The organism is Wolbachia endosymbiont of Folsomia candida (assembly GCF_001931755.2).
Classification (GTDB): Bacteria; Pseudomonadota; Alphaproteobacteria; order Rickettsiales; family Anaplasmataceae; genus Wolbachia.
Genome location: NZ_CP015510.2, coordinates 749,728 through 807,398, shown reverse-complemented (window position 1 = coordinate 807,398; position 57,671 = coordinate 749,728). Strand labels below are relative to the sequence as shown.

At 34.2% G+C, this 57,671-nt stretch carries 50 protein-coding genes and 6 pseudogenes (2 of these 56 only partly in view); 25 read left to right on the top strand and 31 right to left on the bottom strand.

Annotated elements, in window-relative coordinates:
• A protein-coding gene (locus ASM33_RS08345) for a hypothetical protein (RefSeq protein ID WP_157956369.1) crosses the window boundary here: on the bottom strand, positions 1 to 57 show its 5' portion. The gene continues 102 nt to the left of window position 1, outside the view; only the first 57 of its 159 coding nucleotides appear in the window; its start codon is at positions 55 to 57; its stop codon lies off the left edge, out of view.
• A 75-nt stretch (positions 58 to 132) separates the two neighbouring features.
• Here ASM33_RS08345 and ASM33_RS08575 point away from each other — a divergent pair.
• Positions 133 to 918: pseudogene (locus ASM33_RS08575) on the top strand (transposase); the annotation flags it as partial.
• A gap of 50 nt (positions 919 to 968) precedes the next feature.
• Here ASM33_RS08575 and ASM33_RS08940 read toward each other — a convergent pair.
• A pseudogene (locus tag ASM33_RS08940) lies at positions 969 to 1,927 on the bottom strand (IS5 family transposase).
• 83 nt (positions 1,928 to 2,010) lie between these two features.
• Between ASM33_RS08940 and ASM33_RS08935 the strand changes: the two are divergent.
• Both ASM33_RS08935 and ASM33_RS08340 read left to right on the top strand, forming a co-directional pair.
• Positions 2,011 to 2,193: pseudogene (locus tag ASM33_RS08935) on the top strand (IS5 family transposase); the annotation flags it as partial.
• A gap of 295 nt (positions 2,194 to 2,488) precedes the next feature.
• Positions 2,489 to 2,647 (top strand): hypothetical protein, encoded by a 159-nt coding sequence (locus tag ASM33_RS08340; RefSeq protein ID WP_157956368.1) that lies wholly within the window; start codon positions 2,489 to 2,491, stop codon positions 2,645 to 2,647.
• On the opposite strand, the gene ASM33_RS08335 is transcribed toward ASM33_RS08340, so the two are convergent.
• Complete coding sequence (locus ASM33_RS08335; RefSeq protein ID WP_157956367.1) at positions 2,644 to 2,817, bottom strand: hypothetical protein; 174 nt, start codon at positions 2,815 to 2,817, stop codon at positions 2,644 to 2,646. The genes ASM33_RS08340 and ASM33_RS08335 overlap by 4 nt on opposite strands.
• A 177-nt stretch (positions 2,818 to 2,994) precedes the next feature.
• Between ASM33_RS08335 and ASM33_RS03700 the strand changes: the two genes are divergently transcribed.
• Positions 2,995 to 3,507, top strand: coding sequence for a hypothetical protein (locus tag ASM33_RS03700; RefSeq protein ID WP_110410325.1), 513 nt, complete (start codon positions 2,995 to 2,997; stop codon positions 3,505 to 3,507).
• 18 nt (positions 3,508 to 3,525) lie between these two features.
• Here ASM33_RS03700 and ASM33_RS03695 read toward each other — a convergent pair whose 3' ends face one another.
• Positions 3,526 to 4,041 (bottom strand): gamma carbonic anhydrase family protein, encoded by a 516-nt coding sequence (locus tag ASM33_RS03695; RefSeq protein ID WP_110410596.1) that lies wholly within the window; start codon positions 4,039 to 4,041, stop codon positions 3,526 to 3,528.
• 61 nt (positions 4,042 to 4,102) lie between these two features.
• On the bottom strand, positions 4,103 to 5,311 hold the full coding sequence (locus ASM33_RS03690) for an ankyrin repeat domain-containing protein (protein WP_237342963.1): 1,209 nt from the start codon (positions 5,309 to 5,311) through the stop codon (positions 4,103 to 4,105).
• Between the two features lie 300 nt (positions 5,312 to 5,611).
• Between ASM33_RS03690 and ASM33_RS03685 the strand changes: the two genes are divergently transcribed.
• Positions 5,612 to 6,718, top strand: coding sequence for a D-alanyl-D-alanine carboxypeptidase family protein (locus tag ASM33_RS03685; RefSeq protein ID WP_110410326.1), 1,107 nt, complete (start codon positions 5,612 to 5,614; stop codon positions 6,716 to 6,718).
• A gap of 348 nt (positions 6,719 to 7,066) precedes the next feature.
• Here ASM33_RS03685 and ispH read toward each other — a convergent pair whose 3' ends face one another.
• Positions 7,067 to 8,002, bottom strand: coding sequence for a 4-hydroxy-3-methylbut-2-enyl diphosphate reductase (ispH, locus tag ASM33_RS03680; protein WP_110410327.1), 936 nt, complete (start codon positions 8,000 to 8,002; stop codon positions 7,067 to 7,069).
• Between the two features lie 20 nt (positions 8,003 to 8,022).
• On the opposite strand from ispH, the gene ASM33_RS03675 reads away from it, so the two are divergent.
• A complete protein-coding gene (locus ASM33_RS03675) occupies positions 8,023 to 9,705 on the top strand; it encodes a peptidoglycan D,D-transpeptidase FtsI family protein (protein WP_110410328.1) in 1,683 nt (560 codons plus the stop codon).
• Positions 9,706 to 9,713: 8 nt separating this feature from the next.
• Here the strand turns inward: ASM33_RS03675 and ASM33_RS03670 are convergent, their stop codons facing one another.
• The 7 genes and pseudogenes from ASM33_RS03670 to ASM33_RS08930 form a co-directional block, all read right to left on the bottom strand.
• A complete protein-coding gene (locus ASM33_RS03670; RefSeq protein ID WP_110410329.1) occupies positions 9,714 to 10,016 on the bottom strand; it encodes a hypothetical protein in 303 nt (100 codons plus the stop codon).
• A 121-nt stretch (positions 10,017 to 10,137) separates the two neighbouring features.
• Positions 10,138 to 10,440 (bottom strand): ETC complex I subunit, encoded by a 303-nt coding sequence (locus ASM33_RS03665; RefSeq protein WP_110410330.1) that lies wholly within the window; start codon positions 10,438 to 10,440, stop codon positions 10,138 to 10,140.
• Between the two features lie 199 nt (positions 10,441 to 10,639).
• Complete coding sequence (pnp, locus tag ASM33_RS03660; RefSeq protein WP_110410331.1) at positions 10,640 to 12,925, bottom strand: polyribonucleotide nucleotidyltransferase; 2,286 nt, start codon at positions 12,923 to 12,925, stop codon at positions 10,640 to 10,642.
• 14 nt (positions 12,926 to 12,939) lie between these two features.
• Entirely contained in the window at positions 12,940 to 13,212 is a 273-nt protein-coding gene (rpsO, locus tag ASM33_RS03655; protein WP_110410332.1) for a 30S ribosomal protein S15, read from the bottom strand.
• Positions 13,213 to 13,228: 16 nt separating this feature from the next.
• A complete protein-coding gene (gene truB / locus ASM33_RS03650) occupies positions 13,229 to 14,380 on the bottom strand; it encodes a tRNA pseudouridine(55) synthase TruB (RefSeq protein ID WP_110410597.1) in 1,152 nt (383 codons plus the stop codon).
• A 137-nt stretch (positions 14,381 to 14,517) separates the two neighbouring features.
• Positions 14,518 to 15,642, bottom strand: coding sequence for an IS4 family transposase (locus tag ASM33_RS03645; protein WP_110409390.1), 1,125 nt, complete (start codon positions 15,640 to 15,642; stop codon positions 14,518 to 14,520).
• A 198-nt stretch (positions 15,643 to 15,840) separates the two neighbouring features.
• A pseudogene (locus ASM33_RS08930) lies at positions 15,841 to 16,808 on the bottom strand (IS110 family RNA-guided transposase).
• Between the two features lie 447 nt (positions 16,809 to 17,255).
• Here ASM33_RS08930 and ASM33_RS03630 point away from each other — a divergent pair.
• Positions 17,256 to 18,272 carry a substrate-binding domain-containing protein gene (locus ASM33_RS03630; protein WP_110410334.1) on the top strand — a complete coding sequence of 339 codons (1,017 nt, stop codon included), beginning with the start codon at positions 17,256 to 17,258 and terminating at the stop codon, positions 18,270 to 18,272.
• Between the two features lie 5 nt (positions 18,273 to 18,277).
• Here the strand turns inward: ASM33_RS03630 and ASM33_RS03625 are convergent, their stop codons facing one another.
• The 3 genes from ASM33_RS03625 to ASM33_RS03615 all read right to left on the bottom strand — a co-directional run bounded on the left by ASM33_RS03625 (position 18,278) and on the right by ASM33_RS03615 (position 20,633).
• Positions 18,278 to 18,709, bottom strand: a complete 432-nt coding sequence (locus ASM33_RS03625; RefSeq protein ID WP_110410335.1) for a TrbC/VirB2 family protein — start codon at positions 18,707 to 18,709, stop codon at positions 18,278 to 18,280.
• Between the two features lie 232 nt (positions 18,710 to 18,941).
• A complete protein-coding gene (locus tag ASM33_RS03620) occupies positions 18,942 to 19,283 on the bottom strand; it encodes a TrbC/VirB2 family protein (RefSeq protein WP_110410598.1) in 342 nt (113 codons plus the stop codon).
• A 156-nt stretch (positions 19,284 to 19,439) separates the two neighbouring features.
• Positions 19,440 to 20,633: a phage portal protein gene (locus ASM33_RS03615; RefSeq protein WP_110410336.1), complete on the bottom strand. Its 1,194-nt coding sequence runs from the start codon at positions 20,631 to 20,633 to the stop codon at positions 19,440 to 19,442.
• A 507-nt stretch (positions 20,634 to 21,140) separates the two neighbouring features.
• Between ASM33_RS03615 and ASM33_RS08700 the strand changes: the two genes are divergently transcribed.
• Entirely contained in the window at positions 21,141 to 21,593 is a 453-nt protein-coding gene (locus tag ASM33_RS08700; RefSeq protein WP_237342962.1) for an SWIM zinc finger family protein, read from the top strand.
• 100 nt (positions 21,594 to 21,693) lie between these two features.
• Here the strand turns inward: ASM33_RS08700 and ASM33_RS03605 are convergent, their stop codons facing one another.
• The gene (locus ASM33_RS03605; RefSeq protein WP_110410337.1) at positions 21,694 to 23,895 is read right to left on the bottom strand and encodes a hypothetical protein; all 2,202 of its coding nucleotides are present in this window, start codon (positions 23,893 to 23,895) and stop codon (positions 21,694 to 21,696) included.
• Positions 23,892 to 24,743 carry a hypothetical protein gene (locus ASM33_RS03600; protein WP_110410338.1) on the bottom strand — a complete coding sequence of 284 codons (852 nt, stop codon included), beginning with the start codon at positions 24,741 to 24,743 and terminating at the stop codon, positions 23,892 to 23,894. The genes ASM33_RS03605 and ASM33_RS03600 overlap by 4 nt, the downstream gene beginning before the upstream one ends.
• A 199-nt stretch (positions 24,744 to 24,942) precedes the next feature.
• Here ASM33_RS03600 and ASM33_RS03595 point away from each other — a divergent pair, with 199 nt between their 5' ends.
• The 9 genes from ASM33_RS03595 to ASM33_RS03555 all read left to right on the top strand — a co-directional run bounded on the left by ASM33_RS03595 (position 24,943) and on the right by ASM33_RS03555 (position 31,184).
• Positions 24,943 to 26,394 (top strand): TrkH family potassium uptake protein, encoded by a 1,452-nt coding sequence (locus ASM33_RS03595; protein WP_110410339.1) that lies wholly within the window; start codon positions 24,943 to 24,945, stop codon positions 26,392 to 26,394.
• 95 nt (positions 26,395 to 26,489) lie between these two features.
• A complete protein-coding gene (locus tag ASM33_RS03590; RefSeq protein ID WP_110410340.1) occupies positions 26,490 to 27,014 on the top strand; it encodes a hypothetical protein in 525 nt (174 codons plus the stop codon).
• 2 nt (positions 27,015 to 27,016) lie between these two features.
• Complete coding sequence (locus ASM33_RS03585) at positions 27,017 to 27,409, top strand: hypothetical protein (RefSeq protein WP_110410341.1); 393 nt, start codon at positions 27,017 to 27,019, stop codon at positions 27,407 to 27,409.
• 157 nt (positions 27,410 to 27,566) lie between these two features.
• On the top strand, positions 27,567 to 28,007 hold the full coding sequence (locus ASM33_RS03580) for a PAS domain-containing protein (RefSeq protein ID WP_110410342.1): 441 nt from the start codon (positions 27,567 to 27,569) through the stop codon (positions 28,005 to 28,007).
• Between the two features lie 98 nt (positions 28,008 to 28,105).
• Positions 28,106 to 28,312, top strand: a complete 207-nt coding sequence (rpmI, locus tag ASM33_RS03575) for a 50S ribosomal protein L35 (protein ID WP_110410343.1) — start codon at positions 28,106 to 28,108, stop codon at positions 28,310 to 28,312.
• Between the two features lie 20 nt (positions 28,313 to 28,332).
• Complete coding sequence (rplT, locus tag ASM33_RS03570) at positions 28,333 to 28,698, top strand: 50S ribosomal protein L20 (RefSeq protein ID WP_110410344.1); 366 nt, start codon at positions 28,333 to 28,335, stop codon at positions 28,696 to 28,698.
• Between the two features lie 39 nt (positions 28,699 to 28,737).
• On the top strand, positions 28,738 to 29,646 hold the full coding sequence (gene fmt, locus ASM33_RS03565) for a methionyl-tRNA formyltransferase (RefSeq protein WP_110410345.1): 909 nt from the start codon (positions 28,738 to 28,740) through the stop codon (positions 29,644 to 29,646).
• A 126-nt stretch (positions 29,647 to 29,772) separates the two neighbouring features.
• Positions 29,773 to 30,246 (top strand): disulfide bond formation protein B, encoded by a 474-nt coding sequence (locus tag ASM33_RS03560; protein WP_110410599.1) that lies wholly within the window; start codon positions 29,773 to 29,775, stop codon positions 30,244 to 30,246.
• Positions 30,247 to 30,299: 53 nt separating this feature from the next.
• Positions 30,300 to 31,184: an aminoglycoside phosphotransferase family protein gene (locus ASM33_RS03555; RefSeq protein WP_110410346.1), complete on the top strand. Its 885-nt coding sequence runs from the start codon at positions 30,300 to 30,302 to the stop codon at positions 31,182 to 31,184.
• Between the two features lie 107 nt (positions 31,185 to 31,291).
• Here the strand turns inward: ASM33_RS03555 and holA are convergent, their stop codons facing one another.
• Together holA and ASM33_RS03545 are read right to left on the bottom strand one after the other, a co-directional pair.
• Positions 31,292 to 32,311 (bottom strand): DNA polymerase III subunit delta, encoded by a 1,020-nt coding sequence (gene holA / locus ASM33_RS03550; RefSeq protein ID WP_110410347.1) that lies wholly within the window; start codon positions 32,309 to 32,311, stop codon positions 31,292 to 31,294.
• 5 nt (positions 32,312 to 32,316) lie between these two features.
• Positions 32,317 to 32,538, bottom strand: a complete 222-nt coding sequence (locus tag ASM33_RS03545; RefSeq protein WP_110410348.1) for a hypothetical protein — start codon at positions 32,536 to 32,538, stop codon at positions 32,317 to 32,319.
• Positions 32,539 to 33,052: 514 nt separating this feature from the next.
• Between ASM33_RS03545 and ASM33_RS03535 the strand changes: the two genes are divergently transcribed.
• The 6 genes from ASM33_RS03535 (at position 33,053) to ASM33_RS03510 (ending at position 41,220) form a co-directional block, all read left to right on the top strand.
• Positions 33,053 to 34,609 carry an ankyrin repeat domain-containing protein gene (locus ASM33_RS03535; protein ID WP_110410350.1) on the top strand — a complete coding sequence of 519 codons (1,557 nt, stop codon included), beginning with the start codon at positions 33,053 to 33,055 and terminating at the stop codon, positions 34,607 to 34,609.
• Positions 34,610 to 34,767: 158 nt separating this feature from the next.
• Entirely contained in the window at positions 34,768 to 35,325 is a 558-nt protein-coding gene (locus tag ASM33_RS03530) for a prefoldin domain-containing protein (RefSeq protein ID WP_112477202.1), read from the top strand.
• A 362-nt stretch (positions 35,326 to 35,687) separates the two neighbouring features.
• On the top strand, positions 35,688 to 37,907 hold the full coding sequence (locus tag ASM33_RS03525; protein WP_110410352.1) for a hypothetical protein: 2,220 nt from the start codon (positions 35,688 to 35,690) through the stop codon (positions 37,905 to 37,907).
• 136 nt (positions 37,908 to 38,043) lie between these two features.
• Positions 38,044 to 39,273: a lipoprotein-releasing ABC transporter permease subunit gene (locus tag ASM33_RS03520; protein WP_110410353.1), complete on the top strand. Its 1,230-nt coding sequence runs from the start codon at positions 38,044 to 38,046 to the stop codon at positions 39,271 to 39,273.
• On the top strand, positions 39,266 to 40,000 hold the full coding sequence (locus ASM33_RS03515; RefSeq protein ID WP_110410354.1) for a hypothetical protein: 735 nt from the start codon (positions 39,266 to 39,268) through the stop codon (positions 39,998 to 40,000). The genes ASM33_RS03520 and ASM33_RS03515 overlap by 8 nt, the downstream gene beginning before the upstream one ends.
• Entirely contained in the window at positions 39,997 to 41,220 is a 1,224-nt protein-coding gene (locus tag ASM33_RS03510) for a heme biosynthesis protein HemY (RefSeq protein WP_110410355.1), read from the top strand. Before ASM33_RS03515 ends, ASM33_RS03510 begins: the two co-directional genes overlap by 4 nt.
• Positions 41,221 to 41,585: 365 nt before the next feature.
• Here ASM33_RS03510 and ASM33_RS03505 read toward each other — a convergent pair whose 3' ends face one another.
• The 4 genes from ASM33_RS03505 to ASM33_RS03490 all read right to left on the bottom strand — a co-directional run bounded on the left by ASM33_RS03505 (position 41,586) and on the right by ASM33_RS03490 (position 45,844).
• Positions 41,586 to 43,127, bottom strand: a complete 1,542-nt coding sequence (locus tag ASM33_RS03505) for a type II secretion system protein GspD (protein ID WP_110410356.1) — start codon at positions 43,125 to 43,127, stop codon at positions 41,586 to 41,588.
• A 69-nt stretch (positions 43,128 to 43,196) separates the two neighbouring features.
• Positions 43,197 to 45,185, bottom strand: coding sequence for an ankyrin repeat domain-containing protein (locus ASM33_RS03500; RefSeq protein WP_162297603.1), 1,989 nt, complete (start codon positions 45,183 to 45,185; stop codon positions 43,197 to 43,199).
• 135 nt (positions 45,186 to 45,320) lie between these two features.
• Entirely contained in the window at positions 45,321 to 45,569 is a 249-nt protein-coding gene (locus ASM33_RS03495) for a type II toxin-antitoxin system RelE family toxin (protein ID WP_338063662.1), read from the bottom strand.
• Between the two features lie 11 nt (positions 45,570 to 45,580).
• Positions 45,581 to 45,844 carry a hypothetical protein gene (locus ASM33_RS03490; RefSeq protein WP_110410359.1) on the bottom strand — a complete coding sequence of 88 codons (264 nt, stop codon included), beginning with the start codon at positions 45,842 to 45,844 and terminating at the stop codon, positions 45,581 to 45,583.
• Positions 45,845 to 46,336: 492 nt separating this feature from the next.
• Between ASM33_RS03490 and ASM33_RS03485 the strand changes: the two genes are divergently transcribed.
• The gene (locus tag ASM33_RS03485; RefSeq protein ID WP_218937013.1) at positions 46,337 to 46,753 is read left to right on the top strand and encodes a DUF2163 domain-containing protein; all 417 of its coding nucleotides are present in this window, start codon (positions 46,337 to 46,339) and stop codon (positions 46,751 to 46,753) included.
• Between the two features lie 374 nt (positions 46,754 to 47,127).
• Here the strand turns inward: ASM33_RS03485 and ASM33_RS03480 are convergent.
• From ASM33_RS03480 to ASM33_RS03460, 5 genes and pseudogenes are all read right to left on the bottom strand, one after another.
• Positions 47,128 to 47,301 (bottom strand): annotated as a pseudogene (locus tag ASM33_RS03480) (IS110 family transposase); the annotation flags it as partial.
• A gap of 9 nt (positions 47,302 to 47,310) precedes the next feature.
• Positions 47,311 to 49,404: a recombinase family protein gene (locus tag ASM33_RS03475; RefSeq protein WP_110409269.1), complete on the bottom strand. Its 2,094-nt coding sequence runs from the start codon at positions 49,402 to 49,404 to the stop codon at positions 47,311 to 47,313.
• Between the two features lie 161 nt (positions 49,405 to 49,565).
• Positions 49,566 to 49,898 (bottom strand): DUF5372 family protein, encoded by a 333-nt coding sequence (locus ASM33_RS03470; protein ID WP_110409270.1) that lies wholly within the window; start codon positions 49,896 to 49,898, stop codon positions 49,566 to 49,568.
• A pseudogene (locus ASM33_RS03465) lies at positions 49,883 to 50,728 on the bottom strand (IS110 family RNA-guided transposase); the annotation flags it as partial. The pseudogene ASM33_RS03465 and the gene ASM33_RS03470, both read right to left, overlap by 16 nt.
• A gap of 254 nt (positions 50,729 to 50,982) precedes the next feature.
• Positions 50,983 to 51,636, bottom strand: coding sequence for a JAB domain-containing protein (locus ASM33_RS03460; protein WP_110410360.1), 654 nt, complete (start codon positions 51,634 to 51,636; stop codon positions 50,983 to 50,985).
• A 295-nt stretch (positions 51,637 to 51,931) separates the two neighbouring features.
• Between ASM33_RS03460 and ASM33_RS03455 the strand changes: the two genes are divergently transcribed.
• Complete coding sequence (locus ASM33_RS03455; protein ID WP_237342959.1) at positions 51,932 to 52,993, top strand: hypothetical protein; 1,062 nt, start codon at positions 51,932 to 51,934, stop codon at positions 52,991 to 52,993.
• On the opposite strand, the gene ASM33_RS03450 is transcribed toward ASM33_RS03455, so the two are convergent.
• Complete coding sequence (locus tag ASM33_RS03450) at positions 52,990 to 53,337, bottom strand: helix-turn-helix domain-containing protein (RefSeq protein WP_110410362.1); 348 nt, start codon at positions 53,335 to 53,337, stop codon at positions 52,990 to 52,992. The two genes, ASM33_RS03455 and ASM33_RS03450, sit on opposite strands and share 4 nt — an antisense overlap.
• A gap of 172 nt (positions 53,338 to 53,509) precedes the next feature.
• A protein-coding gene (locus ASM33_RS03445; RefSeq protein ID WP_110410363.1) for an ankyrin repeat domain-containing protein crosses the window boundary here: on the bottom strand, positions 53,510 to 57,671 show its 3' end. The gene runs 9,347 nt beyond the window's last position; only the last 4,162 of its 13,509 coding nucleotides appear in the window; its start codon lies beyond the right edge, outside the window — the gene reads right to left on this strand; it ends in the stop codon at positions 53,510 to 53,512.

Sequence of the window (57,671 nt, the reverse complement as noted above, 5' to 3'; positions counted from 1 at the left end):
TATTAATAAAACTTTCCCTTTTTTCGTCATCCCAGTGCGTGACAGGCTTTGTTGCATAGCTAGGGAGAAAAAAGCTGGAAGTTACTGACTAAATTCATTATAAAATGGCCATTTAACCGCCAAAGGAAAAATATGCCAGTCAAAATGAAAGTCAGTAACCAAAGTGAATATAACAAATTTCTTCAAGAAAGGGGAAATATTTTTCATTACATTAACGACGCCATTGAAAATTGGCACGAAAATAGACCAAAAGTAGCAGGTGGAAACAACATTTACAGCGATAAAGTTGTGATTTTAGTTCATATAATAACTTATCTATTTAGGATTGGCCTGAGGCAAACGGTAGGATTTATAAAAGGATACCTCGAGCAAATAGGAAAAAGCCTACAAGTCATCAGCTATTCACAGGCCTCAAGAAGATTTAAAAAACTGAATATTAAGATTAATGACAACAGGATCGATAAAAATAATATGGAAAACATTGAAATTGCTATAGATAGCACTGGTATTGGCATCTATAACACTACTGCTGGCCATAACAAAAAAAATAATGAAGTGAGACAATACAGAGGGAGAGAACAAGCAAGAAAAATGCATGTAATGTTAGATATAAGCAGCAAAAAAGTTATGGATTTAAAATACACTGAACTATATTATCCTGACCACTGGGCAGCTAGTAAGCTGATGAAAAATGATTATGGTAAAATAGAAACGTTATATGCAGATGGTGCATATGACAGAGCCATGATTTATCAGCAATGTTACAAGCTTAGAATAAAAACGAAAATACCACCAAAAATTGATGCAGTAGAGCATCAGAATTTGGATTATATGGCCCAAAGAAATACTGCAGTTAGGTTAATAAGATCGTTTGATGGAGATACAATAGAGAAAATAAAGCAATGGAAAAAGGAGGTAGGATAGGCTTTGTTGCATAGCTAGTCGGTAGCAGGTAGTATATGATAAGTTCATGAGGCTACCTGAAATGTAGCCATACCTATATCGGTAAATTTATTCAGCAAATAGCACTTGAGTAGCAGTTCCTTCTCACGATTAACCTCAGATTTATTCTTAAAACTAAACCCAAATATTTGCTTTAATCGCGAAAAGAATGCTTCTATGTAGGATCTTTTTCCGTACCCTACCTCCTTTTTCCACTGCTTCATTCTCTCTATTGTATATCCATCAAACGATCTTATTAACCTAACTGCAGTATTTCTTTGGGCCATATAATCCAAATTCTGATGCTCTACTGCATTATTTTGTGGTGGTATTTTCGTTTTTATTTTAAGTTTGTAGCATTGCTGATAAATCATGGCTCTGTCATATGCACCGTCTGCATATAACGTTTCTATTTTACCATAATCATTTTTTATCAGCTTACTAGCTGCCCAGTGGTCAGGATAATATAGTTCAGTGTATTTTAAATCCATAACTTTTTTGCTGCTTATATCTAACATTACATGCATTTTTCTTGCTTGTTCTCTCCCTCTGTATTGTCTCACTTCATTATTTTTTTGTTATGGCCAGCAGTAGTGTTATAGATGCCAATACCAGTGCTATCTATAGCAATTTCAATATTTTCCATATTATTTTTATCAACCCTGTTGTCATTAATCTTAATATTCAGTTTTTTAAATCTTCTTGAGGCCTGTGAATAGCTGATGACTTGTAGGCTTTTTCCTATTTGTTCGAGGTATCCTGCTATAAATCCCACTGTTTGTCTCAAGCCAATTCTGAAAAGATAGGTTATTATGTGAACTAAAATCACAACTTTATCGCTGTAAATGTTGTTTCCACCTGCTACTTTTGGTCTACTTTCGTGCCAGTTTTCAATGGCGTCGTTGATATAATGAAAAATATTTCCCCTTTCTTGAAGAAATTTGTTATATTCACTTTGGTTACTGACTTTCATTTTGACTGGCATCTTTTTCCTTTGTCGGTTAAATGCCTGTTTTATAATGAATTTAGTCAGTAACTTCCAGCTTTTTTCTCCATAGCTATGCAACAAAGCCGGTAGGATATGGAAAAAGATCCTACATAGAAGCATTCTTTTCGCGATTAAAGCAAATATTTGGGTTTAGTTTTAGGAATAAATCTGAGGTTAATCGTGAGAAGGAACTGCTACTCAAGTGCTATTTGCTGAATAAATTTACTGATATAGGTATGGCTAAATTTCAGGTAGCCTCATGAACTTATCATATACTACCTGATGCCAACTAGCTATGCAACAAAGCCTGCGTGACACTGGGATCTAGCAAGCGAAGGTTGCATATAATACGTTTTAGCATTGAATATACACAAATAGATTCCAGCGTCACGCGCTAGAATGACAAAGGCGTGTAGTATTTTTGAGCGATGCAACAAAGCCTGCGTGACACTGGGATCCATTCTTTAACTGGATCCTAGACCAAAGTCATAGGATGAAAAAAATTAGCACTGGAATGACATCTTATAGCTACTTGCATGACAGAAAGATGATACTCGAATGACAACATCTTTTGCCTTTGATGGCAATAACCATATCTATTTTATCTATATAAAGAATGTTGTGGAAGTAAAGAAATACAGATGGGTAGAAGGTTCTATTAACACTACAAATTGGGGGCAATCAACCGTAATAAACCTTCTACAGATAAGTTATTAGAATGTCAAATCCGGCGCTGTATACACTACACTCTCTTCTTCTAATTCTATATTACTAGCACCAATGTAATTAGCTTCTTTTGCGAATGCCATACTATTACTTGGTGTAACAGCGCAATCAGCTCTGTAATCAGTTTGTGTGGATTCTATATTCTTGATACTATCGTTCATAAGCTCCTCTTTAATTATTGAATAATGTAGTATTCAACATTCATATAGTAAAAATTTTCTTAAGTAGATCGGAAAAATTTATAAAAAAGCTATCAAAGCACGCTAATCTGAAAATTTTTCTTTATAACGCTTTATTTATTTGTGTAAAATAAGGATGTATTGTTATAGGTAATTACTATGTTTATTTTATCGCTCCTTCTATTTATTAATATCTTTTTACTTAATTACTCCAATAAATTAATGATCTGTGCTGCTTTGTTCACCGGATCTGCTTTAGTTATAAATTCAATGATTGAATTTTATGGAGAAAGAAAAGCGGTTGGCAATTTGCTGCTGTGTACATCATTGGTTTGTATATTAAAACTACAAAATTTTAATTTGATGTTACTCATTTCATATACTGGAATTTTAGCGTCCCTTCTTTTAAGTATAATTATTTTTGAAAAGGTAAAATCAAAGTCCAATTTTTATGTAGCAAATTTCATCACTTTAATTTTAGCATCAACAGTAGATAGTGCCGTTGTATGTGTTGGACTACTGCATAAGTTTTCTGCAGATAAATGTTTATCAATATATATTAGAGATTTAATCTTCAAGTTCTCTTATGCATCAATAATAAGCATCTGTTTATTTGTAGGGGTATATTTATTTTGCACTGTAAAGAAAAAATATATTAAGCTTTCTGCATAATTTGGTTTTTAGGGGGTTTTAGTAAATATATTCTTTCATTAACGCCATATAATTTTGGGCTGACTGCGTAATGTGTTTTATTTCTTCACTGGACATTTTTTTGAAGAATTTTGCAGGCCTGCCAGCCCATATCTCTCCTCTCTTTATTACTTTTCCATTTGTAACTAGTGAGCCAGCAGCTACCATAGCTTCAGGTTCCACAATTGCATGATCCATTATAGTGGAGCCCATACCAACAAATGCTTTGTCATGAATCGTGCATGCATGTAGCATACAAAAGTGCCCCACAGTTACCATGTTGCCAATAATCGTATCACCACCTGGATTTCTATCTACGTGAATCACCGTTCCATCTTGGATATTCGTTCCATCACCTATTTTTATTGATCCAACATCCCCTCTGATCACACAATTAAACCAAATGCTCGAGTCTTTTCCTATTTCAACCCTTCCTATAATACGCGAACCACTTGCAATAAAGGCACTAGCATCTATTTTTGGTTCGTGATTTTTATATTTTAAAACCTGATACATAGTATCTCTAGTCATCCTACACCCTTCGCATGCTATTCGATAAACTTGATCTACTCAGCGCTTAGGCACTGATATTAGCAGCATTACCTATGAATTGATTGCTTGTAACATCTTCGAGTGCCGTATTTGCTTTATATGAGTAATAACACCCTGTTGCAAGAAAAATAAACGCAACTGAAATAAATGAAATACATACTGCCATCTGAAGCATGCTTAAGCATGCGCCAACAGCAGATACTCCAGACAACACAAAAAAAATGGAGGCATAGTTACCTTTTCTTGTGCTCTCAGTACTTGCTTTTAAAAATTGTTTTTTCTCTCTAATCAGGTAATTAAGCCTTGTTTGTTGATTTAAAATCTCACTATTTCTTCCTTCTAAGTCTCGCTTTACTCTAGCTAGCCCCTCATTAAATGCAGCAATAACAACTGCACAACTCACAAAGCAATTATCTTCTACTAATTCTTTTTTCCTATCTAGATCTGAATTGACAATAGCATCAATTAATCGCTCTTTCATAGCTTGATCTATTATTTGCTTTAATTCTTGATTACCATGTACCTCAGGCATTGGTTTCATCTGGCTAAAATCCAACTCCTTATGCTTTAACAGTTTAATTAATATTTCCTTTTTATCTTGTGTTATTCCTTGTAAACACGATTTGATAACTAAGCTGAGTGGTGTCTCTATTTCTCCAGCTTGATTTCTGTTCCAACAGTTAGGATTAAACTCTTGATACAGCAATGTTTTTGCTTGAGTAATATTTTTGTCAGAAAGAGCCTCTAATAACTCTTTTCCTATTTGAGCTTTTCGTATTTCTGGTACCAAATGCGCAGCACGGTGTTGTTTAGCAAACACCTCAGGACTGCGATAATCTATATTAGTTAAACTAGTGTTTATATTTGGATGACTTAGCAAAAGTTGTACCACTTTCTTTTGTTGAAAGCACATTGCTAAGTGTAGTGCTGTATTACGGTTAGTGTCTTCACAAGCGTTAATCTCTATGCCATCATGCAATAAAAGTAACTTAATCATACTATGACATTCCTTTTCTCTTTGAGCACCACCAGACACATTATTAATTATAGCCATTAATGGTGTATATCCCCCACCAACTCCATTAACGTCTGCTCCTTGTTCCAATGCTTGCCTAAAATCTTCTAGGTTTTCATCATCAATTGCGCGAAATAGCTTTTCTGTTTGTTCATTAAGAGGTTGCTGGACTCTCTGATTATTTGAATTTTGTAAACGGTTATTACGATTGACAACCATACCAAATAGTCACTCAAAATCAGCTGGCAACAGCCTAGCGCGTAAAACCCTGTTCCGTTCCTCAGTAGACATTTGGTTAAAAGCGTTCTGTCCATTTACTATATGCATATTAAAGCCTCTCTATCACCTATTAATATGCTTGTATACGCATATATGACAAAAATAGCAAGAGAAAGTTTTTAAAAGCTAAAACCTTATAATATTCTAAGGAATGAATAATACTAAAAAATTAAGAACCATAATTCTATTGAAAAACTCTTATAAAACCATAATATTAACTATACATTTTAAATTATAAGTATGTTAAGCAGATTCGTAATTTTGCTATTAATTTTTGCCATCCCTTTTCATGTACACGCATACCAGTTTAGAACCAAAGCAAAACAAGCAGTGGTTTTGGATTCAGCTTCAGATTCATTTATTTTTGAGCATAATTCTGATGAAAAAATGGCTCCATCTTCAATGAGTAAACTAATGACTTTATATGTAGCTTTCGATTATATAAAAGCTGGAGTGATTGATCTGGAAGACAAATTTCAAGTAAGTAGAAAAGCATGGGAAAGAAAGGGTTCTTCTATGTTTTTAAAAGAAGGTCAATCTGTTACTGTTAGGGAGTTGCTTGAAGGGATTATCATAGTTTCAGGAAACGACGCCTGCATAACACTAGCCGAAGGTATTGCAGGATCAGAAGAGAATTTTGTAATTGAAATGAACGAAATTGCACAAAAATTAAATCTAAACAATAGCAGTTTTATCAATGCAAGCGGATGGCCAGATGAAGATCACTTTATGAGCGCAAAAGATTTAGCGATATTAGCAAAAAGAATTTTCACTGACTTTCCTGAATATTATGATCTATTTTCTGAGCAATATCTGGCATATAATGAAGTTTTACAAAAAAACAAGAATTTCCTACTTGCTCACGATATTGGAGTTGATGGCCTAAAAACCGGTTATACAAACTCTGGCGGGTTTGGAATCGTTGTGTCAGCAAAACGGAACGATAGACGGATTTTTGCTGTAGTAAATGGTTTGAATACTGAGAAAGAGCGAATAGAAGAAGCAAAAAGACTGGTGCAATATTCCTTAAATCAATTTAACACTAAGAAAATATTTGCTAAAGACAGTGTAGTTGAAGAAGTAGGTGTCTTATATGGAAAAGATAAAAAAATACCCGTAACAGTTGCAAGCGATCTTATTATAACTTATAACCGCAGTTTGCATGACAAAATTAAGGTGCGTATTGAATACGAAGACATGATATCTGCACCAATTAAAAAAGGCCAAGAAGTTGGTAAGATTTATGTGGAAGTACCAGGTGTTAAGCAACAAGCCATATCACTTTATACAATGCATGACGTACAAGAACTAAATTACGTAGAAAAATTTTTTAGGATGTTATTTTAAGTTTAATCAAGTATCCACTCTCTGTCATCCCAGTGCGTGACACACAACTGCACGAACATCCCGTAAAGCGATAGGACGGATATTAAGTATCAACCAAAAGGTGTCATCCCAGTGCTCCGACACTGGGATCCAGTAAATTTATTCATTATAGAAGAAAATCAAGATTGGAAAGATTTATATGATGAAATCATTAAGTAAGAAAGCTGGATTCCAGCGTCACGCGCTGGAATGACACCATTTTTCACACTTTTGCCTTAAAGTTGCAACGTTCGTACACTTGTGTATCGGAGCACTTGGATGACAAGAAGAGAAGGGCCACAGAGAAAAATTGCAGTAAGTATAGATAGATTATCCTTTGATCATATTGGGTATTTTAAACTGAACGTTTTCAGTAATGCCACCTGGCATAATCGAAACTTTAACGTCCACACGCGTTTTCAAATAATCTATCAGTTCATCCACTAATATATCAGGGGCAGAAGCGCCTGCAGTAATTCCTAATTTTTTCACACTTTCTAACCATCTATTATCTACACAGTTATAATTATCAATCAAATACGCTCTTTTGCCTTTGGCAATACATAGATCCAATAATCGGTTTGAATTCGAACTATTCTTACTTCCTATAATAAACACCATATCTACAATTTCTGCCAATTTTTTGACAGCATTTTGTCTATTTTGTGTTGCATAACATATATCTTTTAAATCAGGACCCGTAATGCTTGGAAATCTTAACTTTAGAGCAGCAATAATTTCACGAGTATCATCTATGCTTAACGTAGTTTGTGTAACGTAGGATAAATTGCTTGAGTCCTTAACTTGCAAATTACATACATCCTGTACAGTTTGCACTAGAGCTATATGGTTATTCACCCTTCCCCTGATTCCCTTAACTTCTGGATGATTTTCGTGCCCAATTAGGATTAGCTCTTTGCCACTTTCCTCATACCTTTGCGCCTCTTTGTGCACCTTGCTAACCAAAGGACACGTTGCATCGATAACCTGAATACCCTTTTTTTTCGCTTCATCTTCTATACTCTTGGATACTCCATGTGCGCTGAATATCAGTATTCCCCCATTATCCTTGATTTCATCAATACTATTTACAAAAACCACTCCTTGTCTCTTGAAATCCTCTACTATATACTTATTGTGAACAATTTCGTGTAGCACGTAAACCCGGCACTTGTTTTGGTATTTTTCTAAAGTAATAGCTAATATGTCTACAGCTCTTTTTACTCCAGCACAAAAGCCTCGTGGTTCGGCTAAAATAATTTCCATCTTTTTTAAATCAAATAAATATGAAAGTGTTACTTAAAAATAAGCTACGCTCATTATGCTTTATAGTACCATTGTTTGCATTTTATATAATAATTATTTTTCGTATATTCTCTTTAACATTTGATCATCCGAACGTTCCAGAGGATTTAAAACAGATTAACAAGGAATATACGCAACCCGATATTTTAGATAGAAATGGAGTGGTAATCGCAACAAATGTACCTACAACATCGCTATATATAAATCCAAACAAAATAAGGAATCCGGAAGCAATAACAAAACAATTATGTTCCGTTTTTAATGACCTTGAATATGAAAATTTATATAAACTGCTTACTTCAAAAAAAAATTTTGCTTGGATAAAACGACATTTAACTCCTAAAGAATTGCTAGTAATAAAAAACACTGGCGTGCCAGGAGTAAATTTCTACGATGATATAAAACGCATATACCCACATAGTAATTTGTTTGCACACGTGCTTGGTTACACCGATATAGATGGTCATGGCATTGCTGGAATTGAGGCATATATAAGTAAAAACACGTGGATCCCAGTGTCCTCTACTCGGATGACGGAAAAAAAAGGCACTGGAATGACACAAGACCAAACTTCTACACATTCTTCTGTAATCCGAGTAGCTGATGCTTGGATTCAGAAAAAAAATACGTGTTCACGCGCTGCTGATAGGCATACTCAGCTATCATTAGATTTACGAGTGCAAAATGTAGTACACGAGGAATTAACTAAGGCTATTAATAAATACCAAGCACTTGGTGGAGTTGGAATTGTTTTAAATGTGAAAAATAGTGAAGTAGTTTCCATGGTCAGTCTACCTGACTTTAATCCAAATCTCCAGAACAAGGCAGAAGATGCACAAAAATTCAACCGCGCCAGCCTTGGAGTGTATGAGATGGGATCGGTGCTGAAATTCTTTACAATAGCTGCAGCGCTTGATGCAAATGTTACAAAAATTAGTGATTTATATGACGTATCAAACCCGATTACTATTGGAAAATATAAGATCCATGATTTCCATAAATCCAAAATTCCAGAAATTACTGTACAAGATATATTTATCAAATCGTCCAACATTGGTGCAGCAAAAATTGCGGCTAAATTAGGTGTTGAAAAACAAGTAGAATATTTTAAAACTATGAAGCTATTTTCTCCTTTGAAAATAGAAATTCCAGAAAAATCTATGCCAATAGTACCAAGTAGATGGAGCGAAAGTACGCTAATAACAGCATCATACGGTTACGGGGTAGCAGTTACTCCTATGCATATTGCACAAACTGCAGCTGCACTGGTTAATGATGGAATATTTCACAACGCAACTTTTATATTGGATAAAAAAAGCATTGGAGAACAGATCGTCACAAGAAGAACTTCCAGAGAAATACGAAAATTGTTACGAGCAGCAGTAACAGATGGCACTGGAACAAGAGCAAACATAAAAGCATATTCAATAGGAGGAAAAACTGGATCAGCAGAAAAAGTAATAAATGGTAAATACGATAAAAATGCAAACATAGCATCGTTTATAGGAGTGTTAACTACGCTTGATCCAAGATATATAGTGCTGATTGCCATCGATGGCCCACAAGGCACAAAATTTTCTACTGGAGGAATAATTGCCGCACCTGTAGTCAAAAATATTATAAGCAGAATAGCACCAATACTAAACGTCACGCCCGAAATGTAAAATTATGACTACTTTATTGTAATTCTAAGCTTATCACTTCCAAAATCTTTATCAATATATAAAGAACCATCACGTTGCATTATGAATTCATCGCCTTTAACCTCTCTTCTTATTTTTTGTCCATTTTGATCATTAACATCAATACCAATATTGAATGTGGACATATCTAGCTCTATTTTAGCTTCTTCTCCGCCGCGTGAACGTAAATTAAATTCACCTGACATAATCTCGTTAACACTCACTTCTCCTGTGTAAACATCGCACTGATCATCCGTACAATATACACCTTCAATACATAAAATATCTAACATATAAAATTCCTCAATATTTATTATTTAAATACACTATATATATTTTTTAAATATATACAACCATAGTAGCAATAAAAATATAAAATTCAACAACTAATTGTAAAGTATACCAAAATAAACATTACTTTAGTATGAAGTTGTTTGCATAAGATTTGATGAATTTTTTAGCACATTTTGGCATTTCAACTTCATATTTAACACCACGTTTTTTTGCATAAGAGATCGCTCTTTCAAGGGAATCAAATTTTAACACAATCTGTTTTCTTGGATCTTTTGAGCCAACCCAGCCCATTAAAGAGTCAATGTAATAAGAATCAGATGATTCAATTTTCAAATTCCAGAGATTCGTATTGCCTAAACCAGACTGTGTTGCAGTTTTTGCTGGTTTATAAATCCTAAAAGCTACTTTATTATCAATGCTCATAGTTCTTAACGTCTATGCTGAATAAACTTAAACATATATCTAAATATATCGTTTTACAAGTAATTAGAAAGACTGGAGCGTATTATCTTGCTAAAATATGGCAAAAATTCTGCAGTAAAATGCTCGCCTTAAGGCGAGCACCATTAACCTAAATTCATAAATATTAGGTTCAAAAGAGGTCTAGTTTCTTTTAAAAGTCCTAATAGAAATTTGATGACGAATCATCATTGCCAAATTTTGGTCTGCTTCTATTACTAAAACCAGAACCAGAACGTGGACGGGGACGAGCAGGCCTTTTGTCATTATTTCCTCCAGGCCTCCTATTGAACGAACTATTGTTACCATTATCCCTGTCATTTGGACCATCTTTTCTTTCTTCGTTGTAGAGTTCGCCTTCAAAAAACTCTCCAGTTTCCTGATCAACTCGACGTCTTGACAATTTTGGACATCCACCTTTTTCAAAGTCAATGATTAGTGCTTTAAAAACGTCGCCTTTTTTTAGTATACTTTCTATAGATTCTATATGCTCATTAGCTATTTCACTGATATGCATTTTTCCCCTTCTTCCACTTGCAAGCTCAAGCTCTACAATAGATTTTTCTATATTTGCAACCTTAGCCTCAACTATAGAACCTTGCTCAAGTTCGGTTACTGAATCAATCATCATACTTTTTGCAATTTCAGCTTCAGTGCTACTCATAGCAAAAACAGAGACTTTACCATCATCTCCTATTTCAATTTTCGCATTACTTCTTTCGCATACACTACGTATATTTTTTCCTTTAGCACCTATAGCAGCAGAAATTTTATCTTTATCTATATAAAATGATAACATTCTTGGAGCATGTTCTTTCACGTCATCGCTGTGCTCTGAAATTACTGCATTCATTTTTGTTAAAATATGCAATCTACCAGCTTTTGCTTGTTCTAAAGACTTCTCAACAATTTCAAAGCTTATACCAGAAATTTTCATATCCATTTGCAGAGCCGTAATTCCTTCACTAGTTCCTGCAACTTTAAAATCCATATCACCAAGATAATCTTCATCACCAAGTATATCAGAAAGGACTACATATCCGTCTTTCTCTTTGATAAGACCCATAGCGATTCCAGCAACTGGAGCTTTTATCGGTACACCTGTATCCATCAACGCAAGCGATGTTGCACAAACTGTTGCCATAGAAGAAGAACCATCAGACTCAAGAATTTCAGATACTGCTCTAATTGTATAAGGAAACTCAGACTTCTCTGGCAAAACAGGATGAATTGCTTTCCAAGCAAGTTTACCATGACCAATTTCTCTTCTTCCTGGTCCTCGTGAGGCAGCAGTTTCCCCAACAGCAAATGAAGGGAAGTTATAATGCAACATGAAATGCTCGCGTCTATCTCCTTCAATATCATCGACAATTTGCTCATCTTGTGTAGTACCAAGAGCAGTCACAACTAATGCTTGAGTGTTACCACGAGTAAATAAAGCAGAACCATGAGCCTTGGATAAAACATCAACTTCAACTTCTATCTGACGTATCTCATCGTGTTTACGGCCATCTATTCTTACACCCTCTTTACTAATTCTTTGACGCACTAAAGATCTTTCGAAGTCTTTTATTGCGTGTGCAATCAGATGCTCATTCTTACCAGCTTCTTTCATAGCATTCACTATGTTATTTCTAACCGCTTCCAAAGCTTGCACTCGTTCTTGTTTTACTACGAATGAATATGCTTTTTCAAAATCTTTACCATACTTTTCAAGCTCTTTTGTCATGTCTGAATTATCAACAGGAACAAAACTCTCAGGTTTATTGCCAACTGTATCAGCAAACTCTTTTATAAGCTTAATAATAGGCTGAAGATTTTCATGACCGAATTTTATTGCGCTGAGAACATTTTCCTCAGAAAGCTCTTTTACTTCTGATTCAACCATTAAAATTGAATGCTCATCACCAGATAAAAATAAGTCTAAACTGCTTGTTTTCATCTCTTGAACAGAAGGGTTGAGTATATAGTTATTATTCTCATCAGAGCCAACCATAACTCCGGCTATAATAGACTGAAAAGGAACACCAGAAATTGCAAGAGCTGCAATAGTACCAACTAATGCAGGCACCTCTGGAGCATTTACCATATCATAAGTTAATAAGTTACACATTACACTTACTTCATCATGAAACCCTTCTGGAAATAATGGTCTTATGCTTCTATCTATTACTCTGGAAATTAAAGTTTCCCTATCAGAAGGCTTCCCTTCTCTTTTGAAAAAGCCACCAGGGATTTTACCTGTAGCATAACTTTTTGCTGCAAATTGTACATATAAAGGCAAGAAATCAACACTTTCTTCCTTCTTTTTCCTTACAACGGTTACTAAAATAGAAGTACCACCATAATTTACAACTACTGAACCGTGAGCTTGACGTGCTATTTTTCCTGTCTCTAAAGATAAGGCACGACCACCCCATTCTATAGATTTTTTTATAATTTTAAACATATTGAATTCCTCAATTATTTTCTAATGCCTAACTTCTCTATTAATTCCTGGTAGGCTTCATTACCAAATTTACGCTTTATATAATTTAAGTGTTTGCGCCTTCTACCTATCAATATAAGTAAACCGCGCTTTGAGTTGTGGTCATGCTTATGTATTTTGAAATGCTCAGTTAAATTACTAATTCTCTCAGTTAAAATTGCGCATTGTACAAAAGACGAGCCAGTATCATCTTCTTTAATTGCATATATATTTATTAAACTCTTTTTCTTTTCTGATGTTATCGACATCTAAAACCTCATAATATCAAATATTAAAAACACGAATAGGCTTCACTGAGCCATAAATAAAACTGCAGATCGCAATAGGTACATTACCCACTATCGTATAACAAATATCATAATTATTCAAATTACACAAGTTATTTAATGTAATTTCCTGACCGTCTCTTATTTTTCTTGCTTCTTCTGCAGAAATTTCAACTTTTAACATTGACTTTAAAGAAGATTCAATTGGAATAACAAAATTTTCTGCATTACTCTCTTTTACCACATCACCTTCTGTCATTCCAGTATCATTTCCTGCCATCGCAGTACCACCTAATGTCATTCCAGCGCGTGACGCTGGAATCCAGCCTGTTTTATCACAAACATTGTTTTTGACATGTGTTCCTAGGGTCTTTTTCTCATCATACGATTTGTACATATTTGTATATCTGGATCCCAGTGTCACGCACTGGGATGACAGGGAAAAAAGGGACTTGGATGACAGAGGGTTATATTGGGATGAAATCGTAGGCTGCGATGACACCATAGAATTAATAAGCTGCTCAATTGTCACCGACTCATCGTCTCTAAAATCACCTACCATAGTTCTCTTTAATTTTATAACGTGCCCAAAACAATTTAAAGCAATGCCAAGATCCCTTGCGATCGATCTAACATATACGCCACTACCACACACCATAGAAAAGTCAGCGCTATTATGCGCTGTGTCCACAGCAATCAATTCTAGCTCATGTATGTAAACTAGACGCGATTTAATATCTACTTTTTGCCCATTTCGTGAAAGCTTATATGCTCTTGCTCCATTGATTTTTACCGCTGAAAATGCCGGAGGAGTCTGCGTGATTTCACCAACAAAATTTTTTATCGCACAATTTATTTGATCATATTTAGGTTCAATAGTGCTGCTCCTCATAGCTTCACCATCCAAATCATCCGTTGTTCTTTGCTCGCCCCATTTTACTGTGAAATCGTACGCTTTTAAGTCAGAAGATAAATAAGGTATAGTTTTTGTGGCCTCACCAAGAGCAACTGGTAAAACTCCAAAAGCTAAAGGATCCAGTGTTCCTAAATGACCAGCTTTTTTAATATCAAAAATTTTTTTTATCTGATTCACAGCTTGTGCAGAACTAATACCTATTGGTTTATTGAGATTGAGCCAGCCATGTATCATATATTGATTGTATATAATTAGTGGAAATGCAGGAAGGAAAAAATCTCTGCGCGTCATCTAAGTAGCCCTCCTACCTGTCCAAGTAGCCACCCTTACCTGTCATCCCAGTGCGTGACACACAAGTGTACGAACGTTTGTTATGGAAAGTGAAAAAGGTAATAATCGTAGACTTTTTCTGGGTTTCCACCACAATATTCAATGACAGGTTTTAGGATTTCAAGCCTGAGTTCATTCATAAAAGCTCTCCTTGCAAACTTATAACTCTTGATTTCGCTGCGTTTTCTGTATTCTGTTAATAAAACCGAAGCAATAAGAATCATGTATAGTGTGACCAAAATTGTGTTTTTGCTATGTCCAAGAAAATGCTTCGTGTTGAGCTCCTGCTTGATAAATTTGAAGAAAACTTCTATTGACCAGCGCCTTTTGTAAAGAGCGCAGACTTCTTCAGCAGACATTTCATAAATATTAGTCAAAAATGTGAGAACTTCGCCATTCTGTCGATTTTGCGCTTTAATTAGCCTGATTTCAAACGACAAAAATCTTGAACCTTTTTGCCCCAGCCTGACTACTACATCTTCCATTAGCTCAAGCGTTCCAGTCTGCATGCCTGCAACTTTTCCGTGGATACGCACAATTTGATAACGAATATTATCGTTGCCACGTGTGATAAAATGTATGCCTTTATCTATAAACTCCTCGAAAGTTGCACGTTTTTGCAGTCCTCGATCAAATATGCAAATCGACTCTTGACCGTGATTTAAAATCATTTCCCGGAACGATGTGCTGTCAGAGGAGCCCTTGGCTTGAGTATACAAGTTCAGCAACTTTGCAAACCTGCCGTCAGTGGCAACGGTGCACTTTACCATATTCTTTGCACCACCACGCCATGGTATTGCAGATTGCAGTAATTTGCTCGATAACTGCAGGGTTGTGGAATCTATAATTAATAGCTTTTCTTGGTCTTTTTGGTTACAAAAACTTTGTAAAACGAACGAAAAAATTCTTTCGAAGTACTTAATTGGTATCGTTTTTAAGCGGCTTGCCACCGATGAATGGCGCGTATTCAGGCAAAACATCCGACGATAATTTTCCTCGATAGTCCGCAAGCTCAGCTCGTTTTTCTCCAATATGCTGTACAGCAGTAAATTAAATATATTTTCTCCCGTAAGTTTGCCCACTTTGTAATCAACGCCAACCGCTTTGCCTATTTCATCTAACACTGCTTTCGGCAATTTTGATATTATTTCTTTGTAATAAAACACACTTCACACCCTAATTTTTTTCCTATCTTATCGCTAAATTAGACGTTCGTACAGTTGTGTGCGTGACACTGGGATCCAGCGAACTTTGTTCGCAAATTAACCTAGCGAATAAATATCAAAATTCTCATCAAAATATAACACCATGGTGAGATTACATGCAAAAATAGATCCCAGATACTGTCTTTCATGTCAAACAAATTATCCAACTAAATTACAATTAAATGGTTGATTGTTTTTAAGAATACCAAAAAAGACATGCATTAATTTTCTCATTAACGCAAGGACTATGACTTTTGGGCATTTACCTTTACTTGCTAGACGCTGACAAAATTTTTGAAAATGATTATTATGGTTTTTGACTACTATAGCTGGCATATAAAGGGCTTTTCGGACGCGCTCAGATCCTATTTTACATATGCAACTTCTCTTACTTACAGACGATCCAGATTCATAATGTCCTGGATTTAGGCCAGCAAAAGCTGTAAATTGCTTAGCATTATCAAAATTATCAGCCGCTGGCATTTCTGCAATAACAGCAACAGCAGTAAGATGTCCTATACCTTTTATAGTCTTGAGGTTTTCTACCATATTTTTTAGATGTGGTAGTGATTTATATGCTCATTAATTTCTGTTTTGAGAACAATAATTTGCTCCTCTATTGCCAAAATTACCTTAGATATAGCTTCTTTGCAGCTGGAATGCATATTTTCATTTTCCAAGCGATTTGTCTGCTGCAACATATCATCTTTTAGCGATTGCAGGCAACGGTAAAGATCTCTTAAATGCCTCATTTCAGGTGCAATTGGTTTCCAAAGAGCAGGTTTATTCGCAATACAAAATCTAGCTATCATAGCTGCATCTGATTTATCTGTTTTATTTCTGAGCAGCTCACTTTTGCCAAAAGCCTTGATTTGAGCCGGGTTTACTATACTAACATTATGCCCTAAATCGTGCATAAAAGTAGCCAAATCTTCCCCATACCAGCTAGTTGCCTCAAGACACAGATGAATAAGATTTGCTCCATGGCCATTGCACCAAACCACAAGCTTTGCAAAGCCATCCTGATTATTTTGAAAGACTTTGTGTCGTTTTTTATTGTCCATCAGCAAACAAACATCAAATTTCTTTTTTGAAATATCCACACCCAAAATAGCATTTACTTGCATAAAATTACCTCCAAGACTATAAATAAACTGAGAGTTTAGACTAACCTTGTAATACGGGATATAATTCCAAAGATACTGTTCAGTCTTTTAACTCTATGGGAGGGGAGCAAAATCTGGAATTCGGCCTTATTGGCGTTAGTGTCAAGTCGGCTTCACCCTTCCTGCGTGGTATTTTAGCTCTAATGCCTCACATCATAAAGATACAAGTGTCACGCACTGGGATGACACTCTTAGTTGATACTTAACACAAGACCTATCGCTTTACGGGATGTTCGTACAGTTGTGGACGTGTTCGTGGTATCTCGTAGTAGATCCTGCTAACAAACAGCGGGATGATAATGTTATTAATCGATAAATCATACCTGAGTTAGCTCTATCGCAAAATTAAGGCTTTCCAGTTTAATTTTTTACTATAATAATTAGACTTATGTTCTTGAGCACAAAGTAATGTTTAGAAATTTCCTACTGATTTTGATATTCACAGTATTCATACCGCTGTCAACAGTTGAAGCAAGAAAATATATTCGAATTGTTGGATCTTCAACTGTTTTTCCTTTTATCTCATTTATAGCTGAAGAATTTAACCGCGTGTTTTCCTTTAAAACTCCAATTGTGGAATCAATCGGTAGCGGATCTGGATTCAAAATGTTCTGCTCTGGAACAGGCGAAGATACTCCAGATATAACCACTTCATCTCGCCCTATGAAAGAAGTAGAAAGAGAGTTATGTAAACGCAATAACGTAAATGACGTGATAGAGATTATTATTGGCTATGATGGAATTGTCGTTGCAAATTCAAACCAAAGTCATAGATTTGATTTCTCAAAAAAAGATATATTTGATACTTTATCTGCATACTCTCCAAATGACAAAAAATTAGTAAAAAATGACAAAAAATTTTGGTCTGATGTAAACTATACCTTACCAAAAACAGAAATTGAGATTTATGGTCCATACCAGAATACAGGTACATACGAAACTTTGATTAATTTCATTATGCTTGATCAATATTCCTGCATGAACTCAAGAGTTTTCAAAGAGAATTATGAAAATAAAGAAGAAAGAAAAAAAGCCTGCAGCAATATAAGAGATGATGGAAGATACATAGAAGTTGGGATTAACGAGAATATCATAATACAAAAACTAAAAAGCAACAGAAATGCCTTGGGAATATTTAGTTTCAGCTTTTTAATGAGAAACCAAGATAAAATACAAGGAAGCACCATTGCAGGAATTGAACCAAATTATGAAAATATATCGTCAGGGAAATACATATTAGCAAGACCCTTATACCTTTATATAAAGAAAGAGCACTTAGGCACTGTTGATGGATTAAGGGAGTTTATCAGAGAGGTCATAGACTCCATCAGCACTGAAAGTGGGTACCTATTTAGGTTAGGTCTAATCCCACTTTCAAGCGAAGACATAAAGAAAGTTTCAGCGAAAGTCCATGACATAACTTGATGGTTTTACCAAAATTTCAACCAATCAAACCATCCGTATGTATCCATAGATGAAAGTTCATCACCAAGTACCCTAGCTCCCAGAGGAACAGGAGATGGCTTATAAGTTTTACTGTAACAGCTATGTGTATCTATAGGTGCTACATACCTTACAATACAATGTGCACCAAAAAACACAGCAGTAAACATGCCAAGTGCAAAAAGTGCTGGCCACGGCATTCTGCCAAATATTGCAAGCAAGGCTGCACCGATTATTACTAACGTAATAATCGGTGCACCTATATAACGAAAGTAGTAAACGATAGAGCACATGAACCATGATGGATGGTCTGTAACTTTTGAGTTATAAAACTTGTCGCCTTTTTTGTTACTAAAATTAGCAGCATTTACATTAAATGCAAAAAATAGAAAAACAACAAATAAAAGAAATTTTTTCATCACACCTATTTCAATTTTATACCAAATTATTTCTTATTTTGATTAAATTTAAGAAAATACTAATGATTCAATAATTATACTAATTCTATTAAGATCAAAATATCTTGTTATTTATCATCGAATTATGTAACCTTTACACCTTTCAAGCGAAGAAAGTTTCAGTAAATGTTTATGGTTTAATATAATTATGGTGCTCCTTTTGGAAGCACCATTTTTCAGACTTTTAATCTTTTTAAGCACATGTCTTGGCTGTTGGATCCCATTTTTTCCCAGCCTTAGTACACGCTGATTCTGGAGTATCGCCACATGCTTCCACTCCTGTTATTGCCTTTACAATTGCAGGGGCACCAAAAAACGCAGCAGTAAACATGCCAAGTGCAAAAAGCGCAGGCCACGGCATTCTACCAAATATCGAAAGCAAAGCTGCACCAATTATCACTATTGTGATCATTGGGCCACCTAGTGTCTTGGTATAGTCTACTATATTGCATATTGTCCTTGTTGTGTCATCAGCATTTGCATCAAACGCAAAAGAGAGAATTAAAGTTACAATTAGAATGTTGAAAAATTTTATCATTACGACGCCTCCGATAATTTCTGTTTCATGTTCGATTATCTTTCACTTTAATTAAATTTAAGCAAATGCTAAAAGCATAATGATTATACTAATTTTACTAAGATATAAGCTTATTGGAATAATGTTAGTATATTTACAAACAATGTCAGATTTTTAACTCAATTTATCACCACCATGCATTGGTGGTAAGCCGAAGGCTTCTCTTTTTTCATTGAGTGTCATGAAGCTTGCGTTTTCTACGTATTTCCACAATTTTTGTCTTTTTTCCATTAGGATTTCTATCGCATCTTTGTCATACGATAAGCATAAATCGTTACCAAATTTTGGCACTAGCCAAGAATTTAAGTGGCAGACTATATTGTCCAGTGTTGGTAAAATTGTCTGTTCCCAAAGGGATAAACGAGCTTCGGCTAAATTGCTATAAGTGTTATCACCTGGTATGCCAAGTAACTGTGGCGGCACTCCAAAAGCCAGAGCAATATCACGGGCTGAACTGTGCTTGGATTCAATGAAATCCATATCTCTTGGTGATAAACTCATTTCTTTCCACTCCAACCCTCCTTCAAGTAATATCGGTCTTCCTGCATTCACTGGACCAGAGTAATGATCATTTATCTGCACTTTCAAGCGTTGGTATTGCTCTTGACTTAAATTTCCACCAGTTCCATCTTTTGCTGATTTCACCACTATTGCACCACTTGGCCTTGCTCCATTTTGTAGCATTGCCTGGTTCCAAGCACCTGCTTGATTGTGTTGGTCTATGCTATATGCAGCGGCTTCAATCGGTGATAGGCCATACCAATCATTCAATGGGTTAAAGGTTTTTAAATGCAGCACTGCTGAGCGCCCTGTTAGCTTATCAACTTTAAAATCGTAACTGTTATTGTTTACCGTATAGCGATAAATATAAGGAACATTATTTCTTCCAGGCACGATTTCAACCCTATCTGGGCGCAAAAGGTAAAGTTCCGTTGGTGGTTTTTTGTTATTTTGTGACTCAATCATAAGCATGTAAGCATTTCCACTAATTAGCCGATAAGTCACAATACCTTCTATAAACTCTGATTTGGATGTTATCGGACTCGGAGAATAGAGCAATTTTAATAATGGGTGGATTTTCAATTGTGATTTCCCCTGCTGAGTAAACTGGCAGAGAGTAAATGGCACTGAAGCTGCAGCAGTTGCAATCATATTTATCGCACGAAAAGCAATAACATTTTTGATGTAACCCTCTTCAGCAAAACTCACATAATCACGCTTACTCCAGCTTGGTTCCATCATGAGCTGCAAAGCGGAATGTTTAGTAAATACTTGAGTTTTCTTTTTTTGAAAAATGTTGAAATTCATATGTACCTCGTTGTTTGTTTAACAGTATATTTCATTGGTTAGGTTTTGGGTTTCGCAGAGGGTTTAGTGACAATTAGAACCTCTGAATGAATTGTTTCCGGTATTTTGGTTAAGTTTTTGCCGCTTGACATGAGTTTTTTTTGCAAAATTTTTGTTGGCTGAGCTACAAAAATTGCAAAAACCGTTGATTAGAAAAACATAAAGTACTTTTCAAATAACTTTGTTATTTATTGGATGTACTTATTGTTGAAATAAAATACCCAGTAGTCTATCACGTTTTTTTGATTTGCCTATTGTTTTTTTAATTCAGCAGATATTTTGTAAGATGAAATTCAAATAAATACGCTGGATACATCGCAAAATAACCACAGTTAACGATGAATTTTCAAAGAGCAAGAGCATTCTACAAAAGCACTAGGTATGAATGAATGTGACTTTGAACGTTTATGCTATATTAACAATATAATGTGTATTCTTTTTAGAAAGGCTTTAAAAAGGAGGCACAAAATGAGGTTAAATTATAAAGATATCAGAGATTTTATTAAAGAATCTTATATCACCAAAGGAAGAGGTTATTTCGATGATGGAATGGTACAAATCGTATCTGTTAATGAATCTCACGCTGAATCAAATGTGACTGGATCAAGCGTATATCAGGTCACATTGAAACACAACGGTCAATACCTTACTGGAAAATGTTCCTGCCCTGCATTAGGATATTGTGGTCCGTGTAAGCATATGGCTGCAACATGTTTTGCTTTGATTCAACTTGATAGACAGGAATATCGTTCATCTCTAGAATATGTTGATGAACAAGATCGCCTTGAAAAGTTGCTAATTAAAAAAACAAAACAAGAGCTCATTCCAATAATCGTTCGTTTTAGTGATCGTCACCCAGAGATTCTTGAAGAATTAGAGGATGAAGAATATGAGGAATATAGGCTGTGCCACTCCAAGTAAATTTTTAAGGCTATTAAGAATTGTGGTTTGAAGTGCTTGTTGCTTAAATTCATGCATCGCTTTGCAAATTTTTCAATTGGGGTGGTAAATTTCTATATCTTCATTTGTTAAGCGAAGGAAGAGCTTGTGAGAGTTGTACACTACTCATTTCTGTATCTGGTAGTTGTTGTGCATTTTGTGTTGCCATCTGTGCAAGCGAAAGTGTGTTGCAGAGTTTCATCAAGTTCTCTATTTGCTTGTCTCTTTCTTGATTCTCTTTTTTCAGATCCTGTTCTCTTTTATCTCTATCTTGATTCTCTTTTTTCAGCTCTTCTATCTCTCTATCTCTCTCCTCACTGTTTTCTCGCAGTTCTTTTTCTAATTCTTGACTTTTATCTATTAACTCACAAGCTTCTATCTCTAATTCTGCTATTTTATTTAACCTTTCATTTATTTGTGGCAAATTTTCTCTATTTATTTTTTTTATACATCTTTCGATTAACTCATCTATACTTTCCAAATCTTTTCTTTTTTCCTCGACCTTCTCATAAAAATCTTTTTCTATATTAAATTCTTTCTCTAAATGGTTTTTATATACTTCGATCACTTTCATCAGCAGTTCTTTTGCTGTTTCTTTACTTAATTTTATATCAAAAAACTCTCTTATCTCCTTCTCATTCTTTCCATAACAATAATATGTCATTAAATAATAAGAACTTTTATGCAGCTCAGTTAGTGAAAAATTATTTATTGTTTCCTCTAAAATGTTGCTGGGTAGCAGTGTTTGATAATTTTTAGATGTTCTAAATTTTCCTGTCCAGCTTGTTGCTGCATTCCACACATTTTCAAATTTTCCAGGTTCTTCTTTATCCTTTAAATAGACTTTTGTACATATAAGTAAAATATTTAAATATTCTATAACTGGTAAAACTAAATATTCATTAGCTTTTTTATAATTCTCTCTGTGCGTAACAGAGTACGGGTGCAGTTGCTTTTCTTCAAGTGAGATAAAAGAACCAATCAAAGAAAGTGAAAAAAAATTTTCCAGTGACTCCAATATTTGATGCTGCACTTTACTATCTTGAAATAATTTTTTTACTGAATTTCTTATACAGCTTAAATCTTCATCAGACTCACATCGAAAACGTAAGAAATATAAATCACTAGTCAGCATTTTTAAGGCATGCTTACAAGCATAAAACTTATAGCTAGACCTCTTTTGCACATCATCTTCTTCTTGCACAAAACCATCAATATTGTTATTTAAAAACATTCCTATTTTAGTTCTTGTGCTTGTTATAAAATTATCAATAGAAGGCAATAACTTTTCTTGCATCATTGATAAAAATAACAATGCATCTAACACTTTGTCGTTTAAGCGGCTTAATTTTTCTTCACCATCAAGTAAATGTATTTCTACTTCTTTATATGAACAATACCTAAATTTCTCGCGTACAAAAAGCTTCCAGTATTTTGAATCTCCTTGTAAATTCTCTATAAGGTCGGTGTTAGTGGAAATTATATGCAAATTCTTCATAATTTCCCACAAAGTATTTACGCCTTTTTGCATCTCGGTAGCATCTTTTACTTGCTCTTCTGATCCTCCAGCTCTTCTCACAGAATCCGGATGATATTTTAAAGATAATGCACGAAACGCCCTATTTACTTGCTCATTAAAATATTCGTCATGATCCTGGTCAAGCTTTCTTTTTTCTCTTACTGCTTGCAAACTATTATCTAACCTTTCCAGCACTCCTGTTAAGTTAAATAATTTTAATATTTCTTTTAACTTTAAGTCTTTTATAGATATTTTCTTTCTTTTTAAGTCAAATAAAACTAATTCCTCTTCTAATACAACTCTCGTATCTTCGCTTATCTCATCATAAATATTAAAGATGTGTTGCCATTTTTTATTTTCCAAAGTCTTTACTTTAAAACTTTTTACCATTAATTCTCCCTCATCATAAATATTTTCATATGTTTTAATTTTTTTACCAAGCCACCAAAAATACCCAAGAAATGCTGATAATCCGACAAATCCAGAAAGGGCAATTAATCTTTTTTTTTCTTGAAAATGAAAACACAAAGCTAATCCACTCAGCCACAACGAAAAAATTAGCAAACTTTGTTGCCTGGAAAAAGTTGTATAACGCAAGATATTATTATTCCACCCTGCAGGTTTATTTTTACCAAGCTCATTCACTAATTTCTTAATCTCATCATGGCTTTTCGGAATATAGCTTTCTTTCCACTTGAGTTTTTTATACAAGTTACTTTTCAGATTTTCTTTTTCAAGAATTTCTATAAATTTCTCTATCTTCATTTTTCAAGCGAAGGGAGAGATTGTGATAGTTGTACACTACTCATTTCAGTGTTTGGTACATTTTGTGTTGCCATCTGCGCAAGCGAAAGTGTGTTGCAGAGTTTCATTAACGTCTCTATTTGCTTATCCCTTTCTTGATTCTCTTTTTTCAGATCCTGTTCTCTTTTATCTCTATCTTGATTCTCTTTTTTCAGCTCTTCTATCTCTCTATCCCTCTCCTCACTGTTTTCTCGCAGTTCTTTTTCTAATTTACTTATCTTTGTCCTATATTCTTGGTTTTCGTCTTCCAATTTTTGTATTTTATTATCCAACTGAATTTTTAATTGGCGACTTTCTGCTCTTAGTCTTTCTTCAACACATTTTTCTGATTCTTTAATTTTCTGTTCTAATTCTGATATAGCTATATCTTTTTTTAATATAATCTCACCTTTTAATTCATTTTGCCTCTTTATGTTATTATATGATGTACCTTGGAATCCATGTGATTTACCTATGCAATACCCGAGCAAATTTCTCATTTTACTACTTGGATGAGTTTCCATTTTTACTAGTGTGCTGCTTACAAGTTCAGAGATTTGCTCGCGATTGTCCTCAAAGTTATTGTTTTTAACTAGCTGTATGTAACTATCTGCTATATCTTTAAACTCTTTCACATTTAACCATGTGAATGGTTTAAAAGGACTACAATCCCACCACCTTCCTATCCGCCACATGCTTTCAACAGATTTTTTTAGTTCTTCCAATTCTGCTACAAAATCTTCTAATTCCTTTTCAAAATCCTCCTGGCTTTTAGATTTAGCTTCAGAAGATTCATTATTATTGATTTTCTTATCAAGAAAAGTTGACACTCTATTACCCCATATAAACTATATATTACATAATAGATTAAATTTCCATAATGGAAAAGAGTTGTTTAGCATAATAATTGAAGGTTTTTCAAATTAGTGAAATAGATCCCTTAAATAATGCAATAAATTTAAAACATATAAATTGTAATTCTGAAATTTTTCAACTATATAGGTTAAGAAGTAAGTAGACATTAGCTCGATGGAAAATCAGCAACATTTGCAAGTTCTGCGCTCAATTACATTCATTATTGGAATATTCCTATTGTTGTTTAGCTTCACAATGATTATTCCTATGGTTATTAATAAATATCTTAGCTTTGAATGGAAAAATTTTTTAGCTGGGTTCATCATCACCTCTGCATTTGGCGTAGCTTTTATTTTTCTGGGTAAATTAAATAAGTTGCATGGCATGTCGGCAATTTTCATGATTACTAGTTGCACATGGATTGTTTCTTCTTTGTTTGCAGCTATTCCATTTTACCTCAGCAATCTAAGTTACGTTGACGCGCTATTTGAAGCAATATCTGGTATTACAACAACAGGGGCAACTGTTTTTAACAATATTGAAGAGCAATCTCCAGGAATATTGCTATGGAGAGCAATGCTGCACGGCATAGGTGGCCTTGGTATAATAACTATAGGAATTGCAGTTTTTCCTAGTTTCAAGATTCTGAGCCTGAATAACTTACTCTATTCTGAATATTCAGACGCTACCAAAAAGAGATTGCCACATACACGAAGCGTAGTAATTCACATTACAGCAATATACTACAGCCTTATCTTATTATGCATATTTTTTTATTATTTAGCTGGTATGTCGCTATTTGATGCTATATGCCATGGCATGTCTACCGTATCAACTGGTGGATTTGCTAACTATAGCAACTCTATAGGACACTACAATAACCCTATGCTCGAAGTTATAACAATTATCTTTATGATTTTGGGCTCTCTGCCTTTTCTTAGTTATTTAAAAATCATAAGACGTTTAGACATTTGCCATGATGAACAGGTCTCTTATTTTATTAGGATAGTCATTATCTCGTCCCTATTTACTTATTTCTGGTTATATAAAAATGTTGATTTAGGGGCCGCTTTATCATTTAGATATAGCACATTTACTGCCACATCTTTGGTTACATCAACAGGTCATACAATTTGCAATCATATAAATTGGAGCTTTGTTTCAGTCCTAGCTTTTTTTCTAACATTTGTTGGTGGGTGCAGTGGCTCTGCAAGCGGTGGTATAAAAATCTTCCGAATGATCGTGCTTTTAAGATCTATAAGAAATTACTTTCACCTTTTATTAAACTCAGATGCAGATGATAGAGTAAAATTTAATGGTAGAACCTTGGAAAATGATGAAATCCACTCTGTTTTTGTATTTTTTGCAATTTATATATTAACGTTCACTGTTTCATCAATAGTGATGTCTTACTTAAGTAATGCTGATTTTATAACTAGCATTAGCTCTGTTTCTGCAATGCTTACAAACTCTGGTCCAGGATTCAGTAGTTTAATAGGCCCTTCAGGTAACTACTCTTCTTTTAGTAGTGAAGTAAAGCTACTCTTATCAGCTTTAATGCTGCTTGGTAGGCTTGAAATATTGCCAATTTATTTTTGCGCATACAGCTTATTCTCAAAGAAGTAAATTAAAAAATCAACAAGATTATATAAAAACATAATATAATTATTGTATAATTAATAATTTGAGACTATAGTTACCACGTAATTAACAACTTTCACATGGCAAGAATAGATATTACAGAATTTGAAAGACTGATACATAATAGTAAGTTAAGTACAGAAGATAAATCATCTATTATAAAAGATATAACCAATCTCATAAATAAAAATAAAGGTGTAGGGTTTGGCTTTATTAATAATGAGGATTTTCTTAAAACAGTCGATGTTATTTTGAATGACAAACAACAGGATTCGGAAGTGCATACACAATTGGCTCGCTATTTAAGATTCATAAATAATAACAAGCACTATTGGTCGTTTATCGTAGAAGATATGGCCAAAGATGAAAATAAAGATGCAATATTCAACTTGCTCAAGGACGAAGACTTATTCAGAGCAACTGAGATTATCTCAAACTCCTCCATACAATATTATGTCTTAAAGATAATAATGAGCAACAAAAAAAATCTAGCATTATACTATATGCATTATTATCTAGTTATGATGTTATTAGTACCTATACAGAACAAACAATACCTCATGAACTATGCATTAAAAGACCAGGCAATAAGAAAAGTGATGTAAAAATGTCTGATTATTTGCTTGACAGTCAAATGATCAAAGAAGATATATCGTGGCTAAAAAAGACAAACCATATAGCATTCCAAGAACTTCATGATCAAATTGAAAACATGCAAGATCAAGATCCAGAAGTTAAAAAAACATTTGATGATTATTGCAATCAAATAAACTCCCTCGAAGAACGTAAAGCACTGAAATATACAGCAGCAGCATTAGCTGCTGTCTTTATTGGTACATTAGCAGTTACTATACTGACAGGAAGCACATCTGCTGCGTTTATTGCAGCTGTAACAGGTATAATTGCTGTTGCAATTTGTGGATATTTGTTATGTGGTAGTAAATTAGAATCTGTACAGTTAGAAACAATCAAAAATCCTCCTCAGCGTCCTGTTGGGTAGTAAATAAACAAGAAATCACAACTCAGAATCTCGCTAGATCTTATTTTTACACTCAATTATACGCTATACAAGCCTTCTATACACCTTGTGGTAAGGAAAAATCAATATATTCACGATAAATTCATGTCATATCTGTATTTTATATGTGGAAATTAGAATGGGAGCTTATACCGGCAAAGAAAGAAGAATAGCAAATGTAGTTGCTCAACATTGGAGCGACATAAAAGGTGACAGACTCTGGCCAGGAATAGATGAGATAGATACTTCTGAAATAATGGAGTCTTGGCAAAACTGTTTTATCATTGCAGTTGAAGATCAAGGCTATATTTGTGAGAATGCAGGAGAAAAGGCTATTGAATTCTATGGTTTTGAGAAAAAAATGCGTATTGATAATAAATATGCGATTGATGCACCATTTTTGCGATTATATAAAGTAGATTCAGTTATTGATAAATTTGATACTATAGTAGATAGTAAATGTCCAATTAATGAAGAAGAAGAAAGCGAAAGTGTTAAAATGAGGCAAGTACTCCTGCCACTTGGCAATAAAGATAAAATTACTCATATATTAGGTGTAATTACATTTAAGCTTGTTTAATATACAATTTTAATTTGATTCTTTAATAAAATTATTTATACTACTACTTAGTTGCTATTAAAGGATTGAGTAGTGATGTTTATATATTTATTTAGAATATGAAGAAAATAAAATTAAAAACCAAGTCTTCTGTAAAAAAGCGTTTTCGTCTTACAGCTAAGGGTAAAGTTATTGCTCCTCAGTCAGGGAAGAGACATGGAATGGTGAAGAGAAGTAAATCTAATATTCGTAATCAGCGCGGTACAACGATTCTTGGCAAATCCGACTCGCGCATAGTTAAACTTTATATACCTTATGGTCTTTAATAAAATGGAGGTAAAATAGAATGGCTCGTGTAAAACGTGGAGTCACTACCCACGCTCGTCATAAAAAAATATTGAAACTAGCAAAAGGTTATAGAGGGCGTGCAAAAAATTGTTATAGAACTGCATTACAAAGAGTTGAAAAAGCATTGCAATATGCTTACAGAGACAGAAGAAATCGTAAACGCGATTTTCGTGGTTTATGGATAATACGTATTAATGCAGCAGTAAGAGAGCATGGGCTTACTTATGGAAGATTTATCCATGGACTTACACTTGCTGGAATCGAGATAAATAGGAAGATCCTTGCTGAAATGGCTGTTAATTATAAGGATGATTTTGCTAAATTAGTGGAAACTGTAAGCGGTAAGTTAGCAGAGAATTCTTGATTTTCTAAAGCAATAAGGGGCAGCAGAGGGATCGGTAGCATGAGAATTATCTTCATGGGATCACCGGAGTTTGCTGTTAGTGCGTTAATCTTATTACTCAAATCAGATAATGTGATGGTAGGGGTATATACAAAAGCTCCGAAGCCTTCTGGTCGCGGGCAAAAGCTGACAAAATCTCCTGTACATATTATTGCTGAAGAAAACAATATAGAGGTATGCACTCCTATTTCTCTAAAATCCTCAGTAGAGCAAGAAAGATTTAAAAACTTCAAACCTGATGTTGCAGTTGTGTCTGCATATGGATTAATACTTCCACAAGAAATTTTAAATACTCCAAAGTATGGGTGTATCAACATTCATCCTTCATTATTGCCAAGGTGGCGTGGTGCAGCTCCAATTCAACACACGATCTTAGCTGGAGATCAGGAAACTGGTGTAAGCATTATGAAATTAGATGAAGGGTTAGACTCTGGCCCTATTTTAAAACAGGAAAAATTTCCTGTTGAAAAGAATGACAATTATGAAGTGCTACATGAAAAATTGTCTGAACTAGGTGGTAATTTACTACTTAATATATTAAATGAAATTGAAAAATATATTCCTATAAAGCAAAACGACAATGATGCATGCTATGCTGATAAAGTAGAAGACTATAAAATTTATGCAAGCGATACTTGTGAAATTGCTTATAGGAAAATTAAAGCGTTTTATCCAAAGGCATTTATCAAAATAGAAAATAAACGCATCAGAATACTTGATGCTGATTTTGAAATAAACACACATTCAGCTTCAAAGCAAGGTGAGATTATTAATGATAATATGCACATAAGTTTAAAAGGTGGCACTTTAATTCCTAAAGTTGTACAAATGGAAGGCAGGAACTCATGTAGTATTGAAGATTTTATTCGTGGCTTGAAATCGAGCGTGGTAAAAAAAATCATAGAATAGTCTACCGTTAGTATAAATTATCTTGTTATGTAAGATTTATTACTTTAGCTGTAGTACTATCGAATTGGTTTCAATAATTAGTTGACTTTGAGTAGTTATTGTAATAAATTACTTACTATGTTTGCTATGTCTGAAAATTCTAAAACCCCTGTAATCTTCTTGCTTTCTAGCGCTGCTGCGCTGATTATCGCATATATATTGGAATATTTTTTCAATATGCTACCATGCAAGTTATGTACATATGAACGTGTGATTCACTACATTGCAGGACTAATTGCAATAGCATGCATACTTAAAAACAATAAAATTCTGATTTATATGATATTTTGTAGTTACATCATAGGTGCTGTAATATCTTTTTATCATATTGGGCTTGAGTTTCATTGGTTTTACGATGTCGTTGGATGCACAGAGCAAACAAGTGCAAACGCTAGCGTAGAAGAACTAAGAAATAATCTATTAAATCCTAATTATTCTCCATCTTGCGATAGACCTTATTATATTTTAGGCCTTTCTTTGGCAACGTGGAATTTAATCTATTCATTAGCATTTCTGTTCATATCAGGCAAAGTGTATACAGAGAGAAAAAAATCTAAATAACTGAAGATACATATGAAGTTATTTACTGCAGACAAAGTTCATTTTATCAGCTAATGATAGACACAGCACTCGTGCGCCGCTTAGTGGAGACCCAGTTTCCACAATTTAGAGGTTTACATATAAGGCCAGTCGCAACCTCTCTCAGCGGATGGGACAATAAAACATTTCACTTGGGCGAGCATATGCTTGTGCGCATGCCAAGTGCTGAGAAGTATGCAATGCAGGTGGAAAAGGAACAAAAGTGGTTGCCTCGATTGGCACCTTTACTGCCTCTTTCGATTCCAGAGCCTTTGGCAATGGGAAAACCAGGTGAGGGCTACCAATGGCGATGGTCCATCTATCGATGGATTGATGGTGAAATCGCTGCGTCTGCAAACATAGCTGATCAGTGTGATTTTGCAACCAGCCTTGCTCAATTCCTCATTGCTTTACAAAGCATAGATACGACGGATGGACCTCTGCCAGGACAGCACAATTTTTATCGTGGAGGAGCACTAATGACATACTATACTGAAGTACGGCAGGCAATTGCTGTACTCAAGGGTAAGATCGATATCGGTACTGCAACCGAGCTCTGGGAAGCAGCGCTTGAGACTACCTGGCAGTGTTCGCCAGTGTGGTTCCACGGCGACGTCAGTGCAGGAAACTTGTTGGTGCAAGAAGGGAAGTTGAGCGCCGTCATTGATTTCGGAATGATGGGGATTGGCGACCCAGCTTGCGATTTGACAATCGCCTGGACGCTGCTCAGAGGAAAAAACAGGGAAGCATTCCGCGGAAGGCTTCCCCTTGACGCCGGTACATGGGCACGTGGTCGCGCTTGGACCTTATGGAAAGCATTAATCGTTGCAGCAGGTATTAGGCCCACAAACGCTGTTGAAGCTGCGCAAACTCTGTACACTATTGATGAAGTGCTTGCAGATTACAGGTGTAAGCCTTGAAGTGTATGTAGAAGATCAATAGACTTAAATTACCATTTTTTATCTTTTTAGCATATCTATCTACCTTTTACCACTTACCTGAATGGACACTATGAATATAAAGATATTTAATGGTATTTATAGTGCGGAACCATTTCACAAATTGCCTGCTCGAAAAGCATTTTATGGCTCAAGCCAGTTTTTTTGCACGTAATTTCTAAGTTTATCAAATGTTCCAAGATTTTCTTAAGTTCTGAAAGTTGAAAATTTTTTAAATGAGACTTAAAGCTTTGCAATTGTTTAAAAAATAATGGTGGACTCAGCTGATCAATTGCATCCTGCTCTTTTGCTCCACCTTGCATCAATAGCAAAACGTTTTCAAGACGCAGAAAATAATTTGATATAATACGAATCAACGCTATTGGTGAAAAATTCTCTTGCTCTATTAATGTGTCAGAAATTTTAATAAAATGAGCTATATCTTTACTTGCTATAGCAGAGCATAAGTTATCAAGTGTAGCATAGTTATTGCCAGAAGTTGAAAAACATGACTCCACATCAACGAGTTTCAGATCCTTTCTTTCTCCCAAATATAACACCAACTTTTCAAGCTCTGAATATATATGCAACTTGTTATGGTTGAAGTAAGACTGCAGATGATAGATTGCCTCATTTGTGTATTTTACATCGCTTTGTTTCAAATAGCCCGAGATAATATCATGAAGATTACTGTTGCTATCCTTATAGCAAGCAACTACACCAAAAATTTTTGAGCTCTCCATGTAACTTTTAATTGTAGAATTATATGAAAGGTCATCTGCTATCAGCATTACGTAATTATCTCTAGTACCAGTATTAGAGTCCAATACGCTTTTTAACTCTTTGGATATGTTCCCACTTACATTTATTAGCTTAATTAACTTTTTGCCGGTAAACATTGAAACGTTTGCCAATTCAGAAAGGAGTAAACCAGGTGACTTATTTACCGCCACAAAATCCATTACCTGAACTGAATAACCACTCAAACTCGCAATTATTTCCCGTACATAAAAATTAACCCTATTGTTGTCACTTCCGTGGATTAACACACCACTTAAAGCTTCAGGCCTCTCTAGAAACTTTCTAACTTTAGATGGTGTGATCCTCATAACCTCTATAGGATATCATTATTGCCAGATGTAGATATATTATCTTGAAATAGAAGCATATCATCTTGAGATGAAGGCACATCACCTTGAATGTTATGTACTAAATGATCTGCACTTCCTTCTGAAGCAACTTTTGTGTCACTTGATTCCCCTGTTTTCCCTGTAATATAATTATAACACTTTTTCACAGGTTGACATATATTATCGTAAAGCCACGCTCTTACCATATTTACTACTCCATAAATTAACTATACATTATTGACATATTGACGCTGACATAGCAAAAATTATTTTACGCTAAAGTGACCTTATTCTACATCTAATATATTACTAAAATGTTAAATCGCCTTATTTTAATTTAATAATTATACATTAGTATTAATATTATATTAACTATATGAGAAAACCTGCCACATTAATCCAAAAAACGCAAATAGAAAAAACCAGAGAAAATAAAATTACTATCACAGTTGTGTCTTTATTTTCAGTGGCAATTGTTAGTGCAATAGTTCTGGGAATCGTGTTCCCAATAACCATACCATATAGCTTGGATATTCTACGGTGGTCTGCATTATTTCTGCTAGTTGCAATAACGTGGCTAGATGTATCAAGTGCTATCGATATTGAGCAGCAACATCGTCACCAACATAGCTTGTAAAATTTATGTGGATATATGCTAGATTAATAATAATTAAATAAATTTATGTTAATATTTAATTAATTACATTTTATGGAGATTATATGAGATATTGCCCAAATTATGACATGCCAATACATACTTCTTATCCTTCAGATTACTGGGGAGTTCGAGCAGCATTTTTCGCTGGAGTCAGACAGGGATACGATTTATCACGTTTTTATGAAAATGAAACATTTCTTTATTATAAGATTGGCCCTAATACTGATGATGGATATGGCAATCAACCACTACACTGGGCTCAAAATATAAAAACGATTTTGTTTCTTATAGATAAAGGTGCTGATGTTAATGCTATAGCTAAGAATTCTATAGCTAAGACGGAATATACAGCACTACATTGTGCATCTGCACAAGGAAATAAAGAGATAGTAGACGTATTGACACTTCATAATGCTGATGTTAATATTAAAGGGAAAGGTGGATATACACCACTACACCTGTCTGGCAATAAGGAAGTAGCTGGTCTTCTTATTAAGCACGGTGCTAATGTTAACGCTAAAGATCACAATGATTTTACACCACTACATGCTGCAGCAAAAGAATGTCGTGTAGAAGTAGCTAAATTCCTAATAGAAAAGGGGGCTGATATTAATGCTAAAGATGATAGTGGCTATATACCTTTGCAATATGCAATTGAGAAACAATGCAAGGAAATAGAAAATTTATTGATTCAACATATTGACATATACCAGGCAGTTGAGCATGGTTATCAAGCAGTAGTAAAGTCACTGATTGAACATGGTACTTATATTAATGCAATAGATAACAAAGGGTATACACCATTACACTGGGCTAAAGATGTAAAAATGGTTGATTTTCTTATTAAGAATGGTGCTGATATTAATGCAATAGATAAGCAAGGATATACAATGCTACACTGGGCAGCTAAAAAAGGTTATCAAGAAATAGCTGAACTACTGATTAGAAAGAATGCTGATATTATAGAATCCAAAGATGGTAATTTACCTTCAAAACTAGCTACGAATGAATTGATACGTGCAAAACTAGAAAGCTATGAAAAAGGCGAAGCGCTTAAAGAGGTAAAAGATAAATTAATTGAAGAAAAAGAAGAAATGAAAGCGACTTTGGAGAAGAAACTCAAGGAAGTAATGGAAGAGAAAACAACTGCATTGGAAAAATTGTTAAAACTTCAAAAGGGTATGAGAGAACTCCAGGAGGAAGAACCTCTTATAGAAAAGGTGTTGTCAGAGGTGAAAGAAGAATTTAGTAAGTGTCATTTAGCAAAAAGCCTTGACAGTATTGTAAACCAACTAGATACAATAAATAGCGAACTTCCAGTTATTGCTGAATATTCTTCTCAGTCTGGTCGAGCAAGCTTTGAGAATACTATTGATTATGTATTAAAAAATATTGACTCGCTAGAAGATAAAACGAAGTCGAAAGTTGTTGTAGCTGTTACAAATATGCTAAACATGCTTAAAAAATGTGGTTCACAATCCGAAGAAAAGCTTGATTTGATTATAGATAATGTTAATTATATTAACGATAATATGATAAGACCTGCTGGTGAGATGACTTATTTTTCAATGACAGGTACTATGGCAGAGGATAATAACTCTGAGTACTCTTTTATCTAATTATCTAATTTAATATATACACTAAAGAAGGACAAAACGTTACACCCTTAGTATCCTTCTTTATCTTTTAATACAAAAATTAAATATAATATATACTTTATAGAAAATTAAATATTTTATGATAAAATAGTAATATATTATCAACTATGGTATTCATTATGCTGTCACACAATAGTAAAACCGAAGAATCAATTTCATCAGATAGCAAGTTACAAGGAGAGAACGGCACATCAAGATCAATAATATTTACCAAACCAGCAATCACAGTGCCGGTTCCCAAGAGAGAAATAGAGAATGCAAAAAATAACATCGAGATGATTGAAGATGAAGCAGATAAAACATTACTTCTGAACGAAGGGAAGATATCATTAGATAATGCAACAAAATTGGGTTTGAAAGAAATTTTTAAAGCAGGAGCGCTCTTAACGCACATGGAAGCATTTAATGCTAAAATAGCAAGTCAAATAAATGAAGAATTAATACCACAACTTGAGAAAATCCATGGAGAAATAAAATCTACATTAGGAACTAATTATTCTGGACTTAATGAACTCATTAGTAAACTCACACAAGATGTAGATACAAAAAACACTGAATTTAATGAACTCATTAATAAACTCTCACAAGATGTAGATACAAAAAGCACTGATTTTGATGATAGAATAGCAGAGCTTGAGGAAAACTATATTCCTCCTGCCGGTGAAATAACATTTTAATTTTTAGCTTTTTATACAAAGAAGCAATAGCCCATCCACTATTGCTTCCTTCACCTTTATCAGTCAATAAAACTAGCAACAAAAAGTGACAACAGGCAAACCGCTTGGAAAATAAAAATATCCATACAAATAATCAACCATTTAATCGTAATTTAGTCGAATAATTCGTTTGACATGAAAGAAAGCATATGGAATTCATGGCTTTTTTTTCACTGGATCCTATGCCTTTACCATAAAATCATAGTACAAAAAAGTGAATCCAAATACTCAGATGATAAAAAAGACATTAACTTTTACAATTGACTTCTTAATAAGAATATATAATAATTACATTATATTTATTTTAAAATGGAGTAGGAGATATGAGTTTGTTTGATCAATTAGTAACTGCAATATACAATCGTCAAGGCATTAAAGATATATTAAAAAGCGATCATTTACAAAAGGCTTTTGGTATGCTGTTCGAAGTAAATGACGACGATGGGACAAAAGAGATTCACACGCTTTTGACTTGTGCTATTCGCTATTATGCTATAGAAGCTATCAAGGATATTTTAAGCACCGAAAATCAGGATGCTCTTAACAATCTCCTTAATATGACACTAGAGATACAACTTAAAGGTGTACCGAGATATCTTTCAGTGTCGGATTATGCTGATATTACATTAAAGAATCTTCGCAAAAATGCGGATAAGAACAGCAAGCTCATTGAAAAATTTGTCCCCTTGGTTGTGAAAATCAAAGCAACAAAGGAAGCATTTGGAAGAGATGATGCAAGGAGTGACATTTCTGACTCTGGCTCCAATTCTCCTAGTATTATAATGCTAAGCGATGCAGAGGCGACTTCCTTAGATATTCAAGGTTCTCCTATTGTTGGAGGAGGCTCTGGTGATGATGAAGAAGTAAGTGTGAAAAACTATGATAATTTAACGCTTGAGAAACTAGAATATGCGCTAGCATATGCAATAAGCGAAGGAAGGAACGATGATGTTAGAGGTATACTTAATAGCAAAAACCCACATATACAAGAAGCTTTAATGACGATACCAGTTGGAAATGATAATACTTATAGGACACTTCTTGTTCATGCTATTGACCATGATAATATAAAAGCTGCTAAGTTTATTTTAGAAACTGCAAATCATGATACTCTTAAAAAACTCCTTGAGACAAAGTCAAAGATACTATTTAAAGATGGTGTAAAGGAGATTTTAGCATTGAATTATGCTCAAGCTAAAAAAATTCGCTATACTGGTCAAAATAAAGATGAGAAAACCGATAATCTCATTAAAGCTTTTGAGTCTTTGATTGAGAAAATCAAAACAAAAACGGAAGAATTACGTGATGGATCTACAGTGGAAGAAAGGGCAGCTGGCTTGCGTGCATTGCCATTCTACGATCAAAAATTAGATCAAAATGACAGTCAAGGCTCTCCTTCTGTCGTTGTAGGAGGCTCTGGTAATGGTGAAGCAGGGAATATAGATAAAAATGTCTTGTTTAATGATCTAGTAGATGCAATAAAAAGTAACAACTGCATTGTAAGCATATTAGAAAGAGATGGAATACAAGATGTTTTAAGAGATTTTAAAGTCAATGATGATAAAGGCAACACTCACACGGTTTTGACTTATGCTATTGACTGTGGTAATATAAATGCTGCTAATACTATTTTAGCTGTTAATACTGCTTCAGATGAAGCAGTCGAAGCTATTCTTATATACCTTCTTATGGAAGAGTTAGAAGTGCAAGATGAAAGTGGCAAAGCTGAAAAGTATATGGCATTCAGTTATGCTGAGAAAAAAGGCAATACAGAGCTTGCTCAGAAAATTAAACAAAAAATGGATGACTTAGGGATTTCAATTCCAGGTGAGAGCGCAGTGAATAATGCTATCAAATTTCAAGCTTTACATCAATTGCCAAATCAACGTGCAAAAGCGCAAGGTGTTCAACAGCCTTCTGCCAGCAGGGAAAATAATGCCATTCCTCACAACCATGGTAAAGCTGGAGATTCTGGTAATTCTTCTGGTAGAAGGAATATAATAGAAGCTCCAAAAAACGTAATAAAGCCAGATGAAGCTAAAGTTTCTGGTCACTCAGGTAAAGATGGCAAACCGCATACATCTCTTAATGGTGACAATGGATCTGAAAAATTCCCAAGTAGTATAGCAAACGACATATTCTTCGATGTTTTAAAGGGAGACAGCAAACATGCTAATGGCCTTTTAAATCAATATAAGGAAGATCCTGCTCTTTTTCAAAGCGGTTGGATGCAAATATTGTTGATAGGCGATGAGCAAGCTCGAGAATTAGCTAAAAAAGATAATAAAAATATAATAAAAGAAATTCAGGAAAGGCAGGGGGTAGGAATTTGTCTTATTGGTGGTGCAACATTGCTAGTAAGCGGTATTCTTACTATAGCACTTTTAAATCCTATTCCTATTTTCATTGGTGTTTCGATTGGATTAGTAATGTGTATTGGTGGAGCATATCATAAATCTCAAGAAGTTCCAGATACTGCAATGGATAAAATAGCAAATGAAAAGCATGGAAAGTCACAACCTTTGGCTGCATTTCCCGCTTAAATTACTGATATTCTTAGATTTTCATAGCAGCTCCCTTTAATAGGGAGCTCGCTTCAACAGAAAAAGCATGAAGCAAAGCTTTGTGCTTTTCTAAAGATATCTTATAATCAATCTTGATTTATAGTAAAAATAACTAATGTCCATTGCATTTGAACTTACTATGGCTGTTCGTTATCTGCGGGCAAAAAACATAAGATTTTGTTCCATAATGACGTTATTTTCTATTATTGGCATTGCGCTTGGGGTTGCAACATTAATAGTAGTAATGTCTGTGATGAATGGGTTTAGGGCAAAGTTACTTGATTCGATACTTGGTATTGATGGACACATCAACGTGTATTTTGATAAAAATATAAATCCAGATTATGGTGCAGTTTCACAATCCATTGAGAAAATTCCAGGCGTATTAAAAGCCACTCCCATGACTCACGATCAAATCATCATTTCAGCAAATGGCAACATTGCTGGCAGCGTAGTTCGAGGTGTAGCAATTGAGGATCTACTCAGTAATACTGCTCTTACAAGCAATGTTATTGTAGGTGATGTGAAAAATTTTGATGAAGGGGTAATAATAGGGGCACGCTTAGCAGAAAATTTGAATATTGACTATGGCGACAAAATTACGCTTATATCACCTGAAGGGTTTGATGCGCTGCTTGGCGAAATGCCGCGAATGAAAAAGTATAAAATTGTTGGAATATTTGATATGGGTATGTTTGAATATGACAGTACCTTAATATATATGCCTCTAAAATCAGCACAGGCCTTTTTTAATTATAAAGATAGTATAAAAAACATAGAAATATTTGTGAATGATATTACTAAATCCGGCAAACTCGCAAAAATTATAGAAAAAGAAACAGGAATGGAAGCTGAAAGCTGGGAAATGCAACAAAGCCACTATTTTAATGCTTTAAAAACCGAAAGAAATGTGATGTTTTTAATTCTCACTTTGATTATAGTGGTAGCAGCGTTTAATATTATCTCGAATTTAATGATGATAGTGCAAGAAAAGAAATCTGCAATTGCAATTATGCGTACATTTGGCGCAACAAATGGTAGCATTATGCGCATATTTTGTATTTGTGGTCTATTAATCGGCTTTGCAGGAACGTGCTTTGGCTGCATTATAGGTGTCGTTTTTTCTCTGAATATTGAAAATATTAGAGTATTCTTGGAAAGTATTACTAATGTTAAACTTTTTGATCCTATGATATACTTTTTTTCAAGTTTACCTGTGATATTGATTCCTCAAGATGTAATAAATATTTCTGCACTTGCATTGTTTTTATCGTTTTTAGCGACAATTGCTCCTGCATTACAGGCAGCTGCACAAGATCCCGCGGAGATACTACGTTATGAATGAAACTCAGCAAAAATACATAGCTTGGTTCTTAATTATGTTATTGTTTACCGGTTATATGACAGTAAATAACATAGTACTCTTAAAAGTAAACAGCCAAGAGAGTGAAAATAATTTGAAGGCTTTGTCAGAAAGCATGGATGAATTTAGAATGTTGCTTGAGATGAATCAGTCCAGAATAGAAAAGAAGATATTTGACTTCAAGAGAAGCCTGCATAATCAATGTGAGCAAATAGGTGATGGTAGCACAAGGTATAAGAATCTTGCAAAATTGTTATTACTTGTAGTTAAAATGAAGAACTCATTATTACAAGAAGCAAAATTTGATAATCATATTAATGGGGTAAAGCCTTTGATATCAGAACTTGACGACCCAGAGATAGAAAATGCAGTAAATGAATTGGAAAACTTGAAAGAAATAAGTACTTTATCTGAACTCAGAATATCTTTTGAGAAAACAATTGATACTATTGACTATAATAAAAGTACATTATTTAAAAAATTCATTTCAAATTGGGTAAAAGTAAAAAACAAAAATGATCTATTGAGGGTAAAATTTGCAGAAATTGAAGAATCAATAAGTGAAATGGACTGGCAGAGCGTAGCTACTACGCTAAGCAGTTTAACTAATCCAGAATTCAAGCCTTGGCTAAATAAGTTAAATGACTTTGTTATAGCCTCTAAGAATATTTCAATAATATATCACCATTTATTACAGTATATCTCATGATTTATTTTATAATTTTTGCTCTTTCATTTTTATTTGGTATATGGGTCAAAGTAAGCGGTGAAGTGTTAAAATTGGAATTAGGCAGTTACACTATAAATATTGATCTATATTTCATTATTTTTACTTTCGTAGTTTTATTATTTTTATCGATTATACTTACGCGCTTTTTTTCCTCTATATTATCAACTTTTGCTAATATAAGAAATAGAAGAAGAGACAAAGAAGAATTGCTTTTATTTGAAGCGTTTTTTAGCATAGATTTCGGCGATATAGAAAACACTCAAAGGCTGGTCAAAAACCTAACGGAGGAAAGCGATAGACTATCCTTAGTTAAAACTTTCAATGAAGGTAAAACAGGAAATTACAGTCTTTTCAGCAGCAGTTTAACGAATATTGCAAATAAGAACCGTAATTTAGCTATACTTCTAGCCAATAAGCTGATTGTACATCTAAAACAGGAAGAAGTAGTTTTTCAAAAGTTTATAGAGCATTGTTCTAGCTCAATTAACGATAAAATATTATCTATTCCTTTTCAAATAGAACATTGCATATTAAAAGAAGATTGGACTAATGCAATTTTTAAGCTAAAAGAAGCCGTTAAACTCAATATTTTTCTTCCATTTGATCATAAAGAGATGTTTGCTGTGTTTTACTGCGCTTTGGCAAGGCAATATGAAAACAAAGGGAATTTCAAAGAGGCTATAAAGTCTTTATTCAGAGCGCAAAGTTGTTATGCAGCTTTTCAGCCTGTAAATTATTTAAAGGCAGAATTATATATTAAACTTGGAAAAATCAGAAAGGCTTCTGCTGTGCTAGAAGCAGAGTATGAAATAAGCCCAACTGCGCAGGCAGCTAATCTTTATATTAGCTTGAACCACGACAAAGCAGAAAGGCTATGCAGTTTACGCCCTGATTACTATTTCAGCCACTTTTTACTTGCGTCATCTGCTATCGCTAAAGGTAAATATGACCTTGCAAATCAACATTTAGACACTGCTATAAAAAAAGCTAACTATATCTCAGTCTACCTTCTCATGATACATCTCAAGGTTATATTGCACGAGCAAGACAAAGCAATAGAGTGGCTAAATAAAGCCAATACTGAAGCTTTGCCTGACCCATCCTGGAAGTGCAAAGGTTGTCACAAAAAACTGGAACAATGGGATTATAGATGCCACAGTTGCAGAGGGTTTCATTGTATTACTATGACGTTAAGTTGAAACTAGACACAACTCTACCTGTCATTCGAGTAGCGGATACACAACTGTACGAATATCCCGTAAAGCGATAAGACAGGTATTAAGTATCAACTAAGGGTGTCATCCCAGTGCTCCGACACTGGGATCCAGTAAATTTATTCATTATATATGAAAAACTATTATGTTTATATAACTGCAAAAGGTTTATATGATGAAATTATTAAGTAAAAAGACTAGATTCCAGTGTCGTAGCACTGGAATGACATCAACGACTTGCGCATAAAACTAGAAGTTCGTACACTTGTGTGCTTGACATTGGGATCCAGAAAAAATAGATAGATTCCAGCGTCACGCGCTGGAATGACACCAGAAGTGATGTTGAACGTCTAATGATTTAACACATACAAGTTTTTATCTTTTTTATCTAGCAAACCAAACGTTGGAACGATTGTTGCCTTTAAAAAGATGACTGTTTCTACTGTTCTAATGTTATTCGCTAGTCTTTTTGACTTCTGACGCAAAGTAGCTTTAAAACTTTGCTTATCTTCTCTATGTTCTATGAGTCCGCCGATTACCATAATTTCACCACTCTTAATTTTTAGCATTGAGTTCATTTCTCTGATTTCAACAATTGGGATATCGCTATTTAATTTCGTTTTACTCTGCTGTGCAATATGCTCTATACCTGGATCTTTAGTGTAGCCATTAATTCTTGATAAAGTTGGGTGTATATCCATAAATATTTCGTTAGTATCAATATTAATGCTTGGATGGATTATTAGCACAATACCTATTGGTATGCTGTTCATTTTAGTGATTAAAACATGATTAGTACTTTTTTGCATATCAGAAGTAAAATAGATATGGTTTTTAGTAAATGAAATCATTGCTTGCTGATTATTTATAGCATGTACTCTAGGGCTTGAGATTACAGTTGAAGTGCCAAATTTATCTAAATTTTTTACCAAATTTCCTAAATTACCATCACCAAAGTTCATTGCTAGGTTAACAAGAGAATTATCTTGATTAATTGTAGATCTGGCACTATCACGTAAATCATTCATGTTAACGCCAGAAAGATATTTGTCATCCAACACAACTTCAACTACCTTCGCTTCTATCATTACTTGAGAAGATGCTAGCTCTTTGACTTTATTAACATACTCTTCAACAGCTTTATGAATACCCTTCCTAGCGTTGAGAATGATAACGCCTGTTTCTTTGTTGGATGAAAGGAATTCACCGTCATCTACTCCGTTAACATCCATTATTGTATTCAAGCCTTTTTCTAGGGAATTCCATAAATCACTACTATACTTAGAGCTCATAACATTATTAGAGCCTTTATCATTTCTATTTCCTTCACTATCATTAATATTGTTACTTATAACAAAACTACTTTGCGCAGAATGTTGAATATTAAGGAAGTCCACATAATAATTTTGTGCATATGGCAGATCCTGTTCAATTCTAATTACATCGTTTTCCACTGAATAGCGTAGCTTAGCACTTTGAGCTATATTTTTAATCACCTCATTTATATTCTTGTCTTTAAGTTTTAAAATAATGTTACCTGAGACCTTTGGATCTATATCCAAGTTAATATCAGAAAGCTTTCCTATTTCAACCAATAGGTCCTTTACTGATACCTCTTCACTGACATTAATAGAAATAAGCTGACTACTAGTTGTAAGATCAGGAAACTCTATTGGTAAAGGTATAATTTCTGGCACTGCAGGTTCATTATCCTCCAAAAGAGGTAAATTATTTTTATATTGCCCAAGTAAAGAATCATGCGCACTTTTATCATGATAATGATCCTCATTATCTATATTAGCATATTCCTTATTGTGTTGTTTAGTAGTAAGGTGTGTACAGGAAGTAATAAAAATAATACAAAAGAGCGTTAAACGTTTGAAGATGGTCATTATAGCATAATATAAAATCTATGTTCATAGATTTCTATAAAAATATTAAAAATGTATTTAATTTCGTTTTCATCCAGCGACTATTTGTCGTATATTAGCTTGACTTATATTCTCTATTTCTACTTCTTCTAGTTTCTTACTAGGTGGATGCCTAAAATTTTGATCAGGTATACACTCAAAATTCTGATTACAATCAACCTTTTCGTTTTCTCCAAAGCTTGCTGCTGTAGCTATCACTGCCCTACTCGTAACTTCTTGCAGTCTATGCTCTACTTTTCTGTAGTGTGATTCTGAGCTTTTCCATTGATTAAAGCACGACGATAGCATTACTGCTCCAGCAAACAGCACTATTGCTGTAATCACTAGTGGTAAAGTGCTAACAAAAAGAAGCATATAAGCTATTCCTGTTAAGTATATTCCGCCACTGAGCTGAAAGTAATGCAAGTAATCTTTATTGTATTGGTCCTGTATGTGCCTCATGAAGCATTCATTAAGATTATTTTGAAGTTTATTTTGTTTATTGTTTGGATTTTGCATTTTACAACACAATTCACCTATGGGATCTATACCTTTAAGATTGCAAATGTTTATATCTGCTCCTTTTTTGAGTAGCATATTTACTATTTTTGGACTGCTTGCTTCTTGTATTGCTATATGTAATGGAGTGTTTCCATTGTTGTCTTTAGCATTTACGCTTGCTTTAAGCGATAACAGTAATTCCACCTCACAAGCATTATCATCCATTATTGCCCTATGGAGTCTAGTACCTCCACTCAAATCAATTCCATCAACATCTGCACCCAACGAAATTAAAAGTGAAATAAATTTTTTGTTATCTTGTTCAAGTGCGACGTCAACAGCGTCATATCCCACCTTACTTTTTTTATTGATAAGTTTTTTCGTGTTTCCATTGTATTTATCGATAAGCAGTTTTGTTACTGGTAAATCATTTGCTCTGGCAAGGTAAAACAAACCAGTCTGACCATTTATATCCTCTGCAGCAATATCAGCATTTTTACTGAGTAAGTATTTTATAACATCGGGTCCATTAGTTGCCATGTCCTTATAAAAATTTAAGTAAGAATCAATAGCTGTTAGTAACAGTGTAAATTGATTTTTATCTTTAGATTCTATATTTGCTCCTCTTTTCAGCAGAACTCTTATATTCTCTATATTATTACACTTTATTGCTACATGAATTGCATCATGTCCAAGTGTAGTAGTTCTTGCATTAATATCTGCACCATAATCTATGAGTAAATTTATTAGCTCTTTATTGTCCCCTCCAAGTGAAGCAGCTATGTGCAATGGAGTAACTCCGTCTTCGTCCTTGGCATTAACATCAGCACCAAGCTCTAAAAGCAATTCAATGGTGTTTATATCAAAGCCATAACTGACAGCTTGATGTAATGCAGTCAATTTACACCCATCGCGGTCATTTATGTCTAATCCCCTTTCGATCAGTAATTTTATAAACGAATTATCAAACGTAGAGAAATGTGATTCACATGAAGATTTAGAATCACGTTTAATTCTCTCTTTATCTATGCCTTCAGCCTCTATTAACTGAATTAACAAGTTTTTCCCTTGTTTGTTTTTTGTGCTAATGCCTGTTTTCGCTCCACATTTTACTAGTAACTTGGCAAATTTTACATCATTACTCACTACTGCATATTCTAGAAAATTTTTACCAAATTGTAATTTATTATCAATTCCATCAACTATGCAGTCTTCTTCGAAATCTATTGCTGCACACTCTAGTAAGATCTGAACTATCTCTATAGTTTTACTGTTAACATCCTGAATATTATCTAGTAGGATCTCCAAAGCGACTTTTCCGTCTGTATCCCTTAGCGCAGTATAAATACCTAATTCTAAAAGCAACTCAACTTCAGTAATACGTCCCTCTTTTGCTGCATGATGTAATAAGCTATTTCCTTTCTCATCTTGAGCATCAATATTGATTTTTCTTTGACGAATGATTTTCAAAATTTCTTCTTTACTATTACTTCCAGTGATTAAATGAAATAAAGCTTGCAAACTATCAATATTGTTCATTTTTACCATAATATATTATTCATAATGCATAAACAACCTTTTTACATTGCATTATTTAATAAAAACTAAAATAATATGGTAAATAGCTAAAAACACCTAATGGTGTCAAGCACATAACTGTACAAACACCTAGCTTTATTCATAAATATCTTTTCTGTGCCCTATTTCTGTGATAATTACTGTGTGTTCCAATTTATCTATCCTATAAAGAATCCGATAATCGCCTACTCTTAATCTTCTGTGCCCTTTAAAGCTATGGCGCAATGGCTCACCAAGGCCAATTGGGTCAATTCTAAGCCGCTCATCTATAGCTTTTTTAACTCTTAACCTTATTGTTGGTGGTAAAATAAGAAAATCCTTCTCAAGAACTTTTTCTAAATAGATAATATCATATTTCAGTTTATGTCCCCATTTTTAATCGTCCTTGCAGATAATATTTTACCCCAGTCCACATCACCACTTCTTATCATCTTTGCACCTGGAACATCACGCTCATTAGCAATTTTAGATAACGCAATATCTTCTTCCTCAAATGCAATTGCTTCTTGCATCAACTTTTCTGCTAGTTCTTGTACAGACAGATTAGTAACTTTAGCTAATTCAGTAAGATGCTGTGAAGTTTCTGGATTAAAAGTCACATTAATTCTTGCGTGTTCCATATATTTAACCAAGAAAATTTACATTAATTATACAACATTCTTTTTAATTTTTCAATAAACATTTGTTCATAAAACTCATTAAAACATTTTTATCCATAGAACACATCATCAAGTACACAATTATACAAACGTTACAATCAAGAATTATGACTTTTGAACATTCACTTTTACCAAAAATAGCATTTACTTGAATAAAATTACTTCCAAGATTCCAAATATACGACTATAAATATACTGAGAGTTTAGACTAACCTCATAATACTAGATACAATTCCAAAAATACTGTCCTGTCTTTTTAATTCTATGTCGTATGGAAGCAAAATCTACGTGCCTTCCTTATTGGCTAAGTTAGGGTTCAGATTTATCCTCCCCCTTCCCTTCTAGATATTTGCGCACATAACAGTAAAATCCAGGAATTTTCTTTAAACTGGATCCTATATAGGACGACAGAAAAAATTTATCTATTTTAACCATAAAAATTAGGAGGCAACTATGCAAACAACACTAAAAAATCACTTATCTGAAGAATTACTTACTGTTTCTACATGCTGGAAATTAACACTTGCCAGTGAAAAAATAATGGGATTCACTGACTATGATGAAGACTTAAATATCGATAATGTAATGTATAAATCTTCAAGCGGATTTACAGCAAGTAGCATAATACTAAATACCAACTTAAAAAGCGATAATCTAGAAATTGAAGGAATATTAAATAGTGATGACATTAAGCAAGAAGATGTTTTATCAGGCAAATATGACTTTGCAAATATTGAAATTTTTCTTGTAAATTATAAAAACTTAAGTCAAGGGACAATGAATCTATATTCAGGAACTTTTGGTAAAATAACATTAAATAGTGGAAGATTTATCGTTGAGATTAGAGGGCTCTCAGCAAAGCTCCTATGATTGTTGTCAATTATAAATTTCATATTTTGTAAAATCTTTAAAAACCCAGTTATTTTTAAGTGTGTAGAAAATTTCTGTCAGCAATTTCTCAGCAGCTCTAAATTGCATAAAAGTCAATAATGATTTTTTGCATTACCCAAAACATTTTCTGATATAAAATTCAGCTCTAATACAATTTTTTATTTATTACTGTGCCATCTGATTCAATCAAAAGTTGTTTCATTGGCAACAAAAACACCAAGTTTTTAATTAATCTTTTTTAAATTAATGTAGCTAATGAATATGTGTATAAGTATGTCCCCACATATTTTAAGTACTTATGCACATATTCATTAGCTTATAAAACTAAGGTTCCATATTTTCCTTCACGATTATTATCCAATAAAAAATTCAAATTTTGTGAAATCTTTAAAAATCCAGTTCTTTTTAAGCGTATAGAAAATGGTTGTCAGGAATTTCCTAGCAGTAGCAATAATGGCCTTAGCAGAACCACGCCTTTTTTTCACATTTTCATAGAAACTTTTCAAGTAAGGACTATAACGTATAGCACGATAACTTCATAATACACCTCCTTCAATTTGTTTTTGTGATTTCAACCTTGCAATTGCTATTTTAGAAGAGCTCTCAATACGTTTTTTTAACTCCAGTTCTTGTTCTAAACTTATCGATATCCAGAACCTTTCACCAATACGTCGTGCATTAATAAACTTACGTTCAATCCAATAACGTACTACGTAATGACTGACATTGAATTTTTCTGCAACTTGTTTCACTGATAACTCTTCTTCAGATTTTTGATTACATAGTGCTGGGATCTTATGTTTAAATCGAATCCATTTCATACTTTTTATAGTAAAAGGATTACCTTTATTTGTTGTCAGCCCCTCTTGGTTTAACAAACTAATAATTTGTTCATCAGTCATTGTTTTCGATAGCTGTCTTATCCGATCAATTATATCATCTGAATGCCTCCATCTGTCATAGGATTTTTTTGGCAATTGCACCTCTAAGTCCTCTATAGCATTTGTTTGCCAGCGTATATGTAGTACTGCTTTTTGTTCACTACGTAGTTTTTCAACAGTAATATCCTTAACTAGAAGTCGTAAAATACGCTTTCGATCTCTTGCACTTGTTGATTCTGCATTCCATAAGCGTGGTAAGTCCTGAGCTAGTGCCAACACTTTCTCTTTTTGTTGTTTTGTAGCTGTAAGTACATCATTTTTCTTATATTCATCATATTGATTCTGTGCTTCTTCCAATGCTATTAAAGCTTCGTTCCAACGTTTCTCCAATGTTCCAGCTACTAGGCGATTTGATGGGTCTACTTCTTCATAACGTCTCTGTGCCAGTTGTACTTCATAATCTGCTCTTTTTATCTGCATTTGCCATTGTTTATCTAGCATGTGACCTCGTTGCTCCAATTCTTCAAATGCTTTTACGGCAATCTCAATTTGCGCAGGTTCCATGACTTCCAATACTCTTTTTACGATAGCTTCATCCAGAGGATTTCCATAAACAGAAAAACAACTCTTACTATCTTCTCCCCACTTCTTTTTCCAATTACATTCATAAACAGCAAGAACACCACCTTTGCTCTTATACCTTACAGTAAGACGACAGCCGCAGTAACTACAAATTAATAATCCCTGCAATAATCCCAATCCTTCTCGTACTGCTGTAGGTAGCATATTCTCTTCTCCACTGGTTTGATTATTTGCTAAAACCTTTTTATTTGCTACATATTCTTCCCACGTTATATAACCTTCGTGGTGGTTTTTTATCATTGTATGCCAGGCTTCTGTCGGTAGGCGAACTACTGTTGTCTTGACCAATCCAGTACTTGATAATTTTTTCTGATATTTAAAGCGACCATAAACATAAGCTCCAGCATAAGAAGGGTTTTTTAATACTGAACATACCCTAGAATGTGTCAGTGCTCCCCATATTAACTTTCCTTTCCAAATACCACCATATGCTCGTTTTGGAAACTGTATTTTGTTCTTACCAAAATGATGTACTACTCCATAAGCACTGCCCTTTTCTTTAAATACTTTAAACAATAATTGAATCACACTTCTTACTTGCTCATTATCGTCAAATCTAGTATTACCTTCATCATCATAGCAAAATCCTACTGGGAGAGGAAATCGAAGCTCTCCTTTCTTAGCCTTATTTACCTTACCTCCTAAAAGTCTAGCACGGATGAAATGCAACTCTGCGTGTGATATCGTTCCTTTTAGCCCAAGTACCAATTGGTCGTTGAAGTCATTAGGATTGTAACAACCATCTTCATCTATAATCAATGTATCTGTTAAAGCACATAATTCCAGTAATCTATGCCAATCACTGCAAGATCTAGATAATCTCGACGCTTCCAGTACAAACACGGCTCCTACTTTTCCCATTGATACATCAGCAACTAATATTTTAAAATCTTCTCGATTATTAGCTTGAGCTCCTGAAATCCCTAAATCATCATCTAAAACTCTTATGGCATTCTGAGACCATCCCATTTGTTGCGCTTTATCTTTCAGTTTATACTGCCTTTCAGTACTCTCCTGATTGAGCCTTACCTGTCCCATTGTTGATTGCCTTAAATAAACGTATGCTGGTTTTAATATATGGTGGTTCTGAATTTTGTGTGCTGTCATTATTAATATCCTCCGTTTTAATCAATTGTTGTTCCACTATTAAATACTCATGCAACATGTTTGCTATACAAATAGCTATCCTGGTAGCATCTACTGATATTACGGAGGTTTTTCCTTCCAATGGCATAATTTCTTTCCTATAATCGTTTCTGTGTTAGTCATTAATCAACCTCTTTGCTATTTTTAGCTTGATCAAGATTGGTAACTAATTTAACTAACTGCTGAAGATGGGAAAACGATAAAATAGGCGATAAATCAGTAAGGGTTTGATAAAGATTAGGATCTGCTTTGTCTGTCCAATCACGTGGAATGCCTACTGTACCACGCGTCAACGTTTTCAAACTAAATATATCCCGATTATTAAAGTTTTTTGTTGATAATATTTGAAAACTTTTCCCCTTCCATGGATGGAATGGATGAGTAATAGTAGCGTATCCCGAATATCGACTGGACTTAGGTGCAGTTAATTCTAACCATGAGCAACCCAAGTACACTGTATTAAAGCAGTGCGTGCCATTTTCGACCCTCGTTTGGTAATCCTTCCAATCGTGCACTGTTGATTAGATTGAGAAACATATGGTACAACTCCAAAATAAGCAGTGAGTTTTTCAGGATCGCGAAAGTCATTAATATCACCAATTGTTGTAATAAAAACAGCTGCAGAAATTACACCAATGCCTTTAATGCTAATGAGATTATAAAATCCAGGAAGCTGTTTAACAAAAGTTTCAATTTCCTTTTCAAGTTTCTTGAGGCTTTCTCGTATAGCTTCTAGGTGATAGCTGATCACTTCAATTTCAACTTTTTCCAAATGACACCAATTATGTTTTTGAATAGCACGTTTAAACCCCGTTTTGGTTGTCAGTGCTTCCTTTTTAATTTTTATTCCGTGGTAATTAAAAAGACTGTGCATTTTGTTAATCAAAGATATCCGTGATTTTACTAACTGTTCTCTTGTTTTAAGAAGAGAAACTAATTGCTGATATTGTGTGTTTTTGCATCTTGCTTCAGGCAGCATATCCTTGCTTAGAAAAAAAGCAATAGCTCTTGCATCATGCTTATCTGTCTTGTGTACAGAACGGCGAATAACTTCGAATTGCAAAGGAGCAATTATTACCACACGCTTGACGTAAGGTAACACTTCATCATAAAAGAAACAGCTGTTACCTGTTGCTTCTAAAGCTACTTCATCTGTTGGCTGAAGATTCTCAATAAAATTGTTTATATCCTGCAAGCGAAACGTGCGAATATATTCTGGTTTTTCTTGCTCTAAATAACAGGCAGTGAAGCTATTTGTATGTAAATCAACTCCAATGTAACGCATACTTTTTCCTCCAATTGCATAATAATATATCAGAGTAGAATATTGCCGGTTGATCCAAACTCCTATACGCGGTCACCGAATTTTATGGGCCGCACGATGGTTTTCGGTGGCAGGTGCGGTTAATCTAAAGTACGAGGTCTTCTTTCACTGCATATAAAAGCAGAGGGAGCCTCAAGCTTTGCCCAACCTGCTACCTATCCACTCTGAGAAGTTATTATCTTCTCATGCTCTCAACCGAGCAATAACTATTCATATCATCTAAAGTAATTTTTTTCTGTCACAATTATATGGTCTATTAACTCTATCTCCATGCTACTGCACGCTAATGATAGGATTTTGGTTAAACTTATATCGTGCTGTGATGGTTTTGCACTTCCTAAGTGGTTGTGTGCTATAACCATTGCCGTTGCTCCTACTAGTAGTGCTCTTTTTATTACTTCTCTCGCATATAGAGGTGTTTTATCTGCTGTTCCCTCCTGAATATACTCATCGATAATACGAGACTTCTTGTTTAAATATAGAACAAGAAAACTTTCTCTATTTGATTGAGCTATGGTTATTTTTAAGTACTCTATCAATTTTTTCTGATTCTCAACTATTGGAAGCTCTTTCAAGTCTTCTCTGAGCATTCTCTCAATTGTTTCTCTCACACACATAATACTTGCAATTGCTGAATCGTTCATGCCAGTTACACTCTTTAATTCATGAAAGTCAGCGCTAATCACCTTACCAATTCTCTTGAACAGATTTAATAATTTTTCTGCAACTTCTTTGTTTTCCCCTTTATTGAATGAAGAATATAGAATAAGTTCCACCAGCTCAAGATCAAATAATGACCTACCTTTGCTTGATAGTACTCTTGTTTCCAGTTCTTTTTTTCTATTGTTTCCGTTTTCGCTATTATTCATAAAAATTACCTACTAATTAATGACTAAAAATTTTCAATTGTTTACCCTGCTTTTTTTTGCAGTGGTCGTCATGAAGCCATCGATTTTGGGGGAAGTCAAGTCATTTGCTAAAAATTTTTTATAATTTATTTATTAATAAAAATACAGAATATATTAGTACTTTTTTGTTTTATTTCCTACATCCTTTGTTTAGCATAAATAGTCTTTATAAGGCTTGACTAATCTTAAGGAGCATATTATATTAATCTTTTATTCATAACTGAAGTTTATATTAGTATAAAATATGGAGGCTACAATGAGTTTAATACCTGAAAATGCATTAAAAGACATAGTTAAAGACTTGTCAGCTAATTTGGTACCTGCTTCAAAAACAAATAAACATTATCCAGAAAACCTGAACCCCTTTCAACCAGCTCTAAGAAAAATCAGGCTAAGCGAGTATGAAAACAGAAAATTAAGTGAATTTTTGGAAAAGGCTATTTTAGCCAAGAATATAGACGAATTAAATAAAATTGTCGAAGAAGCGTTATATTCAGGCATAAGAATAAATGCACGCAATGAGGACGATTTTAGTTTTTTCAGTGTCATAGTACTTAAGATGCATGATAGTAAATTTACAGGAAACAAGCAGAAAAGCATAATTACAAAGTTAGCACTAAATGGAGCGGATTTCGATGAACTAAGTAATTTTGATGGACTAGATAATGAAAAAATAATTGAAATTTGCAATAAGGTGAAAAAGGAAGTTGAACCACAAACACAGGACCGACTTAAAAAGCTGAGAGAAGTAGCAGAGAATGCATCTATGTCAGGAACCGTCAAGGATGTGGAGTTTGACAGTCGTTCATTTTATATGGAATTTTCAAAGAATAGTATAGTAGACATGGGAAAGGTTATAGAGGGTGCAAGGAGTCTTGGATTTGATAAAGGGAATGTAAAACTTGGCGGCAGTATCATAAAAATAGGGAATGGTAAAGTTGAGCTAAAAACCGGGAAAAATGGTGAAAGAAATTACGCAGATGTATCAGATAATAGCACCTTTATAATAACTTTTTCTACTAGCTTGGGAGAATTACACGTCAGAGTATACCAAGATGTGAAAAACTATGATCAAATACAAGTTAAGATAGAAAATAAAGAATTATGGAATGAGCTGCAAAAGGCTGGAGAAATTGTGGGACAGGGCTGCTTGTTTGGAGGAATACCTGTCAAAGCGGTAGTAGAAAAAGGATATTTCATGAGACCCGGAAGATCAGAGTCTACTGAAGTAATAAAGTATGCTAAGCCACAAAGCAGTGAAACCGTATCCTGGGTTGACAAAGTGAAAAGCGATAAAACTACATTTTTAGAACTTTAACTCTTTGGAAAAGATTTTATGACTAAACGAGCTGATCCCTGCAATTCTTTCTTGATTTTTTTGTAGTCTGCGATCAGCTCTATTATTTCCCTACCTTCTTTATCACTTTCATTATCTTCATACAAGTCCGAAGACATATCAATAAAAAAGTCCGATACATCAACTGAAAGAACTTTTGCTAGCTCATGTAACCGACTTGCTGAAATTTTAGCTTCAGCTCTCTCGTATTTCATTATTTGGCTAGATGAAATGCCTAACTTCTCTCCCAGCTGTATCGTCGTCAATCCACGCGCTCGTCTCCAGAGTCTTATCTTTTTACCTATTATTACATCAAGAGAATTCATGATAAAACTATAACCATTTGCAGAATATATTACAATGCTCTACTAAAAATGGAAAGAATCTATTTGAGTAGAATGCCATGAGATTCACCGTTACTTTACCAACTTCATAATTTGATTTAAGCAATGTTAAGGATCAGCTATGTTTTTAAAAGTAATCAATATTATACTCTCTTTATAGTCCCAGTACGTTGCTTATTTTAGCTATTGAAGTACCATTTAAGAAAGTACTAGGTTCTTTGGACTCTATAGCAGTTGCTGAAACACTAGGTTTAGGACTACCCGTTAAAGTCTTCTGTTTATTCATTACAGTTTCTTTCTCATCTACCATTTCCTCCAGATGACTTTTTAATTGTGCTAAAAACTTACCGGTCTGTTTAAACTCTGGGCTAGCTTCTTTTGCAGATGAGTATAAGGTCTTTGATATTTCAGAAAAATTACCACTTCTTATTTTTCCAACTATAGTTGATTGTACTGGTATAGGATTAAAATTTACATCTTGTATACCACAACTCCTTGCCGTACGCTTTAGTAGTGTATCAAATCCTAAGGTAATACTTGATGCATAGCCTTGTGCCTCTAGTAGGGATATAGATTTATCTACTGAAGAAACATACTTTTGACCTGTAATTTTTCTTACAAACACATCCAATAGCAGTATTGTACCATCAACATCTACTTGCGCGTTGACTTGTGATATTGAACTTTGAGTTGTATTGTTTTCAGGTAAAGCAGCTCTAGAACTAAATAACCCACCTATAGAACTTTTTACCCAACCGAATAAATCATTTATACTTGATCCAATTCTTGTAGCTGAACTTACTATATTTTCTTCATCGATAGCACGACGGCTGCGTTGATGTTCTGTAGTATTTCGATGGTTTAATAAATCAACAATTTCTCTTTTACCTTGCTGTTCTGCTGTACGAAGAGCTGTCCAACCACTACTATCTTTTGCATTAATATCTGCTCCTTTATTCAGTAATGCTGAAGCTACTTCTCTTGATGCTGCTAAATGTAAAGGTGTCTCATTATCATCAGTTCTAGCATTAACATTAGCACCCTTATTCAGTAATGCTAAAACTGTCTCTGTATTACCCTTGTATGCTGCCCAATGAAGAGCTGTCCTCCCTCCTATTGTCTTCGCATTAACGTCAACACCTTTTGCAAGTAAAGCTAAAACTATTTCTTCATTACCTTTTTCTGCAGCTTTGTGTAGCGGTGTCCAATGACCATTAGTTTTAGCATTAACATCTGCTCCTTTATCTATAAGATATTTTACTAGATCTAAATTACCAGAAGATGCTGCTTCATGAAGAAGAATATTTCCATAATTGTCTTTAGTGTTTACATCAACCCTCTTCTCCTCTACTAGATACTTTACTAGATCCAAATTGCCAGAAGATGCAGCATGGTATAGTGGTGTCCTTCCATAGTTGTCTTTAGCGCTAACATCAACTCCTTTCTCATCTACAAGATATTTTACTAGGTTCAAACTTCCAGAAAATGCAGCATGGTGAAGAGGAGTCCTACCATCATTTGCTTTACTGTTCACATCAGCTTTCTTCTCTTCTACTAGATATTTTACTACATCTAATTTACTAGAACCAGAAGATGCTGCTTCGTGTAGTATAGTATTGCCATCATCTGCTTTACTGCTTACATCAAATTTATTTTCCTCGATAAGATTCTTTACTAAATTCCAGTTAACCCATTCATAGTAATAAGGGTTCAGAACATTTTGCGTATCTTCCTCTGCTAAACAATTATAAACTTCAATACCATTTTCTATGTCAAGACTTACAAGCAAGTATTTAAATTCTTCATCATCGCCTAATTCTTCTAGTTGCTGATTTGCAGCATTGCTTATATCGTATTTACTTATTAGATGCTGAATCTCTGACAGTTCTGATAAATCTACCTCTATTGTTTGGTTAAACTTCAGTACAGAAACTTTACCTCTATTCTCTATCGTAAAATTATCTTTTGCAGCAAAGCATTGATCTAAATCTTTTAATAATACGTCCCTTTCTTTATCAGGATCTTTTAATGATAAATTAGTTTGCCCTTTTGCTATCAGCCATCTTAACGCTTCCACTACCTGACTATCTTGTAAAACTTCTTTTAACTTTTCTTTGTTATAAAGAGTAGAATACGTAGCAACAAACTCTTGTTGATCTTCTATTGAATCAAAACCTAGGCAGCTATAAGTATTAATACCATTTACTATTCCATTACTTGCAAGTAAATATTTTAGGCCATTTACTACTTCATTGTCTAACTTTTCTAGTTGTTCATCCAAAGTATTACTCACTGCAGCTTTATTGATTACAGCCTGAATCTCTGACACTTGTGACAAATCAAATTTATCTAATTTTCTGACTTCTATTGCTTTGTCTTCCTGACCAAACCTCAACATTGAAACTCTATGATCTGTGTCGTTCCAATTCTTTATGACAAACGTGGCATTACTTTGAGCAGCAAAAAAAACAAGATCATTGTTATCAGCTGACACCTCAATATCTGCAGGGTCTTTAAGTAGCAATATTCCTACTCGTTTATCATCTTGCTCTACTGTAGTTAAACTACCATTAACAAACTTTTGGTTGTGATAAATAGTAGAGTTAAAAGTAGACATCCTATATTCTCTAAAACTGTCATAATAGCTACTTCTTATCTCATCTTGATAATTTATTGCAATTTTGGCTAATTCAGATAACTGCTTAGAACTTAGCTTCTCTTTACTACGAAAATTTAATGTAAAGTTTCCATATTGGTTGCCATAGAAGTTTTCTACCTTAACTATTAGCGGTTGATCATCCATTAACATGAGGTCATTTCCATATCTATAAAACCTTATGTCATCTAGCTTAGCGTCCACTATAACTTCTGGATTATTTTGCACCTTTTCTGCCGATAATAAAAACATGTACTGACCTTTTGTCGCATGGAAGAAAGGTACTAGCTGCACATAAGACTGTTTACTTGGCCATGGTAAAAATGTGTTTTTGTCTTTATCTATTATTGTTAAGTGTCTATAACTGCTATTTCTAAAGAAATTTTCTACTTTGATGTTTGCTGTTACGTTGCCTGTAGCTATATGCAAATCATCTTCAACTCTATTGGTTTCAATTGAATCTGTAGGTAAGTAAAGTATATCAAGAGCTTTTTTCTCATCGTAGTTGTTGATTGTAACATTAGCTTTCTCACATGAAATCAGACTATAAACATCACTTTCTTCATTACCTTGAGCAAAAGTGACATTTTGAGTTAGCGGTATTACATCACTACCTTCAGAGCCAAAGATCATATTGTTTCTTGCTGTGTCCCTCACTACTCCATAGACTGTATAGTTGCCATTAACTTGAGAAATTTCTTGGTAGCGCTGAGCAACTTCAGCTCTAGTTGTTAAATTAGTTTCTGCTTTTAAGTTGAAGTGTGTAGAATTTGACTGAATGATAGGTTCAATAACACTGCCATACTTATCGATCAGTAGATAATGATGATTATTCTCTTTATCTAAATAATTTTGAACATCAAGTGTAAATGTACCACTATTTCCACTATTACCTTTAATCTCTATTGATAACGTATTGTTTGTAGATGAATAACTAATATTTGAAGCTCTTTGTAATAATGCAGTATCAGAAAATATTACAAATCCTTTGCCTTCACCCCTTATTTCAGCATGACCAGCACTTGGTTTAATGTAAAAAGTATTGTCAGATTCATTACTTACTACCTTAGTATTTCCTGTAACTATCACCTTTCTGCAGTTACTTACAACATCGCTATTTCCACTATTACCACCACGACTATCTATTACTATTTTATTATTCATGTTCTGACAATCAACATGTTCTGCTTCTGCCTTTCTACCAATAAAATGATTAATATTTTCAGCAGTCATTTGGGCTTCTTGAGTGGTGACGATATTATTTTCATAAGATAATCCTTTACTTTTTAACTGGCTCACATCAAGTACATTAGTTGCATTTGCTGTGCCACCAGAAACCCTACCAAAGAAATTATCATCGGTTAAAGTAAAGACATTGCTGGTATGATTGCTGCCATATATTTTTGCTCCACCTTGGGCAATATTGAATTGATTATTATACTTACTGCTACTTACTATCAGACCATTTCCATTTACCAAACTTAAATCAAACACCATAGTTGGGTTTTCTATAGTATCATTCTTACGGCCAACTATTATAGCATTGTGACAATGATAAATAGCTGTAGAAGAATTGCTGTACAATGCAGGGCTATCGCCATACCCACTATCCCAATGAGGGACAAGAAAATCACTATGAGGAACAGTGTACACTGGTTTT

Coding starts and splice junctions, on each gene's coding strand:
- ASM33_RS03510 (WP_110410355.1), top strand. CDS start 39,997: ATGATTTATTTTATAATTTTTGCTCTTTCATTTTTATTTGGTATATGG.
- ASM33_RS03590 (WP_110410340.1), top strand. CDS start 26,490: ATGGCAAGAATAGATATTACAGAATTTGAAAGACTGATACATAATAGT.
- rplT (WP_110410344.1), top strand. CDS start 28,333: ATGGCTCGTGTAAAACGTGGAGTCACTACCCACGCTCGTCATAAAAAA.
- ASM33_RS03685 (WP_110410326.1), top strand. CDS start 5,612: ATGTTAAGCAGATTCGTAATTTTGCTATTAATTTTTGCCATCCCTTTT.
- ASM33_RS03695 (WP_110410596.1), bottom strand. CDS start 4,041: ATGTATCAGGTTTTAAAATATAAAAATCACGAACCAAAAATAGATGCT.
- ASM33_RS03455 (WP_237342959.1), top strand. CDS start 51,932: ATGAGTTTAATACCTGAAAATGCATTAAAAGACATAGTTAAAGACTTG.
- pnp (WP_110410331.1), bottom strand. CDS start 12,925: ATGTTTAAAATTATAAAAAAATCTATAGAATGGGGTGGTCGTGCCTTA.
- ASM33_RS03555 (WP_110410346.1), top strand. CDS start 30,300: ATGATAGACACAGCACTCGTGCGCCGCTTAGTGGAGACCCAGTTTCCA.
- ASM33_RS03585 (WP_110410341.1), top strand. CDS start 27,017: ATGTCTGATTATTTGCTTGACAGTCAAATGATCAAAGAAGATATATCG.
- ASM33_RS03515 (WP_110410354.1), top strand. CDS start 39,266: ATGAATGAAACTCAGCAAAAATACATAGCTTGGTTCTTAATTATGTTA.
- ASM33_RS03545 (WP_110410348.1), bottom strand. CDS start 32,538: ATGGTAAGAGCGTGGCTTTACGATAATATATGTCAACCTGTGAAAAAG.
- rpmI (WP_110410343.1), top strand. CDS start 28,106: ATGAAGAAAATAAAATTAAAAACCAAGTCTTCTGTAAAAAAGCGTTTT.
- ASM33_RS03485 (WP_218937013.1), top strand. CDS start 46,337: ATGCAAACAACACTAAAAAATCACTTATCTGAAGAATTACTTACTGTT.
- ASM33_RS03560 (WP_110410599.1), top strand. CDS start 29,773: ATGTCTGAAAATTCTAAAACCCCTGTAATCTTCTTGCTTTCTAGCGCT.
- ASM33_RS03580 (WP_110410342.1), top strand. CDS start 27,567: ATGGGAGCTTATACCGGCAAAGAAAGAAGAATAGCAAATGTAGTTGCT.
- ASM33_RS03700 (WP_110410325.1), top strand. CDS start 2,995: ATGTTTATTTTATCGCTCCTTCTATTTATTAATATCTTTTTACTTAAT.
- ASM33_RS03690 (WP_237342963.1), bottom strand. CDS start 5,311: ATGGTTGTCAATCGTAATAACCGTTTACAAAATTCAAATAATCAGAGA.
- ASM33_RS03670 (WP_110410329.1), bottom strand. CDS start 10,016: ATGTTAGATATTTTATGTATTGAAGGTGTATATTGTACGGATGATCAG.
- fmt (WP_110410345.1), top strand. CDS start 28,738: ATGAGAATTATCTTCATGGGATCACCGGAGTTTGCTGTTAGTGCGTTA.
- ASM33_RS03625 (WP_110410335.1), bottom strand. CDS start 18,709: ATGAAAAAATTTCTTTTATTTGTTGTTTTTCTATTTTTTGCATTTAAT.
- ASM33_RS03665 (WP_110410330.1), bottom strand. CDS start 10,440: ATGAGCATTGATAATAAAGTAGCTTTTAGGATTTATAAACCAGCAAAA.
- ASM33_RS08700 (WP_237342962.1), top strand. CDS start 21,141: ATGAGGTTAAATTATAAAGATATCAGAGATTTTATTAAAGAATCTTAT.
- holA (WP_110410347.1), bottom strand. CDS start 32,311: ATGAGGATCACACCATCTAAAGTTAGAAAGTTTCTAGAGAGGCCTGAA.
- ASM33_RS03505 (WP_110410356.1), bottom strand. CDS start 43,127: ATGACCATCTTCAAACGTTTAACGCTCTTTTGTATTATTTTTATTACT.
- ASM33_RS03530 (WP_112477202.1), top strand. CDS start 34,768: ATGCTGTCACACAATAGTAAAACCGAAGAATCAATTTCATCAGATAGC.
- ASM33_RS03525 (WP_110410352.1), top strand. CDS start 35,688: ATGAGTTTGTTTGATCAATTAGTAACTGCAATATACAATCGTCAAGGC.
- ASM33_RS03475 (WP_110409269.1), bottom strand. CDS start 49,404: ATGACAGCACACAAAATTCAGAACCACCATATATTAAAACCAGCATAC.
- ASM33_RS03500 (WP_162297603.1), bottom strand. CDS start 45,185: ATGAACAATATTGATAGTTTGCAAGCTTTATTTCATTTAATCACTGGA.
- ASM33_RS03595 (WP_110410339.1), top strand. CDS start 24,943: ATGGAAAATCAGCAACATTTGCAAGTTCTGCGCTCAATTACATTCATT.
- ASM33_RS08340 (WP_157956368.1), top strand. CDS start 2,489: ATGACAACATCTTTTGCCTTTGATGGCAATAACCATATCTATTTTATC.
- ASM33_RS03450 (WP_110410362.1), bottom strand. CDS start 53,337: ATGAATTCTCTTGATGTAATAATAGGTAAAAAGATAAGACTCTGGAGA.
- ASM33_RS03630 (WP_110410334.1), top strand. CDS start 17,256: ATGTTTAGAAATTTCCTACTGATTTTGATATTCACAGTATTCATACCG.
- ASM33_RS03520 (WP_110410353.1), top strand. CDS start 38,044: ATGTCCATTGCATTTGAACTTACTATGGCTGTTCGTTATCTGCGGGCA.
- rpsO (WP_110410332.1), bottom strand. CDS start 13,212: ATGTCGATAACATCAGAAAAGAAAAAGAGTTTAATAAATATATATGCA.
- ASM33_RS03460 (WP_110410360.1), bottom strand. CDS start 51,636: ATGAATAATAGCGAAAACGGAAACAATAGAAAAAAAGAACTGGAAACA.
- ASM33_RS03535 (WP_110410350.1), top strand. CDS start 33,053: ATGAGATATTGCCCAAATTATGACATGCCAATACATACTTCTTATCCT.
- ASM33_RS03490 (WP_110410359.1), bottom strand. CDS start 45,844: ATGGAACACGCAAGAATTAATGTGACTTTTAATCCAGAAACTTCACAG.
- ASM33_RS03605 (WP_110410337.1), bottom strand. CDS start 23,895: ATGAAGATAGAGAAATTTATAGAAATTCTTGAAAAAGAAAATCTGAAA.
- ASM33_RS03675 (WP_110410328.1), top strand. CDS start 8,023: ATGAAAGTGTTACTTAAAAATAAGCTACGCTCATTATGCTTTATAGTA.
- ispH (WP_110410327.1), bottom strand. CDS start 8,002: ATGGAAATTATTTTAGCCGAACCACGAGGCTTTTGTGCTGGAGTAAAA.
- ASM33_RS03615 (WP_110410336.1), bottom strand. CDS start 20,633: ATGAATTTCAACATTTTTCAAAAAAAGAAAACTCAAGTATTTACTAAA.
- truB (WP_110410597.1), bottom strand. CDS start 14,380: ATGATACATGGCTGGCTCAATCTCAATAAACCAATAGGTATTAGTTCT.
- ASM33_RS08335 (WP_157956367.1), bottom strand. CDS start 2,817: ATGAACGATAGTATCAAGAATATAGAATCCACACAAACTGATTACAGA.